This is a genomic window from Nocardia abscessus NBRC 100374 (assembly GCF_000308455.1).
GTDB classification, from domain to species: Bacteria; Actinomycetota; Actinomycetes; order Mycobacteriales; family Mycobacteriaceae; genus Nocardia; species Nocardia abscessus.
Window position 1 is genome coordinate 113,785 of record NZ_BAFP01000040.1, and the last position, 41,236, is coordinate 155,020.

The 41,236-nt window shown below is 67.4% G+C and carries 33 protein-coding genes, 1 tRNA gene and 1 pseudogene; 22 read left to right on the forward strand and 13 right to left on the reverse strand.

From position 1 onward, the window contains the following. Positions 1 to 28 precede the first annotated feature (28 nt). Entirely contained in the window at positions 29 to 1,420 is a 1,392-nt protein-coding gene (locus ON19_RS08670; protein WP_043688875.1) for a glycine--tRNA ligase, read from the forward strand. A gap of 48 nt (positions 1,421 to 1,468) precedes the next feature. Here the strand turns inward: ON19_RS08670 and ON19_RS08675 are convergent, their stop codons facing one another. Both ON19_RS08675 and ON19_RS08680 read right to left on the reverse strand, forming a co-directional pair. Next, positions 1,469 to 1,858, reverse strand: coding sequence for a DUF1707 domain-containing protein (locus ON19_RS08675; protein ID WP_051168658.1), 390 nt, complete (start codon positions 1,856 to 1,858; stop codon positions 1,469 to 1,471). A 14-nt stretch (positions 1,859 to 1,872) separates the two neighbouring features. Further along, positions 1,873 to 2,523 carry a TenA family protein gene (locus ON19_RS08680; RefSeq protein ID WP_051168659.1) on the reverse strand — a complete coding sequence of 217 codons (651 nt, stop codon included), beginning with the start codon at positions 2,521 to 2,523 and terminating at the stop codon, positions 1,873 to 1,875. Between the two features lie 70 nt (positions 2,524 to 2,593). On the opposite strand from ON19_RS08680, the gene ON19_RS08685 reads away from it, so the two are divergent. Next, complete coding sequence (locus ON19_RS08685; RefSeq protein ID WP_043688764.1) at positions 2,594 to 3,856, forward strand: phthiocerol/phthiodiolone dimycocerosyl transferase family protein; 1,263 nt, start codon at positions 2,594 to 2,596, stop codon at positions 3,854 to 3,856. 54 nt (positions 3,857 to 3,910) lie between these two features. Here the strand turns inward: ON19_RS08685 and ON19_RS08690 are convergent, their stop codons facing one another. Together ON19_RS08690 and ON19_RS08695 are read right to left on the reverse strand one after the other, a co-directional pair. Continuing rightward, positions 3,911 to 4,729: a MerR family transcriptional regulator gene (locus ON19_RS08690; protein WP_043688765.1), complete on the reverse strand. Its 819-nt coding sequence runs from the start codon at positions 4,727 to 4,729 to the stop codon at positions 3,911 to 3,913. A 48-nt stretch (positions 4,730 to 4,777) separates the two neighbouring features. After that, on the reverse strand, positions 4,778 to 6,751 hold the full coding sequence (locus ON19_RS08695) for a TPM domain-containing protein (protein WP_051168660.1): 1,974 nt from the start codon (positions 6,749 to 6,751) through the stop codon (positions 4,778 to 4,780). Between the two features lie 30 nt (positions 6,752 to 6,781). On the opposite strand from ON19_RS08695, the gene ON19_RS08700 reads away from it, so the two are divergent. The 3 genes from ON19_RS08700 (at position 6,782) to ON19_RS08710 (ending at position 9,544) form a co-directional block, all read left to right on the forward strand. Next, complete coding sequence (locus ON19_RS08700; protein WP_043688767.1) at positions 6,782 to 7,459, forward strand: MBL fold metallo-hydrolase; 678 nt, start codon at positions 6,782 to 6,784, stop codon at positions 7,457 to 7,459. 138 nt (positions 7,460 to 7,597) lie between these two features. Next, positions 7,598 to 8,278, forward strand: a complete 681-nt coding sequence (locus ON19_RS08705) for a YdcF family protein (protein WP_043688880.1) — start codon at positions 7,598 to 7,600, stop codon at positions 8,276 to 8,278. Between the two features lie 6 nt (positions 8,279 to 8,284). Further along, the gene (locus ON19_RS08710; protein WP_043688768.1) at positions 8,285 to 9,544 is read left to right on the forward strand and encodes a deoxyguanosinetriphosphate triphosphohydrolase; all 1,260 of its coding nucleotides are present in this window, start codon (positions 8,285 to 8,287) and stop codon (positions 9,542 to 9,544) included. A 20-nt stretch (positions 9,545 to 9,564) separates the two neighbouring features. On the opposite strand, the gene ON19_RS41695 is transcribed toward ON19_RS08710, so the two are convergent. Next, on the reverse strand, positions 9,565 to 10,923 hold the full coding sequence (locus tag ON19_RS41695; protein WP_157229627.1) for a hypothetical protein: 1,359 nt from the start codon (positions 10,921 to 10,923) through the stop codon (positions 9,565 to 9,567). Positions 10,924 to 12,226: 1,303 nt separating this feature from the next. Here ON19_RS41695 and ON19_RS41700 point away from each other — a divergent pair. From ON19_RS41700 to dnaG, 4 genes are all read left to right on the forward strand, one after another. Then, positions 12,227 to 12,538 carry a hypothetical protein gene (locus ON19_RS41700; protein WP_157229628.1) on the forward strand — a complete coding sequence of 104 codons (312 nt, stop codon included), beginning with the start codon at positions 12,227 to 12,229 and terminating at the stop codon, positions 12,536 to 12,538. A 380-nt stretch (positions 12,539 to 12,918) separates the two neighbouring features. Beyond that, the gene (locus ON19_RS08720) at positions 12,919 to 14,073 is read left to right on the forward strand and encodes an FIST signal transduction protein (RefSeq protein WP_043688773.1); all 1,155 of its coding nucleotides are present in this window, start codon (positions 12,919 to 12,921) and stop codon (positions 14,071 to 14,073) included. Then, positions 14,070 to 14,819, forward strand: a complete 750-nt coding sequence (locus ON19_RS08725) for a Mut7-C RNAse domain-containing protein (RefSeq protein ID WP_043688774.1) — start codon at positions 14,070 to 14,072, stop codon at positions 14,817 to 14,819. Before ON19_RS08720 ends, ON19_RS08725 begins: the two co-directional genes overlap by 4 nt. Positions 14,820 to 14,932: 113 nt before the next feature. Beyond that, on the forward strand, positions 14,933 to 16,852 hold the full coding sequence (gene dnaG / locus ON19_RS08730; RefSeq protein WP_043688778.1) for a DNA primase: 1,920 nt from the start codon (positions 14,933 to 14,935) through the stop codon (positions 16,850 to 16,852). 90 nt (positions 16,853 to 16,942) lie between these two features. Here the strand turns inward: dnaG and ON19_RS08735 are convergent, their stop codons facing one another. Then, complete coding sequence (locus tag ON19_RS08735) at positions 16,943 to 17,188, reverse strand: hypothetical protein (protein WP_043688781.1); 246 nt, start codon at positions 17,186 to 17,188, stop codon at positions 16,943 to 16,945. A gap of 203 nt (positions 17,189 to 17,391) precedes the next feature. Here ON19_RS08735 and ON19_RS08740 point away from each other — a divergent pair. Beyond that, positions 17,392 to 17,464, forward strand: a tRNA-Asn gene (locus ON19_RS08740). Positions 17,465 to 17,705: 241 nt separating this feature from the next. On the opposite strand, the gene ON19_RS38785 is transcribed toward ON19_RS08740, so the two are convergent. Continuing rightward, entirely contained in the window at positions 17,706 to 20,252 is a 2,547-nt protein-coding gene (locus ON19_RS38785) for a caspase, EACC1-associated type (protein ID WP_051168661.1), read from the reverse strand. A gap of 13 nt (positions 20,253 to 20,265) precedes the next feature. Between ON19_RS38785 and ON19_RS42805 the strand changes: the two genes are divergently transcribed. From ON19_RS42805 to ON19_RS08770, 5 genes are all read left to right on the forward strand, one after another. Further along, positions 20,266 to 20,703 carry a hypothetical protein gene (locus tag ON19_RS42805; protein WP_169334163.1) on the forward strand — a complete coding sequence of 146 codons (438 nt, stop codon included), beginning with the start codon at positions 20,266 to 20,268 and terminating at the stop codon, positions 20,701 to 20,703. A 522-nt stretch (positions 20,704 to 21,225) separates the two neighbouring features. After that, a complete protein-coding gene (locus tag ON19_RS08755; RefSeq protein ID WP_157229629.1) occupies positions 21,226 to 22,893 on the forward strand; it encodes a hypothetical protein in 1,668 nt (555 codons plus the stop codon). Then, complete coding sequence (locus ON19_RS41705; protein WP_157229630.1) at positions 22,890 to 24,143, forward strand: KH domain-containing protein; 1,254 nt, start codon at positions 22,890 to 22,892, stop codon at positions 24,141 to 24,143. The genes ON19_RS08755 and ON19_RS41705 overlap by 4 nt, the downstream gene beginning before the upstream one ends. Beyond that, positions 24,140 to 26,074, forward strand: coding sequence for a vWA domain-containing protein (locus tag ON19_RS08765; protein WP_043688788.1), 1,935 nt, complete (start codon positions 24,140 to 24,142; stop codon positions 26,072 to 26,074). Before ON19_RS41705 ends, ON19_RS08765 begins: the two co-directional genes overlap by 4 nt. A 29-nt stretch (positions 26,075 to 26,103) precedes the next feature. After that, the gene (locus ON19_RS08770; protein WP_157229631.1) at positions 26,104 to 27,408 is read left to right on the forward strand and encodes a hypothetical protein; all 1,305 of its coding nucleotides are present in this window, start codon (positions 26,104 to 26,106) and stop codon (positions 27,406 to 27,408) included. Positions 27,409 to 27,428: 20 nt separating this feature from the next. Here ON19_RS08770 and ON19_RS08775 read toward each other — a convergent pair whose 3' ends face one another. Next, the gene (locus tag ON19_RS08775; protein WP_043688791.1) at positions 27,429 to 27,866 is read right to left on the reverse strand and encodes a DUF6010 family protein; all 438 of its coding nucleotides are present in this window, start codon (positions 27,864 to 27,866) and stop codon (positions 27,429 to 27,431) included. A gap of 262 nt (positions 27,867 to 28,128) precedes the next feature. Here ON19_RS08775 and mbp1 point away from each other — a divergent pair, with 262 nt between their 5' ends. After that, complete coding sequence (mbp1, locus tag ON19_RS08780) at positions 28,129 to 28,380, forward strand: microaggregate-binding protein 1 (protein ID WP_043688792.1); 252 nt, start codon at positions 28,129 to 28,131, stop codon at positions 28,378 to 28,380. Here the strand turns inward: mbp1 and ON19_RS08785 are convergent. After that, positions 28,377 to 29,402: an FAD-dependent oxidoreductase gene (locus ON19_RS08785; RefSeq protein ID WP_043688793.1), complete on the reverse strand. Its 1,026-nt coding sequence runs from the start codon at positions 29,400 to 29,402 to the stop codon at positions 28,377 to 28,379. The genes mbp1 and ON19_RS08785 overlap by 4 nt on opposite strands. 343 nt (positions 29,403 to 29,745) lie before the next feature. Continuing rightward, positions 29,746 to 30,954 (reverse strand): lipase family protein, encoded by a 1,209-nt coding sequence (locus tag ON19_RS08790; RefSeq protein ID WP_043688795.1) that lies wholly within the window; start codon positions 30,952 to 30,954, stop codon positions 29,746 to 29,748. A 662-nt stretch (positions 30,955 to 31,616) separates the two neighbouring features. Between ON19_RS08790 and ON19_RS43640 the strand changes: the two are divergent. Continuing rightward, positions 31,617 to 32,042: pseudogene (locus ON19_RS43640) on the forward strand (YdcF family protein); the annotation flags it as partial. 111 nt (positions 32,043 to 32,153) lie between these two features. Here ON19_RS43640 and ON19_RS08800 read toward each other — a convergent pair. Beyond that, positions 32,154 to 32,900, reverse strand: coding sequence for a glucose 1-dehydrogenase (locus tag ON19_RS08800; protein ID WP_043688798.1), 747 nt, complete (start codon positions 32,898 to 32,900; stop codon positions 32,154 to 32,156). A 398-nt stretch (positions 32,901 to 33,298) separates the two neighbouring features. Here ON19_RS08800 and ON19_RS08805 point away from each other — a divergent pair, with 398 nt between their 5' ends. Then, positions 33,299 to 34,195, forward strand: coding sequence for an alpha/beta fold hydrolase (locus ON19_RS08805; protein WP_043688799.1), 897 nt, complete (start codon positions 33,299 to 33,301; stop codon positions 34,193 to 34,195). A gap of 46 nt (positions 34,196 to 34,241) precedes the next feature. On the opposite strand, the gene ON19_RS08810 is transcribed toward ON19_RS08805, so the two are convergent. After that, complete coding sequence (locus ON19_RS08810) at positions 34,242 to 35,633, reverse strand: WS/DGAT/MGAT family O-acyltransferase (RefSeq protein ID WP_043688800.1); 1,392 nt, start codon at positions 35,631 to 35,633, stop codon at positions 34,242 to 34,244. A gap of 196 nt (positions 35,634 to 35,829) precedes the next feature. Between ON19_RS08810 and ON19_RS08815 the strand changes: the two genes are divergently transcribed. From ON19_RS08815 to ON19_RS08825, 3 genes are read left to right on the forward strand one after another with little or no spacing between them, the layout of a single operon-like run. Continuing rightward, on the forward strand, positions 35,830 to 36,732 hold the full coding sequence (locus tag ON19_RS08815) for a metal-dependent hydrolase (protein ID WP_043688801.1): 903 nt from the start codon (positions 35,830 to 35,832) through the stop codon (positions 36,730 to 36,732). Positions 36,733 to 36,734: 2 nt separating this feature from the next. After that, the gene (locus tag ON19_RS08820) at positions 36,735 to 37,832 is read left to right on the forward strand and encodes a PDR/VanB family oxidoreductase (RefSeq protein WP_086006613.1); all 1,098 of its coding nucleotides are present in this window, start codon (positions 36,735 to 36,737) and stop codon (positions 37,830 to 37,832) included. A 30-nt stretch (positions 37,833 to 37,862) separates the two neighbouring features. Then, positions 37,863 to 39,635 (forward strand): SDR family oxidoreductase, encoded by a 1,773-nt coding sequence (locus tag ON19_RS08825; RefSeq protein WP_043688809.1) that lies wholly within the window; start codon positions 37,863 to 37,865, stop codon positions 39,633 to 39,635. A 1-nt stretch (position 39,636) separates the two neighbouring features. Here ON19_RS08825 and ON19_RS08830 read toward each other — a convergent pair whose 3' ends face one another. Further along, entirely contained in the window at positions 39,637 to 40,149 is a 513-nt protein-coding gene (locus ON19_RS08830) for a UCP032817 domain-containing protein (protein ID WP_372478620.1), read from the reverse strand. A 540-nt stretch (positions 40,150 to 40,689) separates the two neighbouring features. On the opposite strand from ON19_RS08830, the gene ON19_RS08835 reads away from it, so the two are divergent. Further along, positions 40,690 to 41,236, forward strand: a 547-nt coding sequence (locus ON19_RS08835; RefSeq protein WP_043688814.1) for an alcohol dehydrogenase catalytic domain-containing protein, incomplete at its 3' end; no start/stop codon positions are given.

The following is a 41,236-nucleotide window of genomic DNA, read 5'->3' on the forward strand; positions in this document are numbered from 1 at the left end:
CGACTCGCAGTGGATGGAGAATTCTCGCGTGGCACCCAAGTCGAAGGTGGACACCGTTGCCAACCTCGCCAAGCGCCGGGGTCTGGTGTACCCGTGCGGTGAGATCTACGGAGGCACCAAGTCGGCGTGGGATTACGGTCCGCTGGGTGTCGAACTCAAGGAGAACATCAAGAAGCAGTGGTGGCGCGCCATGGTCACCAGCCGTGAGGACGTCGTCGGCCTCGACTCGTCGGTGATCCTGCCCCGCCAGGTGTGGGTGGCCTCCGGCCACGTCGGCGTGTTCAACGACCCGCTGGTCGAGTGCCTGAACTGCCACCACCGCTTCCGGCAGGACCACCTGCAGGAGGCGTACGCGCTGAAGAACAAGATCGATGACCCGGACACGGTCTCGATGGAACTGCTCGCGTGCCCGAACTGCGGCACCGTCGGCCGCTGGACCGAGCCGCGCGACTTCAACATGATGCTCAAGACCTACCTCGGCCCGATCGAGTCCGAGGAGGGCCTGCACTACCTGCGCCCGGAGACCGCCCAGGGCATCTTCGTCAACTTCGCCAACGTGATGACGACCGCGCGCAAGAAGCCGCCGTTCGGTATCGCGCAGATCGGCAAGAGCTTCCGCAACGAGATCACCCCGGGCAACTTCATCTTCCGCACCCGCGAGTTCGAGCAGATGGAGATGGAGTACTTCGTCAAGCCGGGCGAGGACGTGGAGTGGCACAAGTACTGGATCGAGACGCGGTTCTCCTGGTACACCGAGCTCGGCATCACTCCGGAGAACCTGCGGCTGTTCGAGCACCCGAAGGACAAGCTCTCGCACTACTCGGCGGGCACCACCGACATCGAGTACCGCTTCGGCTTCCAGGGCAACGAGTGGGGTGAGCTGGAGGGCGTCGCCAACCGCACCGACTTCGACCTGAAGACGCACTCCGAGCACTCCGGCACCGAGCTGAGCTTCTTCGACCAGACCACCAACGAGCGCTACATCCCGTACGTCATCGAGCCCGCTGCGGGCCTCACCCGCTCGCTGATGGCCTTCCTGGTCGACGCATACGCCGAGGACGAGGCGCCCAACGCCAAGGGCGGCGTGGACACCCGCACGGTGCTGCGCCTGGATCGCCGCCTCGCGCCGGTGAAGGCGGCGGTGCTCCCGCTCTCGCGCAACGCCGATCTCACGCCGAAGGCGAAGGATCTGGCCGCGCAGCTGCGCAAGAACTGGAACGTCGAGTTCGACGACGCGGGCGCCATCGGCCGCCGCTACCGCCGCCAGGACGAGATCGGCACGCCGTTCTGCATCACCGTCGACTTCGAGACGCTCGAGGACCAGGCGGTGACCATCCGCGAGCGCGACACCATGACCCAGGAGCGCATCGCGCTGGACAAGGTGGAGGGCTACCTCGCCCAGCACCTGATCGGCGCCTGAGTCCGCCGTCGCGTCCCGTGGTCGTAACCGGCCACGGGACGCTGTCGTTCAGCAGCTCTTCTTGCGCGTGGTGATGCCGATCGTGGTCGGAATCAGCAGCGCGAGCCCCCAGGGCACGGCGACCCAGAACGGCCAGAAGTAGCCCGCGCCGGTGGCCAGGTAGATCGCCACGCACAGCGCGTTGACGAACACCCACGGCGTCCACATGATCGTGATCCACTGCGGAATGCCTTTGGCGCGCGCCTGCTGCGATTGCCGTTGCGCGGGAAGGTCGGACAGCAGCGGCGTCAGCTCGCCGTAGGTCTTGGCGGCGTACACCTGTTGCAGCCGTTCATCGAATTCGGGCAGCGTCAACCTGCCCTCGTTCATCGCCAACCGCAGTTGGTCGACGATCTTCTCGCGATCGGCGTCGGACGCCCGCACGTGGTCCTGACTCACGCTGTCAGCCTAAGTCACTCGGCCGAGGGTGCGGGGTGACCGTCCGTGCCAAAGGAATTCAGCGGAACGTCCCAGAACGCCAGCTCGTGCCGCAGTCCTTCGCGGAACAGATCTTCCGCGCGTGCCGGGTCGGCGCCGGACTCATCGATCATCTGCGCGCAGCGGCGGGTGAGGGCGGCGAATCCCGGATCGGCGTAGGTGTCGACCCAACGGCGGTAACGCGGTTCGGCGGGCGGGTGCTGTGCCAGCCGTGCGCCGAGCGTCGAATACCCCCACATGCACGGGTAGAGGGCGGCGAGGCCCTCGCCGTAGGACGCGGCGGAGTCCAGGAGAAACGCCGTGTACGCCGCGCACGGCGCGCCTTTGGCGGCGCCGTCGAGGTCGGCGCCGAACTCGGCCGCCAGCGAGCGATGCAGTGACAGTTCCTCGTGGTAGGTGGCGTGCGCGAGGTCGACCAGGTCGCCCAGATGGGCCGCCGGGGCCTGCCACGCGAGCCGGGCGAACACGCGGACGTAGTCGAGCAGGAACAGATAGTCCTGCTCCAACCAGGACCGGAAAACCGGCTCGGGCAGGGTGCCCTCGGCGATACCCACCACGGTGGGGTGGGCCAGCTGTTCGTCCACCGAAGGCAGACCGATCTTCTCCAGATGTGCCGCGAGACTCATACCGGCAGTCTTGCGCATCCGTCCGCCCGGTCGGTTTGCACCCGTGCCGACGGTGCCGCACCCTTGCGGAATGTTGTGGGATGAGGACGCTCCGATCCGGCCGCTGGCGCCGTCGGAGCAGCGGTTCGTGCGGCACGGCACCTACACGGGCCGGTCGGTGTCGGTGCGGGGCGGGCTCGACGTGACCGCGTTGCGGGAGGCATTCGCGGCGTTGCGGCGCGCGTATCCGGTGATCGGCTGTCGCATCGCGGAAGACGCCGCGGGACAAGGTCATCTGCTCGAAGCGAACGAGCGCGCATGGGTACCGGCTTCGGTGCGGGAAGGTGACGTGGCGGCGATCGTCATCCCCGCTGTGGATCCCGCGGTTCAACTGGCCTATCTGGACGTGGTGGGCACCGGCGCGGACGAATGGCGGGTCACCCTGTTCGCTCACCACAGCGTCGCCGATGCGGGGCATTGCGTCGAACTGCTGGCGAAACTATGGGACTGCTACACCGGCATTGTCGAGAACCAGCGTACAAGTCTTGTCCCGCAAGGGATTCCGGAATCCCTGGAGTGGTATATCGCCGCGCGGGGCATCGCCAGGGCCGCAGTCTCCGGATTCGAGGACGTGACCAAGCCGCTTCCGCCCGAAGGCAGGAGAGTGCCGCCCGACAGCGCGCAGCCCGCGCCGAGCACGCTCGCCCGCCCTCCGCGCGTGCGGCTGGACCGCGACGTGACCGCACGGATCGTGGATCTGGGCCGCAAGACCGGCGTGACGGTGAACGGCCTGCTCACCGCGGCGCTGTTGCGGGCGTACGCACGCGTGGCCGCCGGTGGCGCGACCCAGCTGGGCTGCCTGTACCCCGTGGACCTGCGCACCCGGCTGGAGCGTCCGGTCGCCGCAGCGGCGGGCACCAACATGGCCGGGCTGGCTTCGTTCGCGGCGGAGGTGGACCCCGCGGCGCACGTTCTCGAACTGGCACAGCGCGTTTCATCCCGGTTGACGCACGATCTGGCCGAAGGCGTCGTGCAGCAGTCGGTGCTGCATTTCCCGGACTACTACGGTGTCACGAGGATCCACTCACTGGCCGGGCATGTCGCGGTGACCAACACCGGGGTCGTGCCCGCGTTCCGCACGCCCGCCGGTCTCGAACTGACCGATTACGAGATCGTCTATCTCTCCGCGCATCCCCGGCCCTCCGCGGGTGCGTCGGCCGCGGTCACCTATCTCGTCTACACCTTCACCGGCAAGCTGACCGTCGGCGTGCTCGGTGGCGGTGCGCACACCGAAAACCTGCTCGAGGAGGTGCGGGCCGAGCTGACCGCGTTGTCAGCGGTGTGCGCGGGCTGATCCCGCCCGGGGCAGGCCGTGGCGGCCGAGTTGCGCGGCAGCCACGGCCTGATCTCATTTCGGCTGGACCGGCTCCTGCAACTCGGTGACCCAGCCCGCGGTGTCCTCGGTGTAGACCAGCGTCACCTCGCGGCTGGGCCCGGTGATGCGGTAGCCGTTCTCGTCGATCCAGCGTCCGAGCGCCTGCCAGGGTTCCAGGACCAGGTCCATGCTGCCGCGATGCACCACGGTGGCGGCCCGGTCGATCGCGGGCAGGTCCACCACCGCGAAATCGTGCGCGCCGTCCGGATCGAGGTCGACGGGCATCGCGGCGTGGGCGAGAATCGTGCCGTCGTCGTGCTGTTCGTAGTACGCGATACCGGGACCGACCGGCGTGACCTCGGCACGCGCCAGCCGGGCGCACAGGTCCTCGAACAACGGACCGATCACCGGCCCGATCGACCCGGGTTCGAAGTCGCCCGCGACACCGGTCACTTCGGCTACTCGGACGGCGGGGACGGATTTGATAACCACATCGTGGGCAGGCATGAAGCCCTCCTTCTCGATGACTCGGAGCCTCGTCTCGACCTGGGTCAGGCGGGCGCGGTCGCTGGTGATGCGCTGCTCGAGCTCGGCGCGGCGGAGCATCAGCATGCCGCGCAGTTCGGCGCCGCCCACCCGCTCGTCCAGGATCCGGCGCACCTGTTCGAGGGTGAAGCCGAGATCCTTCAGCGCGACGATGCGATTGAGCCGTGCCAGCTGTCCCGCCTCGTAATAGCGATAACCGCTGGCGGCGTCGACCCGGTCGGGCCGCAGCAGCCCGATCGCGTCGTAGTGGCGCAGCATGCGCACCGACACCTGTCCGTGCCTGGCGAAGTCTCCGATACTCAACATGACGGGTCCTGGTCTATGGCCTCACACGGTGTCAGGGTCAAGACGCGATCAGAATCTTCCGCCGCGACCGATCCGCCGGGAGCCCGCCGAACCGCCGTACGAGCCCGGGCTCCAGCCGCCCCCGGATCGCGGTCCGCCCCCCGCCGCCCCGCGTAGCAGCCCTTCGAGCAGGATGCCGCCCAGCACCGCCCCGGCCTGCGCGCCGCCGGACGGCCCCTGGCCCGCCTCCCAGGCCCGCACACTCGCCTGTGCCGCCCGCAGTGCGCGCCCGGCCAGATCCGCCGCCGTCTGCGCGTGCCGCAGTGCCGCGGCCGGATCGATCGCGCTCAGCCGCCGCGCCTCGTCGAGGTTGCGCTGTGCCTCCGAGAGCCGGGTGCGCGCTTCGGCGTCGACGCCGCCGCGACGAGTGGCGAGGTAGTCGGCGGCCGAGCCGATCCGCGCGCCCGCGTCGGTGAGCGCGTGACCGAGCCTGCGCACGAGGTCCTCGGCGGCGAGTTTGCGGTCGGTGGCGGAGGCGAGAGCGCGGTCGAGACCGGCGTCGGCGGTGACCGCGTCGTGGAAGGCGCTCAGCGGGTCGGTGTCCGCCGCGGCGGTCGCCTTGTCCAACACGGACTGCGCGGCGGCGCGGGCATCGGATAATTCCGGCCCACCGTAGCCGGAGAGCTCGGCGGCGGAGGCGATGTCGCGGCGCAGCTCGTCCAGCACAGCGGGCAGGCCGTCGCGGGCCTGCCGGATGGCGCCGGACGCGTTGTCGACCGCGTCGAGCAGGGCACGCGCCTGACCGATCGCGGCTTCGGCCGACCGGATGGCGGCGACCGCGCCGCCCTGCTCGCCGACCGGCTCGGCGAGGGCGGACCGTCCCTCGTCGATGTTCTGCTCCGCGAAGGCGATGCGCTCCCGCGCCATCCGCACGTTGTCCTCGATCGGCGCGAGCACACTGGCCGGATGGGTGGCGGCGAGCCGGTTCAGCTCGGCCTCCGAAGCCGGGATCCGGGCGGTGAGGTCGACGATGTCCCTGGTCAGAGCGTCCAACCGCACCGGGGCGTCGAGCAGCAGATCACGCATGGCGTCGAAGGCGGCGACCTGCGCGTCGAGGTCCCGGTCGGCGCGCCCCACCGTGCCGATCAGGTCGACCAGCAGTGCGCGCTGTTCGTCCGGCGTCTCGGTGACGGCGTCGTCGAGACGCTGCCGGAGCGCGAAAGCCTCGGCGGCAGCGGCTTTCGCGCTGTCGAGGGCAGTGCGGAACGGGACAGTGGCGGTGGTGCCGAACTCGCCCGTGGCGAGGTCGAGTTCCTCGCCGCTGGTGCGCACCGCGTTGTCGATCTCCACGAGCGCCTCGCGCGAGCGGGCGTGCAGCGCGTCCAACGGCAACGCCGACAGCGCCGTGGCGTTCTCCGGGTCCACCTGCCGCGCCGCCGCCAGCTCGGCCTCGGACCGGTCGCGCCGCCGTTTGCGCGCGTACCACACGAGACCGCCCGCCCCGAGGACGACGAGCAGACCCAGGACGAGCAGCGCCCGGCCGCTCACCCCGCCGCCGCGCATCGCCGCGTCCAGTCCGTCGGCCGTCGTGACCCCGGCATCGGCCCAACGGCCCTCGCGCAGGGCGGGCTCTACTTCCCGGATCACGAGGCCGTCGAGCTCGGAATCGCTGACGCCGCTGGGCAGTTCGCCCGCCAGCCAGTACGCGCGGTCCTCGGTGGCGACCGCCAGCAGGAGGTCCCGCTCGCCGAACCCGGACATCGACGCGGTGCGCGCGGACCAATCCTGCGGGGTGAGTCCGTCGAAGTCGCGCACGTACACGACCCACAGCCGGACCTGCTGGTGGGCGTAGAGCTGGCTCACCGCATTGCGCACCTGATCGCGCTGACTGTCGTCGAGCGCACCGGCCGGGTCCTCCACATAGGTGTCCATTCGCAGCGGTGGTTCCGCCCCGGCCGTCGCAGCCCCGGACAGGGCGATCGCGGCGAGCAGAACGCTGATCGCGAGCATGCGAGCGAAGCGGAACCGCGGCGGCAACGACATGGCACGAATCTAACTCGCTAGCATCGTTTCGTGATCACCATCGATCGCCCGTACAGCGGCCATGTGTCCCCGGATTCGAACCCGCAGCAGCGCGACGTCCCCGGCGCCCGCATCGTCAAGATGTCCGTCGGCGGCATGAACAACAACTGTTACCTGGTGCAGTGCGCCGGCACCGGCGCCGCCCTGCTGATCGACGCCGCCAACGAGGCTCCTCGCATTGCTGCCCTGATCGAGCAGGAGGCGCCGGGACAGGTCGAGCTGATCGTCACCACGCATCAGCACCGTGACCACTGGATGGCGCTGCGGGAAACCGTCGCCGCCACCGGCGCACCCACCGCGGCCCATCCGCTCGACGCCGACCCGCTCCCCGTCCGCCCGGACCGGCTGCTCGCCGAAGGCGACACCGTCACGGTCGGCGACCTCGTTTTCGAGGTCATCCACCTGCGCGGCCACACGCCGGGGTCGATCACCCTCGCGCTCACCGACGGGACGGGCCGCACCCACCTGTTCACCGGCGACTCGCTGTTCCCCGGCGGCGTCGGGCGCACCACCTCCCCGGAGGACTTCACCTCCCTGTTCACCGACGTGTCGACCAAACTCTTCGACCGATACCCCGACGACACCCTGGTCTACCCGGGACACGGTGACGACACCACCCTCGGTTCCGAACGCCCCGACCTTCCGGCCTGGCAGTCCCGGGGCTGGTAATCGGCCTGCTCGCGGGGTGGCCGGCGCTCGGAAGGCGTTCGCCCGGTGCGCGGAGCCGCTGGCCCATCGGAGCCCGAACCGACGGTTACCGGACCGTGATGCCGCTCCTGGCAGACTTGGGGCGTGGATTTGCCAACGATGCGCACCCGAGCTCTCCCGGCTCCCGACCCGGCCCGGCCGCACGGCTTCGGCGCGGGGTTGCTGCGCTGGACACGGCGACTGGTCATCGGTTCGGTCGTGATGGGGGCGGTGCTGGTCGGCGGCACCGCGTTCCGCGTGTGGCAGGTCGCGCGCATCGAGGACTACACGAAGGCCGACGCGATCGTCGTGCTCGGCGCGGCGCAGTACTCCGGAACGCCGTCCTCGGTGTTCGAAGCGCGACTCGACCAGGCCTACAAGCTGTTCCGGGCCGGTGTCGCGCCCCGGGTCATCACCGTGGGCGGCAAGCAGGAGGGCGATCTGTTCACCGAAGCCGCTTCGGGCAAGAACTACCTGCAGGCGCGCGGCGTGCCCGGCGACAAGATCCTCGCCGTCGAAACCGGTTCGGACACTCTGCGCAGCGTCGAGGCCGTGGCGACGGCGATGCGGGCGCGGGACATGTCGTCGGCGGTGCTGGTCAGCGATCCCTGGCACTCGCTGCGCACCCGCACCATGGCCAGGGACGAAGGTCTGGCGGCGTGGACCGCGCCGACCAGGACCGGCCCCGCGGTCTACACGCGCGAATCCCAGGCGCACGGCATCGCCCGGGAAACCGGCGCCCTGCTCTGGTATCAGCTCACCCACTTCTCCGCGGACTTCACCTACACGGCGGGGCAGTGAGACGAGATGAGCGCCCGATATACCGATCACGACACCGAACGCCTCGTCATCGAGGGCGCCAAGATCGCGGGGCTCGGCCCGCCGCGCAGTGAGTTCGAAACCGGCCATCGCACCGAGTTCGCTCGTGACCGCGCCCGCGTGCTGCACTCCGCGGCCCTGCGCAGGTTGGCCGACAAAACGCAGGTGATGGGTCCCCGCGACGGAGACACCCCGCGCACCCGGCTCACCCATTCCCTGGAAGTCGCCCAGATCGGCCGCAGCATCGCCGACGGCCTCGGCTGCGATCCGGACCTGGTCGACCTGGCCGGGCTCGCCCACGACATCGGCCACCCGCCCTACGGCCACAACGGGGAGAAAGCCCTCGACACCTTCGCCGACGCATACGGCGGGTTCGAAGGCAACGCGCAGAACCTGCGCATCCTCACCCGCCTCGAACCCAAGGTGCTCGAGCCCGACGCCACCAGCGCGGGCCTCAACCTCACCCGCGCCGCACTCGACGCGGCGATCAAATACCCGTGGGGTCGAATGGGTCCCGGCACCAAGTTCGGCGCCTACGAGGTCGACATCGAGCGCCTGGAGTGGATCCGCAAGGGTGCGCCGGACCGTCGCCGCAGCCTCGAATGCCAGATCATGGACTGGTCCGACGACGTCGCCTACTCGGTGCACGACGTCGAGGACGGCGTCATCGCAGGCCGGATCGACCTGCGCGCGCTGGCCGACCCCACCGAGCAGGACGCGCTGGCGGCGCTGGGTCAGTTCCAGCACTCGCTGGCGGCCGACGAACTGATCGCCGCCGCGCAACGGCTGTCGGAACTGCCGGTGGTCGCGGCGGCGTCCGGCTACGACGGCACGTTCACCGCCTCGGTCGCGCTGAAGCGTCTCACCAGCGAGCTGGTCGGCCGTTTCGCCACGGCGGCGATCATGGCGACCCGGGAGGTGGCCGGGCCGGAACCCGTGTCCCGATACGCCGCCGACCTGGAAGTGCCGCGCATCGTCGCCGCCGAGGTGGCATTACTGAAAACCGTCGCGTTGCGCTACGTGATGTCCGACTCGGCGCACCAGTTGCGGCAGGCCGCACAGCGCGAACGCATCCTCGCTGTGGCCGATCGGTTGCTCGCGACCGCCCCGGACAGTCTCGATCCGGTGCTGCTGCCGTTCTGGAATGCCGCGCGCGACGACACCGCCCGCGTGCGCGTCGTGGTGGACCAGATCGCCTCCTACACCGAAAGCCGCTTGGAGCGAGTGGCGGTCCACCTGAACGCCTAGGGCGCATGGCGGCGCCGAGGTCACGCCGACAGGTCGGTGGACTCCGGCAGGTCCGTGGGCTCGGGTACGTCGGTGGGCTCGGGCAGGTCGGTGGACTCCGCGCGCGCCATTTTCACCAGTGCCGCATGCAGTTCCTTCGCCGACGCCCCCGCGCGATCTCCACGCAGGACCACCTCGGTGAAGCCCTCCACCAGAGCCCGGCCGGGGTCCAGCAGACCGGCGCCACTGCCGCCGCGGAGAAGGGACTCGTTGATCAACGTTCGCAACGCTTCTTGCCGGGCCCGGAAACCACCCGCGGCGTCCAATGCCCTCGCGAATTCCCGTACGACCGTCGAATACACCGGCCGCTCCACAGGCCCGCGCCTGCGAAATCTCCTTCGCGTTTGCTGTGTTGCCGTCCCGGCCGGCGGCTGCGGGGCAGCTTTATCCAGGACGATCCACACCTCAGCCGATCCCTCCGCCATCGTCGTGGGTTTCGGCCTCGGACGCGATTCCGGATCGTCGGTGAGCTCCACCCCCCGCAGCGGAATCGGGTATTTCGCCAGCAGGTCATCGATGGCGGAAACGATCTCACGAACCGCGTGCACGTCGACATCCACGGCATCGAACCCGACGAGCTTCAGGCCGTGCCGCTCCGACATCTCCTGCGCGATCCGATCCACCTCGGACGTGTCGGTGGTCTGCGGGGTGAGTGGGGGGCGGTGCCTGGTATTTGTCCGCTCGTTGGGTGTGGGGGTGGGTCGTTGTTCGGGTGGGGAGTGGTGGGTGCGGTTGTGTTGCGGTGTGGGGGCAGGTGAATGTTCGGGTGGGGAGTCGCGGGTGCGGTCGCTTCGCGGGGCGAGGGCGGCCGTTGCGGGGGCCTGCCGACCAGACGCGTGTTCGGCCGAGCCTGGGGTCCGCTGGATGGGCGCCGGGTGATTCGGAGTGCCGCTCTCGTTGTTCGATGCGAGGTCGATCCGCTCGATGGGGGTGCAATCGTCGGTTCTCCCGCCAGCTGCAATGTCGTCCGCGGCCTCGGACTGCTGGGCGGGTGCGGAGTCGTAGGTGGTGTCAGGCTGTCGGATTGGTGCCGGCCCCCATGGGGTGGCGGACTCGGTAGCCCTGGGATCGGTCTGCTGGATGGCGGCCTTGTCGCCGGTCCTTCCGTCGGCTGCGATGTCGTCTGTGGCTTCGAACTGCTGGGTGGGTGCCGGACGCCGCGGGGTGGCGGACTCGGTGGATCGGGGAAGGGTTCGCTGGACCGATGCCGATGCGAGGCAGTTCGCCAGGTCGATCGGTGAGATGAGTTCGGAGCGGTGCTCGTTATCGGCTCGCGCCGGGGAGTCGTCCGCGATGGTGCGTGCTGGGCGGCTCGTGGTGTCGGTCCGCTCGATAGCCACCGGTTCGTCGGCGGTGTCGATCGGGGGGACGGGCTCGGCTCCATGCGCGGTGTCGATTTCTGCGACGGATGGGGAGGCGTCTGCGGTATCGAGCTGCCCCGGGTCGGCCTGGGGGACAGTTGAGCTGGAGTCTTTCTGCCTCGGCACGAAGTGCCGTGGGGTGTCGGCGCGTTGTGCGGCCGTGCCCTGTATGTGTTCGGTTCGCTGGCCGAACTGGCCGGGCGGGCGGTGATGCGGAGTAGCGCTCTGTTCGACGGGTACGGCGGCGGTGCGCTTGATGGGCGGGAACCCGTCTGCCGTCAGCGGGACGGGCTCGTGGCGCGGTGCGGTGTCGGTTTTTGTCGGGTCGTCGGCGGTGCGGCTAGGGCGGTGCGGTGTGAAATCGTCAGAGTCGGTCTGCCGGACAGGCGGATTGCCGCCGTCTTCGACGGGCGCGGCGGTCGTGCGTTGAACGGGGACGAAGCCGTGGGTCCTTGGCGGGACGGGCTCGGGGCGGGGTGCGGTGTCGGTCTTTGCTGAGTCGTCAGCAGTGCGGCTAGGTCGACGCGGCGGGAAATCGTCCGGGTCCGTCTTCTGGGGCGGTTCATGGTCGGGTGGGACACCGGTCCGCGAGACGGTCCCGATGTGGTCGATGAGGCCGTTCTGCGCCGCCTCACGCGGGGGTGCGTCGCCGAACTGGGAAGTGAGCGAGGAACCGGTCTCGGTTCGCGCGGACTCGTCGGCGAAATCTGCCTGTCGGATCGGCGCGGAGTCGCTCGGCGGGGCAGATGCGGTGGGCGCTGGGTAGCCGGTCCTATGGATCGGTCTCGAGTCGTCGGCGGCATCGATCTTCCGGCGCGCTGCGAGACCGTCGGCATGGGTGGTCCGCGCTGCGGATTCGTGCGTAGTGCCGGTCTCTCGCGTGGACGCGGGGCCTGAGGTGATGGAGGTCCGTCCGGCCGACCGGGGCGCATGGAGATTGTCGATCTGTGAGCTCGGTGCTCCGCCGGTCCGCCGGATCGGTGCGGAGTCGACGACATCGGGCGGTTGGATGGCCACGGTATCGGCCCGCTGGACGGGTGCCGGGGGGTCTACGTACTCGGTCCTCCGAATCGGCGCCGAGTCGGCTGAGACCGCGACTTGCGGGGCCGGGATGTCGTCGGCGCTATCGGTTCGCCGGACGGAGCCGGAGTCGCCGACGGTGCCGGTCCGCCCACGGGTGAACTCGAATTCCGAGCGACGCGACGCGGCCGGTTGCCGTGCGGGCCCGGGCAGTTCTGCGATCGGGACGCCCGTCGCGCGGGGCGCGGACACTCGAACCGGCGTGCTGGGCACGGTCGGGCACGGCCTGACGACGCGCCTCGACCAGGGCGTCGCCGGAGGTCGCCGCGACCACGGGGTGGGCATCGCTTTGCGATCGGCCTCGGCCGACGATTCGGCGGCGGGCTCCTGGGCGATAACCGCTTCGGTTCGCGCCGCAACCGCCTGTTCGTCGTGGTGGTCGCCGCTGACGAGCGCTTCCGCGGACGCGATGGTTGCCTTCAACTCGCCGACCGTGCGCGCGGCCTCCGCGATGAGTCGCTCCAGGGTCGACACCATCGCGCGCAGTTCGCGCGTGTCGATCCGCGACGGCTGACTCACGATGTCTCCCGCTTGTCCTCATCAGGTCTTGCCGCGGTGCGCCGGCCTGCGCCGACACTCTGATCTCGCATCGCCGAAAGCAGACTGTGGTGCCGGTTTATTGTCACTCGAGTTAACAGGACCTCTCGGGGTTGGGAAGATGAATGACGGTCGCGAGTCGCCGGGCAGCTATCGGATCGCAACATGCGCCGATCGTCGTTGCCCCGTCGAAACCACGGAGGCTCCAAGCGATCACGATGTGGACACGTATCCGGAGTCCGACCACTACACCGAACGGTCCTATCGCCGCGTCATCACCCGTCGCGGGTCATAGACATCGAAATGCCTTGTGCGGCAACATCATCCCCGTTGTCCCAGGTTGGCTACCATAGAAGGGTGCGGATCGGAGTAGGGCTCTCCACCGCGACCGGCGCGCGGCAGGCGGGCATGGAGGCCGCAGCGCTCGCCCGTGATCAGCTCGCGGGTGCGGCGCCGTCCCTCGCTGTGCTGCTCGCCTCCCGGGCGCACACCGACGAGGCCGTGGAGGTGCTGTCCGGCGTCCACCGGACGGTCCGGGTGCCCGCTCTGATCGGGTGCGTGGCGCAGGCGATCGTCGCTGGTCGCCGCGAGATAGAGGACGAGCCCGCGGTGGCGGTGTGGCTGGCTTCCGGACTGCCCGCTGCCGAGACCTTCCAATTGGACTTCCTCCGGACCGCGAGCGGCGGGCTGCTCGCCGGTTACCGCTTCGACAAGGCCGCGCGCGACTTCCACCTGCTGCTGCCCGACCCTTACTCGTTCCCCGCCGACCTGCTGCTGGAGTACGTGAACACGGATCTGCCCGGCACCGTCGTGATGGGTGGGCTGGTGAGCGGCGGCCGAGGGCCGGAGGGCAGCCGGCTGTTCCGCGACCACGCCGTGGTGACCTCCGGTGCGGTCGGCGTGCGTCTTCCGGGCTTGCACAATGTGCCGATCGTGTCGCAGGGCTGCCGCCCGATCGGCTACCCCTACACCGTCACCGGCGCGGACGGCACCGTCATCACGGGGCTGGGTGGGCAGCCGCCGATCGAGCGGTTGCGCGAGATCGTCGCCGTGCTGCCGCCCGGCCAGCAGGAACAGCTCGCCCGCGGCCTGCAGATCGGCTTCGTGGTCGACGAGCATCTGGCCGAGCCCGGTCAGGGCGACTTCCTCATCCGCGGCCTGCTCGGCGCCGATCCGTCCAGTGGCGCGATCGAGGTGGGCGAGGTCGTCGAGATAGGTACGACCGTGCAATTCCAGGTCCGCGACGCGGTCGGAGCGGACCAGGACCTGCGGGCCGCCCTGGCGCGGGTGCGGACGGACCTTTCCGGGCGCCCCGCCGGTGCTTTGCTGTTCACCTGCAACGGCCGCGGCCGCCGGATGTTCGGGGTGGCCGATCACGACGCCACGGCGATCGAGGACGTGCTCGACGGCATTCCGCTCGCGGGTTTCTTCGCCGCGGGCGAGATCGGGCCCATCGCGGGTCGCAACGCGCTGCACGGATTCACGGCGTCGATGGCGCTGTTCGTCGAATGAGCGTCGAGTTGAGGGTCTACGCCGAGCTGAACGACTTCCTGCGGCCCGACGAGCGCTACACCGTGCTGCGGCGGCCGTTCCGCCCGCACCAGACCGTCAAGGACGTCATCGAGGCCGCGGGCATCCCGCACACCGAGGTCGACCTGGTCCTGGTCGACGGACACCCGGTCGACTTCGACCATCAGCCACCCATCGGCGGGCGGGTCACGGCGTATCCCGTATTCGAGACACTCGACATCGGGGCCGTGACCAGGGTTCGCCCGCATCCCCTGCGCGCGCCCCGGTTCCTCGCGGACGTGAATCTCGGCGGCCTCGCCAAGCTGATGCGGTTGATGGGCCTCGACGTGCACTGCCGGTGGGACGCCGAGGACGCCGAACTCGCCGAGGTGTCGGCGGCCGAGCACCGGATCCTGCTCACCCGCGATCGCGGGCTGCTCAAGCGCCGCAACGTCACACACGGCGTCTACATCCGGTCGGACCAGCCGGTGGAGCAGGTCGTGGAAGTGATCCGGCGGCTCGACCTCGTCGCGTGCCTGGCGCCGTTCACCCGCTGCCTGCGCTGCGGCGGCGCCGTGGCCGAGGTCGCCAAAGCGGAGGTCGAGGATCGGCTGGAACCGCTCACCCGGCGTTACTACGACACGTTCCGGCAGTGTCACGCGTGCGGGCGCGTCTACTGGCAGGGCTCGCACCAAGCCCGGCTGGCCGAGACGGTCGCGGCGATCCGCGCGGAGCTGGATCGATCCTGATCGACCGGGCGAGCGGATTTCCGCCCGGTGCCCCGCCATGCTGGTCGAGGACGGAACGCGCTGTGCGGAGGCGCCCGGGCGCGTCGGCCCCGCGTTCGCCTAGACTCACTGCCGTGGCCGGACGACTTCCAGATCGCGATATCGCGGCGATACGCGAACGCGTCCGGATCGAAGACGTGGTGGGCGAGTACGTCGCGCTCAAGCGCGCCGGCGCGGATTCCATGAAGGGTCTGTGCCCGTTCCACGACGAGAAGTCGCCGTCGTTCCACGTGCGCCCCAACCACGGCCTGTTCCACTGCTTCGGCTGCGGTGAGGGCGGCGACGTATTCGCCTTCCTGCAGAAGATCGAGCACACCGGGTTCGTCGAGTCGGTCGAGCAGCTGGCCGACCGGATCGGGTACCAGATCAACTACGAGGGCGGCGGCACCTCGGTGCAGCGCGACCGCGGCACCAGGTCCCGGCTGGTCGCGGCGAACGCGGCCGCACACGAGTTCTACATGGCGCAGCTACGCGAGCCCGGAGCCGAAGCCGCGCGCAACTATCTCACCGAGCGCAACTTCGACGCGGCGGCCGCTCAGCATTTCGGCTGCGGCTACGCCCCCGCGGGGTGGGACGTGCTCACCAAGCACCTGCTCCGTAAGGGGTTCGACTTCAAGGAGCTGGAGGCGGCCGGGCTGTCCCGGCAGGGCCAGCGCGGCCCGATCGACCGTTTCCACCGGCGTCTGCTGTGGCCGATCCGCAACCTGTCCGGTGACGTCATCGGCTTCGGCGCCCGCAAGCTCTTCGACGACGACACCATGCCCGGCAAGTACATCAACACCCCGGAAACGTTGCTGTACAAGAAATCCCAGGTGCTCTTCGGCCTGGACCACGCCAAGCGCGAGATCGCCAAGGGCCACCAGGCCGTCGTGGTCGAGGGCTACACCGACGTCATGGCGATGCACCTGGCCGGGGTGAAAACCGCCGTCGCGGCGTGTGGCACCGCCTTCGGCGACGAGCACCTCGCCCTGTTGCGCCGCCTGCTGATGGACGACAACTTCTGGCGCGGCGAGATCATCTACACCTTCGACGGTGACGCGGCGGGCCAGGCAGCGGCGCTGAAAGCCTTCTCCGGCGATCAGAAGCTCGCCGGTCAGACCTACATCGCGGTCGCGCCGGACGGGCAGGACCCGTGCGAGCTACGGCAGCATTCCGGCGACGCGGCCGTGCGCGATCTGGTCGCCCGCCGAACACCGCTGTACGAGTTCGTGATTCGCGGACTGCTGGCCGACCACAACCTGGACACCGCGGAGGGACAGGTGGAGGCGTTGCGCCGCGCGGTGCCGGTGGTCGCCCAGATCAAGGACAACGCCCTGCGCAAGGCTTACGCCACCAAACTGGCCGGCTGGGTCGGCTGGGACGACATCCAGACCGTCGTGCGCCGGGTCGGCGAGGAAGCCAAGCGGCATCGCAACGGCGGCGGGCGCCCTGGAGTGCCACCTCCGGCCGCACAGCGCGACGTGGTAGCCGAACATCCTGCGGCACGGCCGAATCCGAACGACCCCACGCTCCTGCCGCAACGCCAGGTGCTGGCCGCCGCGCTCCAGTACCCGGCGATGGCGGGCGCGGGCTTCGACGCGCTCGAGTCCGAAGCCTTCACTCACCCCGCGTACGCGGTCGTGCGCATGCTGATCGCCGAGGCGGGCGGTACGGCGGCCGGGCTGGGCGGCGCCGAGTGGGTCAACGCCGTCGCGGACCGCACCGACGACCTGACCATGCGCGCCATGCTGTCGGAGCTGGCCAACGAGCCGCTGCCGGTGAAAACGGAGGCCGACATCCCGCGCTTCGTCGCCGGTGTCCTGGCACGCACCCAGGAGGCCTGGGTGGGCAGGCAGATCGCCGAACTCAAGTCCAAGTTGCAGCGGGTCTCCTCGACCGAACAGCCGGAGGCCTACTTCGCCCTCTTCGGCGACCTCGTCGCCCTGGAGCAGTACCGCAAGAGTTTGCTCACCCAGGCGATGGGCAGTCACGGCGATTTCGCCACCGGGGCCTAGAACATCCCCGCTTCTTCGCACAGATGCGTGATTCCTCGCACATCGTTCGACGTGTGCGAGGAATCAGTTCGTTGGGCGGAAAGCTCCAGGTCAGCGGCGGAGCTGGTCGTGCGGGACCAGGACGGTGGTCCGCTCGTCCAGCGGCTCCATCGGCTCGAGGCGGGGGCGGGTGCTCAGCTTGTCCGCTAGTTTCTGCCTGCCGACGAGCACCAGCTTGCGGGTCACCGGGCTCTCGGTCAGCGCGCGCGTCGCGGCGCTGATCTGTTCGTAGCGAGCCCGCCCGGCCTTGCTGCCGAGTACGTAGCCGGCCGCCACGCCGATGATCAACCGCAGCATCTCGATGTGCTCCTCCCAGTTGCCAGTTCGCCGCCACCATCCTGCCCGACGCCCCACACCCCTGTCGATCCGGCTACCCGGTAGCGAGCCGCCCGTCTCCACCGACAAGTCAGCAGGTAGCGGCGCGATTTGGGCTCCCGCCCAGCGATACGCTAAAGTTTCTCCTCGGCCCGCCCGATACCAACCGGACGAGCCCAGGACAATCCCCTATAGCTCAATTGGCAGAGCAGCCGACTGTTAATCGGCAGGTTTCTGGTTCGAGTCCAGATGGGGGAGCAGTGACCAGGGCGAACGTATCAGTTCGACCCTGGTTTTGTCCGTTTTGGGGGAGAACTACACGTTTTCGTCTCGTGATGCGTGCCGGGGGGCCGCCGTGAAGTAACCGATGTCTGGTGCTCGGGAGGTGTCCGCGTAGCCGCGCGGGCGGCCAGCTCGGGCAGTAGGGTATTCGGCTCGAGGAGAGATTGGTTGTTCAGTCGCTGGGCTGCAACTTCGAGGGGGAATGCCGTGTCGTCTGCTACCCGGTATCGATGTCGGAATCCGTCTTCTCACCAGGTGCCGCGTAGACCGTCCGGGCCGGATCGAGAATCGCCGATTCGTGTGCTGCCGCGGTTTCAGCAGAGACCTGCATGGTCACCGACCGCCCGGAATCGAGGTCGGTGGCGGTGAGCCGAACGAGGTGGTTCGCGTCGACGTCGATTTCGACTTCGATGCGCGGAGTGCCTTTGGGTGTCGCGCGCAACCCGTTCAATTCGAGGATGCCGAGCTTCCTGTTCCGTGCGGCCAAGCGGCTCTCGCCTTGGTGAAGCTGGATCTGCACGCCGCGCTGATCGTCCGTCGCCGTTGTGAGGACGACGTCCTTCCGCTTCGTCGGCGTGGTGGTGTTGCGCTCCAGCAGCTGGATCATGCGACCGTTGGCCCCGGCCACGCCGAGTGAGCGAGGAAAGACGTCGAGCAGCAGGACATCCTTCTGATGGCCCCATAAGACCCCACTTTGTAGGGTCGCGCCGACTACTACGCCCTCCGGGATGACCTCCCGGCGGGGTGGTCGACCGGTGAGTTCCCGGACCAGGTCGGCTATCGCGGGCATACGGGTGGCGCCGCCGACAAGTGCGATGTTGTCGATCGCCTCGGCGGTGGTCAAGCCGTCGCTGAGGGCGCGGTGGATCGGCGCCCTGCAGCGGTCGAGCAGATCGCGCGTCATCTCCTCGAATTTATCTCGGGTCAAGGAAAGTTCGAGATCGAGCTGACCACCCGGGCCCGCGCAGATGGACGGCAGCGTGATCTCGGTACTGGTGCGCGACGACAGTTCGATCTTGGCTTGCTCGGCAGCCTCCCGAATCCGTTCCATAGCACGCGGGTCGAGGGATAGGTCGACTCGGTGCTTCGCGCGGAATGCTTCGACGACATACTCGGCGATCCGGTTGTCCCAGTTCACGCCACCGAGCTGATCATCACCACCGGTCGCTCTGACCTCGACGACACCTTCCCCGATCTCGAGCAGCGACACATCGAGAGTGCCGCCGCCCAGGTCGAAAACAAGAAGCGTCTCTTCGGTATCCTTCCTCGCACCGTAGGCCAGCGCGGCAGCGGTGGGCTCGTTGATCATCCGGGACACCGAGAGTCCGGCCAACGCGGCGGCTTCTACCGTTGCCGCCCGCTGGATGAGGTCGAAGTGCGCGGGCACGGTGACCACGGCATCACGGACGGGTGTGTCGAGAAATCGCTCAGCCGCACTTCGGAGTTCGGCCAGGATCACGGCGGCGACGCCGACCGCAGTGTAGGTTCGCCCATCGACTCGGCGCTGCCAATTGCTACCGAGCGCCAGCTTCACCGTGGAGAACGTGCGCTGCGGATTGCGCGTGGCCTGGCGCTTCGCGGGTGCACCGACCAGCCAGTTGCCGTCAACAGTGATGGCGGCGACGCTGGGCATCGTGCGTTCGCCCACTCTGCTCGGAATCACCCGGCACTCGTCGTCCAGCCATACCGCGATGGCAGAATTCGTCGTGCCGAAATCAATTCCGATGCTGTGCCGGATGTGGGGCCGGGAAGGCGTCGCACCGGCCTGCCCGCCGGTAGTGCCGGCGTCTGGCAATTCGCCGAGCCCGCGCGAGATCCACAGTTGTCGCGCACGTTTGGCGACCACGGGGTCCGGGTCGCTGGCGATCAGGGCGGCCAGGTCCGAACGTGCGGCGTCGCGTACCTCTGATCGCCAGCTGCCGAGAAGGTTCTCGAGTTCGTGCAACGCGCCGATGCGCTGCCAGGGTTGTTCGCTGCGCAAAGCGGTGCGGATGTCTGACGGAACGTGTTTCGTCCGGACAGCGACGTTCCTGGCGATGTACAGCGCGCCCTGCACGCTAGCGACGCTACGGGTTGGTGTCTGGTTCGGGGTGCGGCGCTTCACCGAATCGTGTACGTAGTTGTACAGATCATCGATGCTTATCCAGCCATCACCATCGAGATCAGCAGCACCAGAGCGCAATCCGTGGACGATGGCGCTGGTGAACACCGATGGTTCTGTGGAGATGCGGCTGCTTACCTCGGATTCGTGACTGAACTGCAGCGACGTCGAGGCGGTGATGACCACGCGGCCGCGTCCGGAAAATGGTTCGGTGACGTCGACGGAATCCGCCGCTGTTCTGGTGCGCAAGCCGCGTGCGAACGCACCGCTGTAGCAGCAGTCGAGCAGCAGCACGGTCTTGTTCGAGCGACTGGCCTCGATCTGGTCGCTGATGAATGTCGAGTCGATGCCCGTCGATGCGAGATATGCCTTCTCTGTATCGCTGCCGATCAGGTAGAGCCGATTCTGCAGATCCTTCTGACCGTGACAGGACATGTGCAGCAGCAGTAGATCGTCACTGCGAGCGCTGCGGAAGAATCGTTCGATCGCCTTGCGGCATCGGGTCGCCGGTGCGTCCCGCAATACCTCGACTTCAAAGCCGGCGATCGCCGGATCCGCCAGCACCTCCTCGAGTTGGGCCGCGTCTTGTGCCGCGCCGGGCAATTCTGCGTAGGCGGGATCGCTGTAGTGCTGATTCGCGATGATCAGGCTATGGTTCGCCATGGTTCGCCACTCGATGACGGGCCAGGAATTCGGCGATGAGGAGGCGCTGTTCGCCGGTCGAAGCAGCGGATATCTCGATCTCGTCGTCGCCGACCTTGATCCGAACGGAGCCACGTGTGCGCCGAACAAGCCAGCTCTTGACAACCTCGGTCGCGGTCTGAAGTACCGCAGGAGACGACACGATCGCGACGATCGAGGCGATCGTCGCCACGTCACCTGTCCGTGTTCCAGTCGGAGCCGCCCCCGCGGCAGGGCGGTTGACATCATCGAAATCGAGTTCCCGAAGTTCGGTCAGAAGCAGATCGCTGTCCCCGCTGAGCTGCTCGGCGTCCGCGCCATCCTCGATGATTGTGAATTCGACTCGCTGATTCATCAGATCCCCAGGTTTGTTATCTTAGTCCGCCACCTCGACACGAGCAACTCAGTGTACTTATGCATCGTCGGTCGGTAGTGGATCGCAACATGACTGCCGGCACGCGCGGTAGCCGGCGGAGCGGGTGCATTCCCATCGGCCGCAGTCCACTGCCCGGATGGCATCAAACTTGCGGGTATCGAGATCCTGCCAAGGAGCTTGACGTGAGACGAAGGTCGTCCGCCGGATGACGCCGACGTTCTCGCACGCGGTGGGGGCGGTGTCGACGATGTCGCAGATTCGTCCCGAGGAATTTGGTTGCCGATCGTCCTGCTGCAACTCGGGGTGGGTGATTCGACCTGACAGAGGGGTGAGGCCGATCGCGTATTCGCTTGGGAATGCGGATACTCGGCAAGATATTGCTCGATACTCGTCGAACTCGGCAAAATATAACCCTTCTCGAGGGTCCTCCTTGCAAGTAGCTCAGCAGTAACATGATCGGAAGTATGATCGGAGTGCGGAGGTGCATATCCGCAAGACCGCCGGGGTGATGAGGTATATATTGTGCTCGTAAGCGCCTACAGAAATGCTCCTTTGCGGCATAGAATTCTGAAGGGCTACGTGATCGTCGCGGACGATATCGATGAAATGCATCGAAAGTTGCAACGGTCATCTATTGCGTTGTCCGGCACTGGCGGAGGTTTTCCGCGAGTGTGTTTCAATTCGAATCGGCCGGGATGCTTATGGATCGATACAGGGCCGGTCTGGGTGAGTGATCCCGCGCAGCGGTCCGCGGTCGTGGGCGCTTTGGCCGACGTTGTCTCCGCCGCCGCAGAACGTGTGCGGCAGGCCGGTGGGACGTTGTTGCCGTCGGGCTTCTCGTGGGGCGCCCAGCCGCATCGTCGGCTGTGCGAGGACGGGCATTCCATCGAGGTCGCCGATGATCTCCAACGCGAAATCCTCACTAACCTGATCCGGCGCTACGTCCCGGAGCTCATCGCGCTCAGTGGGCGTGCGCTGGTCGTCCCGGGTCGCGTCACCGGACGTGGTTCGCTTCGTCTGGCGGAATCGAAAGACCAAGTTTCGACCAGATATATCGCCTCCGCATCGTTCCGGCACCTGCGACGGGTCGAACAGGCGCTGCGCCGCGATGATCGCGTGTCGGGATTCGCTGTGATGGATGTGAATCCGGTCGGTGACGGTGAACTGGGGATTCCGAATGTCAGCGTTCGATGTATCGATGCCCAAGTATTCCCCAGTTCGACTGTCGCCCAGGCGGTCCTGCTACAAGCACTCGCGGTACGTGCGCGGATAATGGAGCGTGACGGCCGACGCATGCCCGCCGTCCCCCAACGGATGCTCGATAGAAATCGATCGAACGCCATTGCCAAGGGTATGGGCGGGGAGTTCGAGCGTGAAGTGGACGAGCAGCGGAAGTCGCGGGAACAGACGACCGCCCGCCGCTCGGCGGCCGATTCGGTGTCCGATCTGCTGGATGACCTGGACGCCGAACTTCGCGCGATGCAGATCGAGCCTCGCGAAATCCTGTCGTTGGTCTCCGCTCCGGATCTCGCGAAGCGACACCCGGAATTCGCACAGACCGAAAATGACTTGCTGGCTGTCTGGAGCCGAAATCGCCCACTCGGGATCGAGGAGATCGCTGCGTTGCTGCGGGACCGAGCGACGCTGGCAGACGACCAGCTGACCAGGCACAACAGGCAGGTCGCGCCGGGGAGCCTGGGAACCTTGGAGGCGGCCTGGCGAACCCGATTGACGGCCCAGCCGTCGCGGCGTTCTGCGCCGAACGGGCGTAGACGGCCGGTGAGCGCCGTTCGTCAGCGTCGGTCAGACGACGAGATCATTCGCGAGTTGAACGAGTTGACCGAGCAGCGCGATATGGATGACCGGCTGCGCGCTCTGCTGGCTGGTCGTCCGCCGCGCAATCTGGCTCCCGCACTATCGCGTCTTGGTCACAGCAAGGAGATTCGCCGGGTACTCCGGCAGCCGAGCGCCACGGTGCTGGAACTGGGCGGGCCGGAGAAACTCGATGATGACATACCGAATGAGCTGATAAGTCGGTTGTCGCATAACGGCCGGGTCTGCGTGCGGCTCGATGTGGCCGAGTCCGAACGGAAATCCGCGGTGGATGCGCTGATGGGTTTGGCGCGGAAGCTACCAAAGGGGGTATGCGCCGGATTGATCACCAACCATACCTACGCGCGCAAGACCGATCGCCGCGCCAGCATCGAAATGATCATCTTGGGCTCCACCGGAGAGGCGCAGTCGTGAACCGGCCCGTCAATATCGTTTTGGATATCCGGCAGACGAGCAATCCGCCCACCGATGCAGCGGAGTTGCGCGCGCTGTGGACGCAGATCGAACAGCATCTGGCCGGCGCCAGTCTTCGCGACACCGAGAAGGTCGTTGTTCCGCTCCGAAACAACCGGACATGTGTTCTGTGGATACAGGATCGACTGCGCGCTCCGGACCGAGTCGATGACACCACGGCCTTCTCCATACGGGGTGTCTTGGAACCCGCGATGGTTCGGCACAAGTGCACGACCTGCACGGCCGCGGGCAGAGTCACCTACGGCCCCTTCCTCTGTACCGGATGCGATCAGAGCGATCGGCCGGGACGTGTGTGCGACGAGCATGCGGTCGTGATCGAAGGTCGCATGACCGCGACCTGCGCGCGCCACCGGCCAAACTGTGCATGCGGATCAGCGGCAGCGTTCTGGTGCAACGGAGAGATATGTCGTGGACGCAATGCGTTCTGCGACCGGCATCGGGTCGAGCATCCCGGAGTCGCCGACATGTCGTACTGCCCGGATTGCTTTCGGCAGAAATTTCCTGACTGCGCCGGCCCAGGATGCAATTCGACCGGGAGCATCGGGTGCGAGTTCGTCATCGATGGCAAGCGCGCGACTTGCGGCAACGCGGCATGCGCGAGGCACGCTTATCGCTGGCAGATATTTGGACCACACAAACGAGGGCTCGGTCTCTGCCCGGATCATGCGCGGCGGTTGACGTCATTGGAGGACCACCAGATCGTCTTCCAAATCGTGGCGGGAACCGCAAATCGGCGGCGCGGTCCGCGCACCGAAGCCAGGCGCACATACATAAGGTTGCCCCGGTTGACCATTGTCAGGCACATATTCATAAATTCTCGTTCACGCAAACTGGACATGCTTACCATCGACCGGATGTTCAGTGAACTCCAGCACGACAACCGCACCGAAAACGTTCTGCGCCGTCTGTTGCAGGAGCACGAAAAGACACGCAACGTGGATGTGGCCGCTTCCGAGGTGGACAAAGAACGCGGTCGTGAACTCTTCGACAGACTCACTGCATGGTTGCGGGCACGGGGCCGCGCCGATGTGGCGAGCCACATCAGCTTCGCTGACTACCGGCCTCGGTCCAACCTCCTGTTCGTCGATGTCGAGCCGGAATACATGGGCAGATTCATCGGTCGCGGCGGTGCGGAGAAGCGAGCGGCGTCGAACGAACTGGGTGTCAGGGTCGAAGTGGAGCGGAAATGACGGCGAAAGTGTGGGACAACCAGCGGCACACACTGCAGGTCGCCAAGGGAGATGGTCTTGTCACCTCGAATATAGTTGCCGTCCGCGCCGCGGCGGGCCAGGTCGAAACCGCGCGGGTCGGTATTTTCGAGGTGGGCGCTGACTCATCACGGCAAGCGGCGGTGCGGATCGCCGCCTCGCCTTCGGTCACGGAGGGATGTGTCGTCGTCAGTGCGGAACTGGTAGATGAGCTGCGGCTGGGAGTGATCGATGAGCACGGATGGCGCCTGAGCGCCATGGATTGCGAGCCGGCCGCCCGGATTGTCCTCGAACCGCTCACCGAGAACCGTCTGGATGACGTTTGTCGGCAGCTGCGGAACGCGAAGGACATCGTGGGCCAGCAAATCTATCTCGGCGGGGGTGACCCGTGGGTATACGCCGACGGGGAGTCGTTTCGGGTACGCCAAGTCTTCGACCGCTCCGGCCGGGAGCGAACGGACCTCTGCTATATCGACCCCGAAACTGAACTGGACGTGTTTCTGGCCGGTAATCGTAATGGGGTGGACATGGTGATCCTCGCCGATTGCAGCGGTTCGATGAGCTGGGACGATATCGAGGACCGCGCCGACGTCCTCCGTCTCGGGTTGCGCAGAAAATCCAACTACATATCGCGGATGGATGCCCTGAAACGTGCGCTCATGGATATGGTCGAGATTCGTCGGCACGTGACGGGGCGGGTGGCACGCATCGCCCTGGTGAAATTCACCACCACGTCGATGTGCGTTTTCCCGAGATCAGGCTCCATGGCCGAGATTCAAGGCCCTGACGACGAGCGGACACTGCGGGACTTTCAGGGTGCCATCGGCTTGCTGCGGCCGGAGAACGCGGCGACCGACATCGGACAAGCCCTGCATTTCGCGTCCGATCTACTGCACCGCCACGGTGTGCCGGGTAACGACCGATTGATCGTTCTGGTCAGTGACGGAGCCGACTGGAAGGAGAAGGGCGAGGAAACCGCTGGCGAAGCTGTGGTCGCGATCGCCGATCCCGTCTCCTTGATGGAGGAACTGCACGAGTTTCTGAGCATCAACCTTCATGCCGTCGGAATCGGCGATCGCGACACGTTCATGCGCTGGTGGCAGACGAACCGTCCAGCGGGCGAGCGCGATCCTCATATCAGTGTGATCCCGAACCACACACTTCTGCGGGAACTGGTGCGGGTGGGCGGTGGCGACCCGAGCCGGACCGGCGGTGTAGACGTACTCCACGGCTACTTCGCAGATCTGGGCACCGGTGTCGCGCACCATGTCGGCAAACCGACCGATCCCAGCGGCGCCAGACTGCAGTCGGTGATCGACACACTCCATCCCGCGGGTCGCCGGGTCGACCGCGAAGTGAGGAAGAAGCTCGGGAATCTGTCCGAGGAGTTGCTGGATTTGCGGACCCAGTTGAACGACCTTTCGCGCCGATGCGGGGAAACTGATCTCTTCGGTCACGTGCACCACACCAAACTGCTCGACCTCGGGCGTCCGCTGCACGGTGCTCGCGATTTCACGTCATGGATCATGGATTGTCATCAGGCGTTCGGTGAAACGCTGGACCGGCGGCTCAAAGGCGAGCAGCCCAAGGAGCCCAAGGATCGATTCGGTATCGACGGCGTCTACGACAAGATTCGGGATTGGCGGATGGACGCGGTCCGGCGGTTCAGGAACAGCGACGGGCACGCATTCATCGAGAGCCGTGACGCCGAATTGCTCGGGGGGGTCTGCCTCAAATTGACCGGACGGAAGGTCCTCGCGGACGACGATGCCGAGTCCTGGACGAAGTTGCAGGTCGGTCTGCTGGCGGGCGTCGTCGAGGTGCTGCGAAACGTCAAGACCGTGCTCGAGAACGCGCCGCTGTCCCCGAGAGCCGAGCAGTACGCCGATGTGTTTTCCATCGAAGGCTACTAGGGCTGTGACCGCTGGAGGCAGGAGAAACCGTGGCCGCTGACGTATTCGCCTGTCTGATCTTTCGGGTGCGGTGGAAGGTTGATCGAACGCCATCGGCATGTGGCTGGTTTCCGGGCCCTCTCCCGGTGCCGATCCCGAATGTCGGTGCTGCGGTCGACCGCGGGGGCGAATCGGTGGTCGCCGACCGAAGCGCTCGGACCGCGTACTTTTCAGCCCGCGTGCACGATGCGCTGTACGGTGCGGAGGACACGGCGGTGGCCATCGGTCGTTGGCACAGACCGACGATCGGTGAGCTGCCGGCCTGGCACGGTGCGATCGTCCATGGCTGGGAATTGCTGCTAGGCGAAAATGGCGGTTACGCCGTCGCGCACGTAGAGCTGTCGAAGCAGCCTGTCGACGTGTTGTCCGGACTCACCACAGTGCGAGGGGAGAGCCGCCGATGGTTGTCCACGCTTGTCGACGACGTGCCGTTCGAGCCGATGAGACCTCGCGTCGTCACCCATCTCTGCTGGACGAGCGATCGTATACCGGAGCCGACTTCCGATCCCACAGCACTCGCTTCCTGGTCCACGGTGCAGCGTTGGCAGTGGTTCCTGGCGTCCGGCACGTCGGCGGCCGACGGCCTGCCGGACCCAGGCGATCCCGGGATTTTCGCTGACGTCGTCCACCTCTCGAATGATTGGCGCGCGTTGATTTTGCGGGACGGTGTGACCTACACCGCCCTGACCTCTGCCGACGCCACCGATTTCCACGCCGTCGCACGCACCTACGTGCGATCGATCCATCTGGACGCGGTTCTGCTCGGCTCACTTCAACTGAACGCCTTGCACCGCATCGCGGATCGGATCGCGGACATCCGCGTCCACTGCACCGGCGCGGGGCCGGTCGAGTTGCTGGAAGCCGAGATCCTTGATACCCGCGCGAAGCTGTGGTGGAACAACATCTCCGAACGTGGGGTGCAGGTCGCAGAAGTGCTGCGCGCCTTCCAAAACCAGCATCGGATGACCGACCTCTACGCACAGGTTGTCGCCGACCTGGACGATATCTCCCGTTATCTGCACGCCCGTCGCGCTCGACTGGAAGACGAGGCGCTCGTCGAAGCACAGGCACGTCGTCGCCGCACCGAGGAGCGCCATCGCGTCTCCGAGGACCGCGAGCGCCGCAATCAGACCACCATTGCTGTCATCTCGTTTCTGCTCCTACCCTTCGCCGTCACCTTCAGCGGCGCCGCTGTGCTCACTGATCCGAGTTCATCCGCTTTCGCTTGGAGTATTGCCGTGGCCCTCGTACTATCTCTGATCCTCGTCACCGTCTCCACCCTGCGCGCTCGGTGACGTGAGGGGCTGGTGCCTTGTCAATTCGGTGTAGCCGCTCTTACTCCGCTATCCGCGCCGAGCGCATCGGCGGTGCGGCGTGACTTGCGAAAGAACAACGAGCGTCCCCCGCACAGGCACCACACCGCGATTACCGGATCGCAGATCGCACAGCCCAGGGACGAGTCGTGGGCGAACGGGATGATCGGGTTGCCCTTGAAGTGGTGGAGTAGGTCCCAAGCGGTGTGCAGGAGCCAGGCGATGCCGATGTAGGTCCAGGATTCGAGGCCGTGGTAGGCGCAGTAGGTGGTGACGGCGGTGAAGGCGAATTCCCAGCCGCCGAAGCCGCCGCCGCTGAGGTATGCGGCGCCTGCGCCGGCGACCATGATGGCGTTGAATCGGCGGCGCTGTGGTTCGGGGATCAGGGACATTGCCAGCGCGTACAGCAGGCCGATCAGCACTGGTGCGATGTAGGTCATTATTGGGTGACTCCTCGTACGGTGGCACTTTCGCAGACCGAAACTATCCAGTCGAACGAGCCTCTCCCAGTGGCATTTACGACACGTCCTAACGGAAACTCGCCAATTCTTCGGTAGCGGTGCGAATGTGTACACCCGCGAATTCTGGAGGGGACGCAAACCGACCGGGTGAACCACCGGTGGCGACGGTCACAGGGTGATTGATCCTCCCTGGCCCGGGTATGCGGCGGGTGTCAGCCGACTACTGATTGGGAGGTATGTGATGCCGGAGCATCAGAGCGGACCACGAGAAGCTGTCGAGGGTGTCGTCGAGGACATCAAGGGGAAGGCCAAGGAAACCGCTGGCGTCATCACCGGTGACGAGGACCTGAAGAAAGAGGGTCGCGCGCAGCAGGACAAGGCCGAATCCCAGCGGGACGCGGCGCGGAAGGAAGCCGAGGCCGCGAAGGCGCGTTCGGAGGCCGACCTCGATGAGGCGCGGCAGAGCGCGTACGAGAGCGGCAAGGACGCCTAGTTCCCGGTGCGGCGGTAGGGCGGAACGACCCGTTCCCGGTCGGCGGCGATCTGCCGCCGCCGGGCCGCCATCGCCTCCGCGGGCGAGGAGCCCGCGGTCAAGGCTCGGAAGATGGCTGCCGCGTCCTCGATCGCGTCGCGCGCGCCGACTCCTTCGGCAGGCGTGATGGCGTGATCGGCATCGCCGCAGAGGATTACCGGGAGCCGTGGGGGAGCAGCGGCGGCGAAAGGCACGTTGCGCGCATTCGAGATGTGCACGGTCTGCGTCTGCGCGAGCAGAAGATCTACGACGTCGGAGATTCCCGGCGCGACAGTACGAATGAGTTCGGCCCAGTGCGCCACCGGATGGAATCCGATGCTCTCCGGGGGAAGGGGCGGGCGGGTGACCCTGGCGAACCAGACGGAAATCGTTTCATCCCAGAAGTGGCCGAAGGCGCCGGTCGGGCGTCCGTCTTCGCCGATCAGGCCGTCGAAATGCAGCACCGTGCTTTTGGTGCGCAATGCTTGTGGCCGCTCGGTGCAGCCGTAGAAGACGATCTGACCGGCGTACTCAGGGATGCGCCCGGGTTCGATGCGCTGTCGTACGAGGGAGTCGATGCCGTCGGCGGCGATGACGAGATCGTCGGTTGGTAGCCGGGTAGCGCCCCTCAGCAGCACACCTTCGTGGATATCGGTGACCGCAGTGTCGAAATGGAACTCTGCCGCTGTGGCAGTCGCGAATTCGGTCAGCACCGCCATGAGATCGGCGCGTAAGTACAGCCGGTGGCTGCGGCTCGGCCCGAAACGTGCTTCGCCCGGCTGGTATTCGACCCGCAATGCGTCCACGGGATGGGCGACCGCGTCCAGCCGGTCGGCGGGCACGCCGAGGGCGGTGAGCGCGGCGTGCGCACGGTCGTCCAGCACCAGGAACGCTCCTGCGCCGACGAACCGCTGGCTTTCGTAGACCCGTGCCGGAATGCCCTCGCGCCCAATCGCTCCGGCGAGGACCGTCCCGGCGATTCCTCCGCCGACGATGGTGACCATGTGGTCCAGCGTAGAGCTACGTGCGACGGTCGGGTTGCCGACAGCGCAAAAGGAAGCAGCGCGATACCAATGTTCCAGCCGAACGGACGAGCCCGGCAGTTCGAGAATCGGGCGATGCGTCCACCCGCATCCGCAGTAGCAGTCGATACCGGTTTGCGGCGCTGTGCCGGTCGAGATAAGTCCATGCGAACAGCACTCCGCGGCAACAATTCCGGCTCTCGATGACTTCGCCCAGACCGACAGTCGCTGACCAGAGCGGCTCGCGACCGGGCGCTCACAATCCCGTTGCTGCCGATGGAAGCGCTCCCGCGAGTGGACAGCCCGCCCTCCGAATCGAGCCCACTCAGCAAGTACTCGGCGCAGGCACACCATTGAACCGAGCTTCCAACCATCCGAGCGCCGACGGTATCCCGAGCACCGCGGTGGACAAATGGTCCGGGCTCACGAACTTCTCGTATTGGACCCGCACCCCCGCCTGGCAGTATCGCCGCACCGTCGTGTCGATCGACTCCACCGGTATCAGAGCGTCGTGCTCCGCGCGCCACTGGTAGAGCGGCGCGGACGGAACGCCCTCGTAGAGTTCCAGGCTGTTCTCCTCGAGCACGCCGCGTGCGCGCTCGTCTTCGGCGAGCGAATTCGAGGCCGCGACGTCCACGATGCCGCGGCCCGCGCCTGCCAGCAGGATCTCGTTGGTGCAACTGTCGGCGATCCGGTCGCGGAACGACAACCCGACCGAGTTCAGGTAGTCGCTCACCGGCAGCCGCGCCGGGTACTCCCGCTCCAGCCCGATGGCGGCGGCGAAGGCGAGGCCGAATGCGGCGTGCGGCGCATAGCCGAGACCCTCGATCATTTTGACCAGGTTCATCGGCACCCCGCCCGCGGCGGCGCCGATGATCGGCAGTTCCGGCGCGTAGGTCGGCGCCAGCGCGGCCGCCCACGTGGTCGCCATGCCGCCGCCGGAGTAGCCGAGCATGGCGACACGGCTGTCGGCCAGTCCTAGTTCTGTCACCCGCCGTGCGGCGCGGATGCTGTCCAGGGTGATCATGCCGCCGAGCTTCGCCGCGCCGTAGGCGCTGGTGGGCCCGAGATGATCTGGGAGAGCGACCGACCAGCCGCGCAGCAGCAGGCCGTTGAGTGCGGGTGCTTCGCGCACCGCCAAGTTCGGGTCGCTGGTGTAGAGCACGCGGGAGACCGCGCACTGGGTGCCGAGTGCGTTGATGATGTGCTGATAGGACAGCAGCGGCCCACCCGGGGTGGGATTCTGCGGGGTCAGCACGGTGGTGGTGGCCGCGATCGGCTCGCCCGCCGAGTTCGTCGAGCGGAACTTGATCATCGTGACCGTCGCGCCGGGGAACGCGAGTAGTCCCGGCATCGGCCGTACCGCGAGGACGTCGCCGGGCGCGGCGCGGTCCAGGTGGGCCGGAGTGGCGTAGAACGGGTCGGGATCAGGTTCGGGATAGATCGGCTGCGCCGCGGCCTGCGGGGTGATCAGACCCTGCGGTGTGATCAGACAGAGCGCGGCCGCGGCGGTAGCGATGACCAATCGAAGCATGGCTTTCGTCGACTCCCATTCGTCACGACGTGTTGTTCCGAAACGCTGGTCTGCTGAAGTCGAATACTGCGGATACCGGTCGCCTGCGGCCGATGCCCGGACCTGCACACTTTAGGGGACGATCGGAAAAGGCCGAGGTAGCCGCGCCGCCGGGTGACGCCGGGGCGCGCTGCCCACCGGTCGGTTACCGTGACCCGGTGCTTCTGCTGGTCGTCGGCGTGATCCTGCTCGGTGTGTTCGGAGTGCGATTCCGCAGGGACCGCAGGCGGTTGGGGCACGGCGTGTATCTGCTACTCGGGACGGCGTTCGTCGGCGCGTGGGTGGTCGGCCTGGTCGCCGACGGTGATCTGCCGGTGGTGCTCGCCCCGCTGCTCGTGCTCTTGTCGCCGCTGGTGGTGCTGGTGCTGGCCGGGTTGTCGATCGCGAACGGCACGCAATTGGTACGCCGGGAGGGCTGGCGTCTTCCGAATCTGCTGCCGCTCGGACTCGGCATCGCGCTGCTGGTGCCGTATGTTGTGCTCGCCCTCGCCTTGCACACCGAAAACCTCTGGTTCGTGGTGCTTCTGGCATCGCTGACGATGGCGATCAGCTACATCGGGTTCCTGTTCGCGGCATTCCTGGTGTATTCGCTGTGCTACGGCTTGCTGCCCTACCGTCCCGGGATGGACGCGATCGTCGTGCACGGCGCCGGGTTGGTCGACGGCGACGTGCCGCCGCTGTTGGCGGCGCGCCTGGATCGGGCGATCGAGGTCTATCGCGGCGAAGCCGAGCGCGGACGCGCCCCGCTGCTGATCGCCAGTGGCGGTAGGGGATCCGATGAGGAGGTCTCCGAGGCGGCGGCGATGGCGGATTACCTGATCGAGCACGGTGTGCCCGACCACCACGTGATCCTGGAGGACCGATCGGGCACCACCGAGGAAAATCTGCTGTTCACCAAGCGGCTGCTCGGCGAGCGCGGCCCGACGACCCGAATAGTGCTGGTGACCAGCAATTTCCATATTCTGCGCACGGCGATCCTGGCGCGTCGCCTCGATCTCGACGCCGAGGTGACCGGCGCCAGGACGGCCTTCTACTACCTGCCGAGCGCGTTCCTGCGCGAATTCGCCGCGCTGCTGGTGGCCTACAAATGGAGCACCGTGATCGCGTGCGTCGCGCTGGTGTCGCTGGGCCGCTGGCCCTGCTCGCCACCCGCGGCTGACTCAGCTGCCGAAACTCTTGTGCGGAATGCCCACGGTCAGGCCGCCGTCGATGACGAACTCGGCGCCGGTGGAGTACGACGACTCGTCGCTCGCCAGGAACGTCACCAGGGCGGAGACCTCGGCCGGGTCGGCGGCGCGGCCGAGCGGGATCTGCAGGAAGTCCTCCGGGATGTTCTCCGTCATCGGGGTCCGGATCAGGCCCGGGTGCACCGAATTGACCCGGATCTTGTACTGCGCCAGCTCGAGCGCGGTGGACTTGGTGAGTCCGCGCACGGCGAACTTGGTGGCCGTGTAGCCGTGCAGTCCGGGGCTGCCTCGCATGCCCTCGACGGAGGAGATGTTGATGATCGAGCCGCCGCCGGCCTCGATCATCGCGGGCGTCGCGGCCTGCATGCCGAGGAAGGTGCCGGTGAGGTTGATGTCGATGATCCGCTGCCATTCGGCCAGCTCGAACGCGACGAGCAGGTTGCCGTTCGCGATGCCCGCGTTGTTGACCAGCACGCTCAGCGAGCCGAACCGCTCCACCGCCTCGCCGACGGCTTTGCGCCAGTCGTCCGGCTGGCGCACGTCGAGGTGCACGTAGACGGCGTTGTCGCCGAGTTCCGCGGCGACCGCGGCGCCCTCGTCGTCGAGCACGTCGCCCAGCACAACCCGCGCGTCCTCGGCGACCAGCGCCCTGGCGTGCGCCGCGCCCATGCCGCGCGCTCCGCCGCTGATCAACGCCACCTTGCCGGTCAACCGCCCCATCCGGGAACCTCCGTCTCTCGAACGTCGTCTGCAACACGTTGCAGAAACGCGCCGGTGTGGGCGCGTCTCGCGACAGTAACCCAGACGGCCGCTCGGCGGTCGCCGGTGTCGATGTGTCCGGCAAGTAGGTGGGCGTCGCGGCACCTGTCCCGCTCTATCGCGAGAGCCCAGAACGGCTACGGGACGAACTTTCGCCCCGGCGCCATCTGGACGGCGCCTCCCGGACGGGCGGTGCGCGAATGTCGAGGCGGTCGCGCTGATCATCGAACGGAACGGTGATGGACGGGCTGGTCCGCGTCGCCGCGACGGAAACGCGTCCGCCTGGTGCGCAGCTGTGCCATGATCGTATAGAACGCGTTCTAATCATGTCCCCGATGTGACCGCTCGGGAGGTGCGCCATGACGAACTCCGGCCGAAGCGTGACGCGGTTCGGCGGCCGTTTCCGGGTGCCGGACATCGCCGAGGTGCCCGGTGGCCGCCTGGTCGATCTGCCGGGGCGGGGCCGGACCTATGTGGTCGACATCCCGGGGCCGGAGCACGCACCCGCGCTGGTGCTCCTGCACGCCACTGCCTGCACCGCCTACCTCACCTGGTTCCCGTCGCTGGCGGCGCTGGCTCAGCGGTACCGGGTGATCCTGTTCGACCAGCGGTGGCACGGCCGCGGCATCCGCTCCGAGCGTTTCACCCTGGAGGACTGCGCCGACGACGTGGTGGCTGTCCTCGACGCGCTGCACGTCGACCGGGCCATGTGCGCGGGGTTCTCACTCGGCGGAATCGTCAGTCTGCTGGCCGGGCGCCGTCATCCGGACCGGGTGAGCGGTCTGGTGCTCTGCGCGACACCCTACCGATTCCGGGAGAAATGGCGCGAGCACGCTTTTCACCGGACGTTCGGCGTCTTCGCCGCCGCGGTGGGGCCCTATTCCTACCGTCGCGCCGAAAAGCTCGCGGGCCGTCTGCCCGAGCTTCCGCAGGTCACCTGGACCCGGGGGCGATTGGATCGCTGGGCGCTGGACGAGTTCCGCAGCACCAGCGGATGGGCGCTCACCCAGGTTCTCGCCGTGGTCGGGCGCTTCGACGCGACCGCATGGTTGCCGGATCTGACGATGCCGACAGCGGTGGTGATCACGACCCGGGATCGGGCGATTCCGGTCTATCGGCAGATGGAGATGGCGACCATGATCCCGGGGGCGAGCAAGCACCTGGTCGCGGCCGGGCACGCGTCCTGCGTGCTGGAGGCCGATCGTTTCGTGCCCGTGTTGCTCGAAGCCTGCGAGACTGTCGCCGCGAAGATTTGAACGGTGCGGTCCTGCCCGGCGGCGGTGGCGGACAGGGAGCCGGCGCTCAGCCCGATTTCCGCGCGGCGGAGAGCAATTCGGCGACCACGCCGGGCACGGCGTCGGCGAGCGCCGCGATATCGGGCACCAGTTCCTTGCAGGCGATGAAGCCGAAGTTGAGCTTGTCGTTGTGGGACAGCACGGTGACCGTCAGGCCCGCGCCGTGGAACACCGGCCCGAACGGATACATCCCGTCCACCCGGACGCCGAGGAAGTACAGCGGCGTCGGAGGGCCGGGCACGTTCGACACGACCAGGTTGTGCACCACCGGGTGCATCTCGGCCAGCTTGAGCGAGGAGTACATCCGCGCGGCGAGCCGGAAGGTGTTCGGCGGGGCGTATTTCGACCAGTCCTGCAGGAAGTCGGCGCCCATCGCTTCGTGCTCTTCCTTGGCCCCGCGATTGTTCTCGGCCACTTCACGCAAGCGTTGCACCGGGTCGTCGACGTCGGTGCCGAGCCGAGCGAACAGCGTGGACACCTTGTTGACCCCCGCCGTGTGCCGGGTCGACTCGTGTACCGACACCGGAACCGACGCGATGAGCGAGCGGTCGGGTAATTCGTCGCGCTCGGCCAGATAGGCGCGCAACGCACCGGCAACCACGGTGAGCACGACGTCGTTCACCTTGACCCCGAACGCGGAGCGGATCTCCTTGATGGCGTCCAGCTCGGCGTCGGTGAACGCGACCGCGCGATGCGGAGTGATGGCGAGATTGAACGGTGTGCGGGGCGCGGAGAACGGTATCGCCATGCCCGCCTTGTTCTCGCGGCGGCGCTGCGCGAATCCGGCGACCACGCCGACCGTCTTCGGCAGCATGCCGACGATGCCCGCTCTGGCCGGGAACTTCACCACCGCTTCGGCCAGCATCTGCCAGTCGCTCGGTTTGGGCTCGGGGCGCCACTCGTCGTCGGGCACGGTCTTCGTGACGCCCGGCTCCGGGTCGCACAGGTGCATCATCAGGTTGGCGCCGGTGATGCCGTCGACGGCGGCGTGGTGGTATTTGCAGATCACCGCGATTTTCCCGTCGTCGAGACCTTCCACCACGGACATCTCCCAGAGCGGGCGATCGCGGTCCATGGGACGGCTGGCGATGTCCCCGACGAGTTCGGCGAGTTCGCGGCGCCCAGCCGGAGCCGCGATGGCGATGCGGCGGACGTGATAGTCGAGGTCGAAATTCTCGTCCTCCACCCAGACGGGATGGTCGAGGTTGAGTGGCACCTCGTACACACGGCGGCGCATCTGCGGAATCAGGGGAAGTCGCCGGGCTAGTTCGGCTTTGAATCCCTCGAACGAGTAGTCACCCGACGACGGGTCGAGGATCAGCAGCGCGCAGACGTGCAGATGCTGGGTCCCGGTTTCGAAGTAGAGAAAGCTGGCATCCAATCCGGTCAATCGTTCCATAGCAAAAGCCTACTAGAACGCGTTCTAGTTTTGTGCCGGAAACGCCAGGTGTGACGACTGTCGCGGAGTTGTGTCACCGTACAGCCTCCGGGTGCGATTTTGTGTGTTACCGAAAGTTCTACATATGTGTATAGTCCTTGCTACGGATATGTAGGAATCGCGCGCGGTGGCGGCGAGCGAGGATCGAGGAGTACCGATGAAGCTACTTCGCAGGGCCGGGCGCCGGCCCGATACGGACCCCGGCACCGTGGCGTTGCGCGCCCGCAACGTGCGATTCGACTGGGCGGACACGCCGCTGCACTGGATGCCCGCCGAGCCCATCGCCTCGCACCTGATCAATTCGCTGAATCTGCTTCTGCCCGAGGGTGAGCGCATGTTCTGCGCCGCGTATGCCGAGGCGCTGCCGTATGTGCGCGACGAGAAGCTGCGCGAGGCGATGCTCGGGTTCATCGGTCAGGAATCGATGCACGCCGAGACGCACGACAAAGTGCTGCACGAGGTGCTCGCCGTGCACGGCATCGATCCCGAGCCCTACCTGCGACAGGCCGAGTACCTGTTCCGCCGGACGCTCGGGCCGCGGGATGTCGCAGGCGCCGCCGAACGGCAGGTGATGGTCGAGCGGCTGTCCTTCATCGCGTGCCTGGAGCACTTCTTCGCCTACCTCGGCGACTGGGTGCTCAACGCGGAACTGGAGCGGTTCGGCGCCGACCCGCGCATGGCGGACCTGTTCCGCTGGCACGGGGCGGAGGAAGTCGAGCACCGGCACGTCGCGCACGATGTGGCGGTCTATTTCGGTGCCGGATACGTGCGGCGGGCGGGACTGATGCTGCTGGTGTTCCCGATCTTCCTGACCTTGGTGGTGCGCGGCACCAAGTTCATGGTCCATCAGGACCGCGACCTGCCCGACCTCGGCTATCCCCGGTTGCTCGCGCGAGTCTTCGGTGCCATGTGGCGCGGCGCGCTGCCCGGGGTCCCCTCGCTGCTGTGGAGCGCGCTGAGCACCTTCAAACCCGGCTACAACCCGGAGACGGTCGGCTCCACCGCGCAGGCGGTGGCCTATCTGGCCAAATCCCCGGCGGCGCGGGCGATCGCCTCGTGAGGCTGCCCGTTCCAGACCGGCTTCCCGCGGACCTGTTCGGCAAGCGCGATCGCGACCGCGCCGTGCGGGTGCTCGACGCGGTGGCCTCGGCGCGACTGCGCTGGACCACCCTGGTCAACCGGCGCGTTCCACGTCCGAGGGTGGACGATCGGCGGCTCGCGCTGGTGGTCACCGAACGGCGGATCGAGGCGCGCGACCAGGACGTGGTGAGCCTGCGACTGGCCGCCCCCGACGGGCGCGTGCTGCCGCCCTGGCGCCCCGGCGCCCACCTCGATCTCGAGCTGCCGTCCGGCCGGCTGCGGCAGTACTCGCTGTGCGGCGACCCCGCGGACGTTCGGGCCTACCGGGTGGCGGTGCGCCGTATCCCGGAAGGCGACGGTGGTTCCGTGGAGGTTCACGACGCTCTCCCCGTGGGGTCACCGATCGTCGTACGCGGGCCGCGTAACGCGTTCCCGTTCGCCGTGCCCGGCCACGGATCTCCAGCCACGCGTTTACATTTCGTCGCGGGCGGGATCGGGATCACGCCGATCCTGCCGATGGCGCGGCTGGCGCACCGGCTCGGGATCGAGTGGGCGATGGTGTACACCGGGCGCAGCCGCGACACCTTGCCGTTCCTCGACGAGATCGCGGGATTCGGCGACCGCGTCGTCGTACGCACCGACGACGAGCACGGGCTTCCCGACGCGGCCGCCCTGCTGCCCGGCGTCGGCCCCGACACCGCGGTCTACTGCTGCGGACCGGTGCCGATGATCACCGTGATCGCCGACACCGTGCGCGAAATGCCCTACGTGGAATTGCATTCCGAACGGTTCTCGCCGCCACCGATCGTGAACGGTAAGCCGTTCGAGATCCAATTCGCCTCCACCGGGGAGGTTCTCGAGGTCGGCGCGGACCGCAGCGCGCTCGACACGATCCTCCAGGCCCGGCCCGACCGCCCGTACTCGTGCAGGCAGGGCTTCTGCCGCACGTGCAAGGTCCGGGTGCTGACCGGCGAACCCGACCACCGCGACACCGTGCTCACCGCCGCCGAACGCGAGGCGGGCGAGATGCTCGTCTGCGTCTCGCGCGCCGACGGTGGGCGACTCGTGCTCGATCTGTGACCCGACCACGGTCAGTCAAGGAGAAACCCGATGACCACCACCGAACCGCTCTCCGCGGTCGAACGCACCGTGCGCAGCGGCGAATTCGACCTCGCCGTCTACGAATACGGTGATCCCGCCGCGGAAACCGTCGTGCTGGTGCACGGCTGGCCCGATACCCACCACCTCTGGGACGCGGTGGTGCCGCTCCTGGCTCGCCGGTTCCATGTGGTCGCCTACGACACCCGCGGGCACGGGCGCTCCACTCGCACCCGGCGCACCGAAGACTTCCGGCTCGACCGCCTGGCCGCGGACTTCTACGCCGTCGCGGACGCGGTGAGCCCCGACCGCCCCGTGCACGTGCTCGCGCACGACTGGGGTTCGGTGCAGGTGTGGGAAGCGGTGTGCGAGCCGCGTGCGGCCACCCGGGTCGCATCGTTCACCTCGGTGTCGGGGCCGAACCTGGACCACATCGCCAAGTGGATTCGCAACCGGCTCGCGCGTCCGACGCCGCGCAACATATGGCAGCCGTTCACCCAGCTGCTGTCGTCGGCGTACACCTTCTTCTTCATGACCCCCGTGCTGCCGCGCGCCGCCTTCGGCCTGATCGGTACCGAACGCTTCTGGCGGCGGGTCGTCTCGATCATGAACGAGACCGCGCCGTCGAACGTGCGTCTCGGACCGAGTTTTCGCGCCGACGTCGTCGACGGCTTGCTGATCTACCGCGCGAACATCGTGCAGCGCATGCTCGCGCCACGTGAGCGGCACACCGAGGTGCCGGTGCAGCTGATCGTCGCGGGCCGTGACGTCGCCGTACGTCCCGCGGGATTCGACGACGAACACCGGTGGACCGAGCGGCTGTGGCGGCGGGATGTGCCCGCCGGGCACTGGATGCCGTTCTCGCATCCGGAGCTGCTGGCCACCGCGACCACCGAACTGATCGACACGCTCGGCGGCGCGGCACCGCCCCGCACGTTGCGCCGGGCCGAAACGGGCCGGGTTGCACGGCCGTTCGATGATCAGCTGGTTGTCATCACGGGCGGTGGCAGCGGCATCGGCCGTGCCACCGCGCTCGCCTTGGCCCGTCGCGGCGCCGAGATCGTGCTCTCCGACATCGATCTCGCAGCGGCGAAGGAGACCGCCGAGCTGATCGCCGCCGAACACGGCGTGGCGCACGCCTATCACCTCGACGTCGCCGACGAAGGCGAGATGCAGGCGCACGCCGCGACGGTGCTGGATAACCACGGCGTCCCCGACATCCTGATCAACAACGCCGGGATCGGCCAGGCCGGTGCATTCTTCGAGACCTCGGCGGCCGACTTCGACCGGGTGCTGCGGATCAATCTCGGGGGCGTGGTGAACGGCTGCCGTGCCTTCGGGCCCGCCATGGCCGAGCGGGGCCTCGGCGGGCACATCGTGAACCTCTCCAGCATGGCGGCCTACAGTCCGCAGCAGGGATTCAGCGCGTATTCCACCAGCAAGTCGGCGGTGTTCATGTTCTCCGACTGCGTGCGCGCCGAACTGGCCGCTCGGGGAATCTCGGTGCACACCGTCTGCCCGGGCATCGTGCACACCAATATCGTGGCGCGCACCCGGTTCTCCGGCGTCAGCGCGGAGGAGGAGAAGCGCAAACAGGAGCGTTACGACAACCTGTACCGGATGCGGCGTTACGGCCCGGAGAAGGTGGCCGAGCAGATCGTGCACGCCCTGCAGCGCAACCGCAGCATCGTGCCGGTGACGCCGGAGGCCCACCTGCAGTATCACTTCGGGCGGCTCGCGCCCGCCGTCGTGCGGTTCCTGGCGGCGCGGGTGAAGCTGACCTGACTCAGGAGGCGAGGGTTCGGGCGAGTTCGGCCTCGACGGCCACGACTCGCTCGGACCCGATGCCCCACGGGTGCTCGACACCCACCTGCCGATCCAGATCCCAGAGCACGCATTCCTCGCCCGGAGCCGCTACGAACGACCACGCCACCACGGTGCGGCCGAGTTGCTCGGCCATGGTTCCGTGCGAGTCCACCGGCGGCCCGGCGCCTTCCGGGAAGTGATGCAGGAAGCGCCCGTAGGCTCGCGCGCAGAAGTCGGCGTAGCGCTTGGTGCACAGGATGAACCCGTGCCATGCCTCGTCCACCGCGTGCGACGGCATGCCGATCACCTGATCGTCGCGCATGGCGGCGCCGCAGCAGAGCAACCACTGCCGCAATCCCTTGTCCACCAGCTCTCGTGGCTGCCAGGGGCAGGTCTTGTAGACGGCCTCGGGCAGTTCCAGGGCGTCGACGGCGGCGCGCACGGCCGCGAGGTCGATCTCACCGGCCGGAGATCTGCGGAACCTGAAGTTCACCACAGTTCACTGTACGTGCGTGCCGATCGGCCGCTACCGTCGTGACATGAGCGCACTCATCCTTCTTTTCATCCTGTTGATGGTGCTGCTCCTCGTGGCGGTTCCGATCATCGTCGTAGTCGTCATCCTTCGCTCGCAGCGCAATCAGTTCTTACCGCCGCCGCCCTATGGTCCGTGGCGCGGCGGGAACCGGAGCGGAGGACATTACGAGGGGGGATCCACCGACCCGTTCTGGGCAGCCGGCGGCGCCGGTTTGATCGGCGGGTTCGACCAGCCGCACGGCGGTGGGGGCGGGCATCATCACCACCACGGCAGCGGTTGCGGCGGCGGGAGCGGTAGTAGCTGCGGCGGAGGAAGCAGCTCCAGCTGTAGTGGCGGCAGTAGTTCCAGTTGCGGCGGGGGCAGTAGTTCCAGCTGTGGCGGTGGAAGCAGCAGCAGCTGCGGCGGGGGCGGTTCCTGACCCAGGATTTGACCTCAACCCTTCTTAAGGTTCCATGCTGATCTTCGTCCGAAACAGCAAGGAACTACGAAGGGTATGTCATGCGGGCTGTACAAGCCGATGAGTTCGGTGGACCGGAAGTACTCGTGGTGCGCGAGCTGCCCGATCCGGTGGCCGGACCGGGAGAGGTGGTCGTCGATGTGGCCGCCGCGGATGTGATGTTCCTGGACACCCGGCTGCGCAGCGGCTGGGGCACCGACTTCTTCGCGATCGAGCTGCCCTATGTACCCGGCGGCGCCGTCGCCGGGGTGGTGGCGTCGGTCGGCCCCGACGTCGATCCGGGCTGGGTGGGCAAGCGGGTGTCGACACCGACCGCGGCCAGCGGCGTCGGCGGCGGCCTGCCGATCGGCGGATACGCCGAGAAAGCGCTGGCCAAGGCGGACACCCTCGTCGCTTTGCCCGACGGGCTCACCCCGACGCAGGCAGTCGCGCTCGCCCACGACGGCAGGACGGCGCTCGCCGTCTTCGACCGTGCCGCCGTGCAGCCGGGCGAATGGGTCCTGATCACCGCCGCGGGCGGGGGGCTGGGCATCCTGCTGATCCAGCTCGCCCGTGCGGCGGGTGCGAACGTCGTCGCCGCCGCGCGCG

What these genes read in the sequence shown, in the direction of transcription:
- ON19_RS08725 (WP_043688774.1), top strand. Translation starts at nt 14,070, where the DNA reads ATGAGCGTCGAGTTGAGGGTCTACGCCGAGCTGAACGACTTCCTGCGG.
- ON19_RS08815 (WP_043688801.1), top strand. Translation starts at nt 35,830, where the DNA reads ATGAAGCTACTTCGCAGGGCCGGGCGCCGGCCCGATACGGACCCCGGC.
- ON19_RS08810 (WP_043688800.1), bottom strand. Translation starts at nt 35,633, where the DNA reads ATGGAACGATTGACCGGATTGGATGCCAGCTTTCTCTACTTCGAAACC.
- ON19_RS08690 (WP_043688765.1), bottom strand. Translation starts at nt 4,729, where the DNA reads ATGTTGAGTATCGGAGACTTCGCCAGGCACGGACAGGTGTCGGTGCGC.
- ON19_RS08825 (WP_043688809.1), top strand. Translation starts at nt 37,863, where the DNA reads ATGACCACCACCGAACCGCTCTCCGCGGTCGAACGCACCGTGCGCAGC.
- ON19_RS08710 (WP_043688768.1), top strand. Translation starts at nt 8,285, where the DNA reads ATGAGCGCCCGATATACCGATCACGACACCGAACGCCTCGTCATCGAG.
- ON19_RS08775 (WP_043688791.1), bottom strand. Translation starts at nt 27,866, where the DNA reads ATGACCTACATCGCACCAGTGCTGATCGGCCTGCTGTACGCGCTGGCA.
- ON19_RS08765 (WP_043688788.1), top strand. Translation starts at nt 24,140, where the DNA reads ATGACGGCGAAAGTGTGGGACAACCAGCGGCACACACTGCAGGTCGCC.
- mbp1 (WP_043688792.1), top strand. Translation starts at nt 28,129, where the DNA reads ATGCCGGAGCATCAGAGCGGACCACGAGAAGCTGTCGAGGGTGTCGTC.
- ON19_RS38785 (WP_051168661.1), bottom strand. Translation starts at nt 20,252, where the DNA reads ATGGCGAACCATAGCCTGATCATCGCGAATCAGCACTACAGCGATCCC.
- ON19_RS42805 (WP_169334163.1), top strand. Translation starts at nt 20,266, where the DNA reads ATGACGGGCCAGGAATTCGGCGATGAGGAGGCGCTGTTCGCCGGTCGA.
- ON19_RS08685 (WP_043688764.1), top strand. Translation starts at nt 2,594, where the DNA reads ATGTTGTGGGATGAGGACGCTCCGATCCGGCCGCTGGCGCCGTCGGAG.
- ON19_RS08800 (WP_043688798.1), bottom strand. Translation starts at nt 32,900, where the DNA reads ATGGGGCGGTTGACCGGCAAGGTGGCGTTGATCAGCGGCGGAGCGCGC.
- ON19_RS08695 (WP_051168660.1), bottom strand. Translation starts at nt 6,751, where the DNA reads ATGTCGTTGCCGCCGCGGTTCCGCTTCGCTCGCATGCTCGCGATCAGC.
- ON19_RS08785 (WP_043688793.1), bottom strand. Translation starts at nt 29,402, where the DNA reads ATGGTCACCATCGTCGGCGGAGGAATCGCCGGGACGGTCCTCGCCGGA.
- ON19_RS08790 (WP_043688795.1), bottom strand. Translation starts at nt 30,954, where the DNA reads ATGCTTCGATTGGTCATCGCTACCGCCGCGGCCGCGCTCTGTCTGATC.
- ON19_RS08705 (WP_043688880.1), top strand. Translation starts at nt 7,598, where the DNA reads ATGCGCACCCGAGCTCTCCCGGCTCCCGACCCGGCCCGGCCGCACGGC.
- ON19_RS08805 (WP_043688799.1), top strand. Translation starts at nt 33,299, where the DNA reads ATGACGAACTCCGGCCGAAGCGTGACGCGGTTCGGCGGCCGTTTCCGG.
- ON19_RS08680 (WP_051168659.1), bottom strand. Translation starts at nt 2,523, where the DNA reads ATGAGTCTCGCGGCACATCTGGAGAAGATCGGTCTGCCTTCGGTGGAC.
- ON19_RS08735 (WP_043688781.1), bottom strand. Translation starts at nt 17,188, where the DNA reads ATGCTGCGGTTGATCATCGGCGTGGCGGCCGGCTACGTACTCGGCAGC.